This window comes from Paenibacillus shirakamiensis, from assembly GCF_017874255.1.
GTDB classification, from domain to species: Bacteria; Bacillota; Bacilli; order Paenibacillales; family Paenibacillaceae; genus Fontibacillus; species Fontibacillus shirakamiensis.
This window is the reverse complement of sequence record NZ_JAGGLD010000010.1, coordinates 1-56,412: the sequence shown is the minus strand read 5'-3', so window position 1 is coordinate 56,412 and position 56,412 is coordinate 1. Positions and strand designations below refer to the sequence as shown.

Genomic DNA, 56,412 nt, shown 5'->3' with positions numbered 1-56,412 from the left:
TTACCAGCCCAACGCCCCGCGCGTGGATCCTCTCCAGGCATTACTTGACGTGTGCAGTATTCACAGCCAATACTCGGATAATTTTGATCATGAAGTGGGTTATAAATAATGTGATTATCGCGAATATAATTCCATACATCATCATTCGTCCAGTCTGCAATCGGATTAAATTTGATAAGTCCGAATTTATAATCATATTCAATCTTTCTAGCGTTCGCACGTGTAGGTGCTTGATCTCGGCGAATCCCTGTAATCCATGCATCATACTGAGATAAAATACGAGTAAGCGGTTCAACTTTACGAATGTTACAGCATGCATTGGGATCACTTAGCCATAGTTCATGACCATGATTCTGCGCTTGTTCTTCTGGGGTGAGGAGAGGGGATACACGCACAAAATCTAGATCGTAATGGGCCGCCATCTGATCGCGTGTCTCATACGTTTCTTTGAAGTGAAAATCTGTATCGAGGTAAAATACATCCGCAGTTGTACTTATTTTGCGTAGCATATCCACGAGAACGACATCTTCCGCACCAAAACTGCATGCAAAAGTAATATTAGGAAAGGTCTGCACAGCCCAAGAAATAATCTCTTGCGGCGAGGCTGTCTCCAGCTCTTCTGCCTTTACACGAACCAATTCCTCTTTTTCCATTAAATTCATGAATATCCCCCATTTCATTAAATTAACGATATACCGTGTAAAAGTCCAACTATCCTAATATGAATTACTGTTAATAGTATAAATCTTCTCAAGTTGATGTCAATGCCGTTTACCAAAAAAAGGCTTCTCCAGATTAATTAGAGAAACCAAATCAGCTTAAGCTTATAAATGTTAGTTCAGACTTAACGCTTTTTGTGCAGTACTCACATCATTTGCAAGTAGCTGATCTAAATCATAAGCAGGGTATAAGTTACGCTCATACAAAATTAAAAACACTTTGTATTGTAATTGAATAGCATTATTCTAATTGTTCAGTATATTAACCGGTATGATCCTCTTCGTTCTTGCATCAGTTCATAGTTGGGGCATGCGGATAATATTGCAGTAGCTCCTGAATATTCTGCGTTAAAGCGGTAATCGCTTCTTGATATAAGTTGCGAAGATTAGGATCTGTAACATGGTTAATACTCATCTTGAGTCCAGTTAATTGATTGGCTTTTGACGCAACTAACTCGTGCAATTCTAAAGTTCCATGACATGCTAAATGATTTCGTGAAGCTCGGTGGATTGTATAACAGTATACATCCCTCCAATGTACTAATCGAGTAATCTATGCCTAGTAAAGTTCCGAGCAGATTGTCTAGATAAATAATAAATTGAACTATCTTAAATTTATGTAACCCTCGCCTAAGCGAGAGTGGTGGTGCCATTATACTATTGGACTAAAGAATGAACGCTCTAGAAATAATAACAAGCAAGATGAACAGAACCAGAATCGCTCCAGTCGAAGTCCAGCCTCCGCCGTATCCTCCTACAACACCGCCACCACAACCACCAACACCACTCATTAATGTCTCCTCCTTTACTTTTAAGGGATACCATAACGTATGCGTTCGTTTTAAGTTTAGTAAGGGCGTTTCACCCTTTAACGAGCTTTTGGGCAAGACAGAGTCTCTGATCAAAGAGTAGGGAACAAGAAACAAGAAACAAAAAACAAGGAACAAAAAAGGCAAAGAATAACGAACAAAAAAGGCAAAGAATAACGAACATTTAACAAAGAACAAAAGAAAAAAGCACAAAAAAAACGAATAACGAAACAACGAACAACGAACAACTTATGAGTTCCGAGTTACCTGAAATCTTTAATTTGATGGCGCCTATGCGATTCGTTATAATAACTTCAACTTGTTCTCCATTTCTCATCATTCCATTACATTTTTAAGAAGATAATTATGAAACAGAACAAATATGATACTGACGAATTCTTTTCTGCTTACAAGCAGATGGCTAGATCTATTCATGGTCTTGAAGCTGCGGGTGAGTGGCCTGTACTAAAATCCTTAATTCCAGACCTACGTAATAAAAGTGTTCTTGACTTAGGTTGTGGGTTTGGATGGCACTGCAGGTATGCTAGTGAACACCATGCGAGCTCAGTCATTGGTGTGGACATTTCACAAAAAATGTTGCATCAGGCCCAAATGCAGACTTCTGATCCTAAAATTATGTATATTCATAGTGCTATTGAAGATATCAACTTCACCGATTCCCAGTTTGATCTAATTTTTAGTTCACTAGCTTTCCATTACATTGATTCGTTCCAAGCATTCTGCAACAAAATATATCAGTACACGAAGCGTGGAAGAAATTTTATCTTCTCAGTAGAGCACCCTATGTTCACTGCACGAAGTGAACAAGATTGGTATGTCGATGAACATGGAGAGCGCCTACACTGGCCAGTAGATCATTATCAGGCAGAGGGGATACGAGAGACCCATTTTCTTGCAAAGGGTGTTATTAAAATATCACAGGACCCTCTCTAGTTATATAAATCAAGTCATTGAAGCTGGCTTCTCGATCAAAGCAGTCAAAGAACCCATGCCAACGGAAGATATTTTACAACAGGACCCTTTAATGAAAGATGACAATAGAAGACCTATGTTCTTCATTATTTCTGCTGTAAAAGCTTAGAGTTGATTAAAAAGTTATCAATTAAAACTTTAAATTTAATATGTACATAAAAAACCCTTGACCAATATGGCCAAGGGTTTGAACTGCATGATGATAAGAAAATCTTAACGTTTCGAGAACTGTGGAGCACGACGAGCGGCTTTAAGACCGTATTTCTTACGCTCTTTCATACGTGGGTCACGAGTCAAGAATCCTGCTTTTTTCAAAGCTGGACGGAAATCCGGATCTGCTTTAAGCAGAGCACGGGAAATACCGTGACGAATTGCGCCTGCTTGACCTGAGCTACCGCCACCATGAGCAAGTACGATAATATCGTAGCTGTTTACAGTTTCAGTAAGGTTAAGAGGTTGTTTTACGATCAGTTTAAGAGTTTCCAAACCGAAATATTCATTAATATCACGTTTATTGATGACAATGCGTCCTTCACCCGGTACAAGGCGAACACGAGCTACCGAATGTTTACGACGACCTGTCCCATAGTATTGTACTTGTGCCATGAAACTGTCCTCCTTTTAATTATCCGCGAAGTTCATAAACTTCAGGATTTTGTGCTGCATGTGGATGCTCAGTGCCTGCATATGCTTTAAGTCTAAGCTTCATTTTGTCACCTTGACGAGTTTTTGGAAGCATGCCATGAATAGCGAATTCCAGAACGCGCTCAGGTTTAGTTTTCAGCAAATCTTGAGCAACGGTCACTTTCAAACCACCTTGGTACATGGAGTGACGGTAGTATTTCTTGTTTTGCATTTTCTTACCTGTAAGATGAATTTTCTCAGCATTGATAACGATAACGAAATCACCAGTATCAACGTGAGGAGTAAATTGTGGCTTATGTTTGCCGCGGATCAAAGCAGCAGCCTCACTTGCCAGACGACCCAAAGTTTTACCTTCAGCATCGATGATGTGCCAAGTACGCTCTACTTCGTTTGGCTTAGCCATATAAGTGGTACGCATGAAAAGATCCTCCTTCATTCTTATCCGAAATCTAAGTTACTATGATTAAACTTCAAGAAGTAAATCATATATATCTTGTTCGAGTTCATTTGTCGTTAGTTAGTGAAGCTTAATAAAACATTTTGTATGGTTTTCATGATTGGGGGCTGTGGGATAGCCTTCAAGAAAACACAACTTTTATTTTACAGGATACACATCCAATATGCAAGCCATTTTCAAAAAGAAATTTTGAATCTCATATGACAGACAGGTTGATTAATTGGGTCAGTCGAAAAGATCCCCAAAAACATCCATCATTGATTTCTTTTTTTTAGGTCTTGCATAGTTAGAACCAGAAGAATAGGAATTGCTATTCCTTGAATTATCTTCTACATTCCTCGAATAGTCTTGATTAGAGTGATCCTGCTGTTCATTATACCAAGCATTATAACTAGGGCGTGCTTCGTTAACCTGAGTCATAAGCTTATCTAGCTCCCCTCGGTCAAGCCATACTCCTTTACAACTAGGGCAAACGTCAATCAGTACGCCATTCTTCTCTATTTCTCTTAGCTGGACCTTATCACATACAGGACAATTCATCACAAATTCCTCCTTAGGATGTTGTAGCCACTTACTACGTGTCCCAAGCTTTGAAGTTTCAATCCTGATCATGAGTTTATAATGAATGTTCCTTAGGAGAGGGGAATTCCTCTGTAAAGTCATAAAGAACATCCCACAGCATAAGCCCCTTACTCTCAGCAGTGGGTCCAGCCTTGGCTCGATCTTTAGCCTCGAGAATAGTTTGAAGTTCAGAAGGTTTCTTTTTACCTTCACCCACTTGTAAGAGCGTACCTACAATGATCCGAACCATATGTTGAAGAAATCCATTTCCCGTTATATATAAGGTGATGAGACCTTGATCACGAGGCTCCCCAGGCCTACACATGGAGGTATCTAATTGAATTTCCGCATGATAGATCGTTCTTACGTGATTAACTTTCGTGGAGTGCCGTGAGGCAAATGAGGTGAAATCATGTGTTCCTACTAAAGAGGTAAGGGCTTCACGCATGCTTAAAACATGAAGTTTGCCCGGGTGATGCAACTGGGTATGACGTTGAAATAGATCAGGGAACTGATTGGCATTAATACAATATCTATACGTTTTTTGCTTCGCTGAATGCCTGGCATGAAAACCCAAAGGTACCTCAAAAGCATGGGTAACTACTATATCATCGGGTAGTCTTCCATTGAGAGCCATACACCAACGTTCGATAGGAATTAAGGATTCTGTATGAAAGTTAAAGATCTGTCTTCTTGCATGCACTCCTGCATCCGTACGACCCGATCCTAAAACTTTAAGTTTTTCTCCGGTTAGATCATGGAGCCCCTCTTCTATATGGTCTTGAATCGTATTGCCCCCAGGCTGCGTCTGAAAACCATAATAAGCGGTCCCATCAAAACTTACGATCATACATACATTTCGCATGTTAACTCCTTAAATAGTCCATCATTTAGAGACATTAGAAATATTATAAAAGCTCTTTCCTAGTCATAGGCAGAAACATAAATAATATCAAGTAAAATTCAATGTGTACTCCATCAGGCAAGAAGAGCAAACCCCGTGTAGACCCAAAGGTCTCACGGGGTTAAGAAGTGTCTGTTACCTAAGTATAAGACACAGTTCTCTATGCATGTCCCTTGTTCATGCTGCAATATATTGCAGCCGAATCAAAGGCAAGTATTCCTCATTATCCATGCGGATAACTTAACAATACTAAGCGCGCTCTACAAGCTCCAAATACACCATAGGAGCTGCGTCACCACGACGAGGTCCTAGTTTGAGGATACGAGTGTATCCGCCTGGACGCTCAGCGTAACGAACTGCGATGTCCGAAAACAATTTTTGAATTGCATCGGTTTCACCATCTACGGATTCACGGCGTACAAATGCAGCTACTTGACGACGAGCGTGCAAGTCACCACGTTTTGCTTTAGTGATCAGCCTTTCAGCAATAGAGCGAACCTCTTTTGCTTTGGCTTCAGTAGTTTGGATACGCTCATACAAGAACAAATCTGTTACCAAGTCGCGGAACAATGCTTTACGGGCACTTGAATCACGACCCAATTTTTGATATGCCATTTATTTCACCCTCCTTTGCTAAACAATTGCTGCTATTCTTCTGTACGTAGTCCCAAACCAAGTTCCTCAAGTTTCTCTTGTACCTCTTCCAAAGATTTGCGGCCCAAGTTACGAACCTTCATCATATCTTCTTCAGTCTTGGTCGTGAGTTCTTGTACGGTATTAATACCAGCACGCTTGAGGCAGTTATAAGAACGAACCGAGAGATCAAGCTCTTCAATCGTCATTTCAAGTACTTTTTCTTTTTTGTCTTCTTCTTTTTCCACCATAATCTCAGCATCTTTAGCTTCATCCGTGAGACCCACGAACAAATAGAGATGCTCGGTCAAAATCTTGGCCCCGAGACTAACGGCTTCTTCCGGTCTAATACTACCATCTGTCCATACTTCAAGCGTAAGCTTGTCATAGTTAGTCACTTGACCAACACGTGTATTTTCAATAGCATAGTTAACCCGGGAGATTGGAGTATAGATAGAATCAACAGGAATTACACCAATCGGTTGATCATCACGTTTGTTCTTATCTGCTTGAACATAACCGCGTCCACGATTGGCAAAGATACGCATGTGGAGTCTTGATCCAGGTGCCAAAGTAGCAATATGAAGTTCTGGATTCAGAATCTCCACGTCACTATCCGCACGAATATCACCTGCAGTGATTGCTCCATCGCCATCAGCATCAATCTCGAGAACTTTTTCCTCGTCAGAATGAATTTTAAGCGAAAGAGCCTTCAAGTTCAGAATGATTTCCGTAACGTCTTCCATCACACCAGGAATCGTAGCGAACTCATGCAGAACACCGTCGATTTGAACCGAGGTTACTGCTGCACCCGGAAGTGAGCTAAGCAAAATCCGGCGAAGTGAATTCCCCAGAGTTGTGCCATAGCCACGCTCAAGAGGTTCCACTATAAATTTCCCATAGGTGCCTTCACTGTTAACGTCTACGGTCTCAATTTTTGGCTTTTCGATTTCTATCACTGCAATACCCTCCTTCGAAACGTCGCTTCTTCTGATACGGTCACCTTTTTGTGAGTCTATCATGTAGTATGCCTAAACAACCATTCTTACCAAGTTGTGATGCGGTTATACCACATTAGAGGTTGACTTCATTAGACACGACGACGTTTTGGAGGACGACATCCGTTATGTGGCACTGGAGTTACGTCTTTAATCATGTTAACTTCGAGTCCTGCAGCTTGAAGCGAGCGGATTGCAGCTTCGCGGCCAGCGCCAGGACCTTTAACCATAACTTCGACGGATTTCATGCCATGCTCCATTGCAGCTTTAGCAGCGGATTCCGCAGCCATTTGAGCAGCAAAAGGAGTCGATTTACGGGAGCCTTTGAAACCTTGACCACCTGAACTTGCCCAGGAGATCGCGTTTCCGTGTGGATCCGTAATCGTAACGATTGTATTGTTGAAAGTGGAACGAATGTGTGCCACTCCAGATTCAATATTTTTACGGTCACGACGTTTTGTACGTACGACTTTTTTTGGTTTAGCCATTGTCTGTTATCCCTCCTTCTTATTTCTTCTTGTTAGCTACAGTACGACGAGGTCCCTTACGAGTACGGGCATTAGTCTTCGTACGTTGTCCACGAACCGGCAATCCACGACGGTGACGAACACCACGGTAGCAACCGATATCAATGAGACGTTTAATATTTAAAGAAATTTCACGACGAAGGTCACCTTCTACTTTGACTTCCTTGTCGATCGATTCGCGTAGTTTGCTTACTTCATCTTCAGTCAAATCCCGAACTCGAGTGTTCGGGCTGATGCCTGTTGTGCTCAAGATTTTCTGTGAAGTCGTTTTACCGATTCCGAAAATGTAAGTCAAGGCGATCTCAACGCGCTTATCACGTGGCAAATCCACACCAGCTATACGAGCCATTACGCTACACCCCCTTCTTTAACCTTGTTTTTGTTTGTGTTTCGGATTTTCGCAAATAACCATTACTGTGCCTCTACGGCGTATAACTTTGCATTTTTCGCAAATGGGTTTTACAGAAGGTCTTACCTTCATATCAATTACCTCCTAAACGTTTTACCAGAGTAAAACATAATTCGAAAGCATACGGTTGACCAGAATCAGTCCACCTCCAAAGTAAAAAGTTTCTACGAAGTAAAAACTCCAACTTTGCTATCATACCACGAAAGTGTTTACTTGCGGTATGGAATCTATTTACGGTAAGTTATACGGCCTTTCGTCAAATCGTAAGGCGATAACTGAACAACTACTTTATCTCCAGTCAAAATACGAATAAAATGCATCCGTAATTTCCCTGAAACATGAGCAAGAATCTGATGACCATTCTCAAGCTCTACTTTAAAAGTTGCATTCGGAAGCGGCTCAAGTACCGTTCCTTCAACCTCAATGACATCTTCTTTAGCCACAGTTAGTCTCCTTTCTGGTCTGCTTAATATCGTTAGACTGGATAAATGATCTCACTGCATAACGCAGTTTTCCATTCGTTACCCGACCCATTTCATTTAAACTCTGAACAACCTCGCTGCTTATATGCTGCATGAATTCCAGATGCTGAATGTTTTTTCGCTTGGCCTGATCAAATTTACGTTTGTCGCCATCTGCAATGCAGACAAATTTCTCATCTACAATCTCAACAACAACTGCAATTCCGCCAGCATCTCTGCCTTTAAGAATTTTAACGATTTGACCCAACTCTGCAAAGGGACGATATCCAGACATAACTTAATCGCCCAACTTTGTTAGAATTTCAAAACCATCAGGTGTAACTGCTACCGTATGCTCAAAGTGAGCACACCATGAACCATCTACCGTTACTACCGTCCAGTCATCCGAAAGCGTCTTAACATATCGTTTGCCTATGTTGACCATAGGTTCGATCGCTAGGACCATACCTGGTTTCAAACGAGGACCGCGATCTGCTACACCATAGTTAGGGATCTGTGGTTCTTCATGGAGCTTAGCACCAATACCGTGACCTACGTATTCTCTAACTACCGAGTAACCTGCATCTTCGATTACCTGCTGAATTGCATGCGATATTGTAAATAAGCGAACATCTGCTTTGATAAGATTGAGTCCTGCATAAAGTGAGGCTTCCGTCACGTCCAAAAGTCTTTGATTCTCTTCTGAAATCGTTCCTACGCCATAAGTCCATGCTGAGTCACCATGGTAACCATTGAACTCTGCTCCGATATCAAGGCTAATGATGTCACCTTCGTTTAATTTACGTTTGCCTGGAAATCCATGTACTAACTCTTCGTTTACCGAAGCGCAGATGTTATAAGGGAAACCGTTGTAGTCTTTAAAAGATGGAACTGCATTCTGACTGCGAATATACTTGTCGGCGATTTGATCAAGCTCTCCCGTCGTAATACCGGGCTCGATTGCTTGTGCCAGAATTCTATGCGTTTCCGCAACAATCCGCCCCGCTTCTCTCATATAGCCTAGTTCCGTTTCGGATTTACAAATGATCATTGTCGCTAACCTCGCAGTAAGGATACGATTTCTTTGGAGACCGTATCAATTTCCAGTTCACCATCGATTTGACGAAGCAAACCTTTTTCTTCATAGAACGTAAGAAGTGGTGCTGTTTTGTTAATATACTCGTCGAGTCTTATACCTACACTTTCCTCATTATCATCGGAACGTTGGTATAACTCGCCGCCGCATTTATCACATACACCTTCCTGTTTAGGAGGGTTAAAGAGCACATGATAGGTTGATCCACATGATTTACATATCCGGCGTCCTGTAAGACGAGCGAGTAGTTTATCACGATCAACCTTCAGGTTGATGACATGCGTAAGATTTGTTCCCAACTCATTCAGCAACTGTTCCAGCGCCTCAGCTTGAGATAAGGTTCTTGGAAAACCATCCAATAAGAATCCTTTTTCGCAATCAGGCTGTTGTAGCCTTTCACGAACAATTCCCACGGTAACATCATCAGGTACCAGCAGACCTTGATCGATGAATTCTTTGGCTTTAACACCAACTGGAGTTCCTTGTTTGATCGCTAGGCGAAATGCATCACCTGTTGATATGTGAGGAATCCCGAACTCACCAATAATGACTTCTGCTTGTGTTCCTTTTCCTGCTCCAGGAGGCCCCATGATTAAGATATTCACGTTAGTCACTCCCTTCAAGACTAGCTTGAGTGCAAGAACATAACAATAGGTGCCGGTGCGAGTTCATGTAATGAGACCCGTCCGGAACCTATCGACTACTTATTGATAAACCCTTTGTAATGGCGTTTCATCAATTGGCTTTCAATCGTCTTCATCGTATCCAGCGCAACACCAACTACGATGAGAAGCGAAGTACCACCAATTTGTACTGAGCTAGGTAATCCAGCCCAGGAGCCTAAGGCAATCGGAAGAAGTGAAATTGCAGCCAAGAAGATTGCACCGGTCATCGTCAGACGTGACATTACACGTGTGAGATAGGTAGCCGTTGTCTTCCCTGGACGTACTCCCGGAATATAGCCTCCGTTCTTCTTCATTTGATCCGCCATTTGAGTCGGATTCATTTGAACAAAGGTGTAGAAGAACGTAAATCCGATGATCATAATCACGTAGAGTACCATAGCCAAAGGAGCACCTTTATTAATTGAGAAATTATCGATTATCCATTGTGCCCATTTATGTGTGGACCAAAAGCTAGCGACAATCCCTGGGAATTGCAAAAGGGAAACAGCAAAGATTACAGGGATTACACCAGCCGCATTGATCTTAAGCGGAATATGTGTATTTTGCCCACCGTACATCTTGTTGCCCACCACACGCTTAGCATACTGAACCGGAATTTTCCGGATAGCTTGCTGAATATAAATAACACCAACAATGATTAATGCCACCACGATAGCGATCATCAAGAATTTTGTGATATTTAAGAACGTCTGGCCTTCAACGATGAAATCTGATTTCACCAAGCTTTGAATATGGTTCGGGATACCTGCAACAATACTCGCAAAGATAATTAACGAGATACCATTACCTATACCTTTTTCTGTGATTTGTTCACCTAGCCACATAAGAAAAGCAGTACCCGCTGTCAAGACGATAGCGATTAAAGCATAATCTGCAAATGTAGCATTAGGAATCATTTGTGTGCCATATATCCGGTTAAATCCGATAGACATGGCAAAGGCTTGAATCAGACCAAGCACAATCGTTAAATACCGAGTGAGTTGTGCTGATTTCTTTTTCCCCATCTCACCCTGTTTGGCCCATTCCGCAAGTTTGGGAACGACATCCATAGACAGGAGCTGTACGATGATGGAAGCCGTGATATATGGGTAGATCCCGAGCGCCAGTATCGAAAACTGTTTGAGAGCGCCGCCCGAGAAAGTGTTCAGGAGGCCGAACAATGCATTGCCTGTGTTATTTGTAGCTTCAAACACAGCTGTGTTAACTCCCGGAACGGGTACAAATGTACCGATCCGGTAGATGAAGAAAACAAACAGGGTAAACAAAATCCGGTTGCGTAAATCCTTAACATTCCATATATTCTTGAGGGTTTTAAACATTAGATCACCTCGGTTTTACCGCCGGCAGCCTCGATCTTCTCTACCGCAGATTGAGAGAACTTGTTTGCTTTTACAGAAACTTTTACAGTAACATCACCGTTGCCAAGAATCTTAATTCCGCTTTTCGCGTTCTTAACGATACCTTGTTCAAACAACAGTTCAGGAGTAACTTCGGTATCCGCCGCAAATTTGTTCAGTTCCTCGATGTTCACGATCGCATACTCTTTACGGGTTGGGTTTACGAAACCACGTTTTGGCAAGCGACGATACAATGGGTTTTGTCCGCCTTCAAATCCAGGACGAACGCCACCGCCGGAACGGGCGTTTTGACCTTTGTGACCACGACCTGATGTTTTACCCATTCCACTACTAGTACCGCGTCCAACGCGTTTGCGTTCTTTACGGGATCCAGGAGCTGGAGAGAGCTCATGTAACTTCATCGTTCGTTGCACCTCCTTCATAATTGTGGATAAATCTATCTTTTACTACTCTTGAGTTTCTTGTACAGATACCAAGTGTTTCACTTGATTGATCATACCACGAATCGCAGCATTATCATTGTGAACAACTTGTTGGTTGATTTTACGAAGTCCTAAAGTATTCACGGTAGTACGTTGGTTCTCCGGACGGCCAATCAAACTCCGTACGAGCGTAATTTGAAGTTTTGCCATGAGATTTCCTCCTTAACCGAGAAGTTCTTCGACGGTTTTGCCGCGCAATTTCGCAACATCTTCAGCACGTTTCAGACGGGACAAGCCCTCTAAAGTCGCATTGACCATGTTCATGGAATTCGAAGAACCTAAGGATTTTGTCAAAATGTCGCCAACGCCAGCAAGTTCAAGTACTGCACGAACTGGACCGCCTGCGATAACTCCGGTACCTTCCGATGCCGGTTTCAAGAGAACGCGTCCGGCACCGAAGTGTCCGGTCACTAGGTGAGGAATTGTCGTTCCAACCAACGGTACGTGAACCAGATTCTTTTTCGCATCTTCAATTCCTTTGCGAATTGCATCTGGAACTTCGCCCGCTTTACCAATTCCAGCGCCTACCCAGCCATTGCCATCACCGACAACAACCAAAGCACTGAAACTAAAACGACGTCCGCCCTTTACAACTTTAGCTACACGATTAATATTTACAACTCTTTCAGTCAGTTCTAAAGCGTTAGGATCTACACGCAAGTCGTTAACCTCCTTATTAGAAATATCTTAGAATTCAAGTCCAGCTTCACGTGCTGCATCAGCAAGCGCTTGAATTCGTCCGTGGTACAAATAACCACCGCGATCGAATACGACATTCTTCACATCTTTAGCTTGAGCACGTTTTGCAATCAACTCTCCTACTTGACGAGCTGATTCAACGCTACCACCGTTTTTGATGTTTTCAGTAAGCTCTTTATCTACTGTAGAAGCAGAAGCAAGAGTTACACCTGCTACATCATCAATCAATTGAGCATAGATATGTTTAGCAGAACGATAAACGTTCAATCTTGGACGTTCAGCTGTTCCCTGGATTTTTTTACGTACACGCAAATGTCTTTTCAGACGTGCTTTGTTTTTATCCGATTTTGTAATCATGAGTTTCGTTTCACTCCTTTCGGTTTACCCTACAAGCCAATTCATCTTAAGCCGCAATCGGGTGAAGCTGAGGAAGAAGCTTACTTCTTCTTACCAGCTTTACCTTCTTTACGAATGATACGTTCGCCTTCATACTTGATCCCTTTACCTTTATACGGTTCAGGTTCACGTACAGAACGAATTTTAGCAGCGTATGCACCGACACGCTCTTTATCAATTCCTCTAACGGTGATCTTTGTATTTGCGGGCACATCGAACTCGATGCCTGGTTCAGGAGCGATTTCAACTGGGTGTGAATAACCCACGTTAAGAACGATCTTATCCCCAGATTTGCTTGCACGGTATCCAACCCCAACTAGTTCAAGGTTTTTGGAGAAACCGTCAGTTACACCGCTAACCATGTTACTTACTACGCTACGCGTAGTTCCATGAAGGGAACGGTGAAGTTTATTGTCAGAAGGACGTTCAACGCTAATCACGTTGTCCTCAACACTTACTTTAATATCCTTGTGGAGTTCACGAGTCAAAGTTCCTTTAGGGCCTTTTACTGTGATTACGGTGTTATCAATAGTGATATCAACGCCACTTGGTACGTTTATTGGTTTGCGACCAATACGAGACATTTGCTGCACCTCCTTGTTTTGTGGCTTATATTACCAAACGTAGCAGACAACTTCTCCGCCAGCTTTGGATTGACGCGCTTCTTTATCGGTCATAACTCCCTTGGAAGTAGAGATAATCGCGATACCTAGACCGCCTAGAACACGAGGAACTTCATTACTCTTCGTGTAGACGCGAAGACCAGGCTTACTGATTCTCTTCAATCCGGAAATAACGCGTTCATTGTTTGAACCGTATTTCAAGAAGATACGGATAATCCCTTGTTTGTTATCATCAATATATTCAGCATCACGGATGAAACCTTCACGCTTCAAGATATCAGCGATTTGTTTCTTAATCGTAGATGCAGGCATTTCCACAGTTTCGTGACGCACTACATTGGCGTTACGAATACGTGTAAGCATATCAGCAATTGGATCTGACATAGTCATTCGTGTAAACCTCCTTCCCGTTGTTGATTGTTTACCAGCTTGCTTTTTTCACGCCAGGGATCTGGCCTTTATAAGCTAATTCACGGAAACAAATTCTGCAGATTTTAAATTTTTGCAGCACCGAATGTGGACGACCACAACGCTCACAGCGTGTATATGCACGCACTTTAAACTTAGGAGTACGTTGTTGTTTAACTTTCATTGAAGTTTTTGCCACTTAGCCTGACACCTCCCGAATCGATTCCTGGAATCGGATTTGTATTACTTTACAAAAGGCATACCAAGTTGAGTTAGCAATTCGCGTGACTCTTCGTCGGTTTTTGCCGTAGTTACGATAACGATGTCCATACCACGAGCTTTATCTACTTTGTCATACTCGATTTCAGGGAAGATCAATTGTTCCTTGAGCCCGAGTGTATAGTTACCGCGGCCATCAAACGCTTTGTTTGATACACCTTGGAAGTCACGAACACGTGGAAGTGTTACGTTGAACAATTTATCTAGGAAGTAGTACATGCGTTCTCCACGCAATGTTACTTTCGCACCGATAGGCATGTTCTCACGAAGTTTAAATCCAGCGATGGATTTCTTCGCACGAGTAATGACTGGTTTTTGACCAGAAATTAGTTGCAAGTCGTTGACTGCAGCATCAAGTACTTTCGAGTTAGCTACTGCTTCACCAACACCCATGTTGATAACTACTTTCTCGATTTTAGGCACTTGCATTACAGTTGTATAGTTAAACTTTTGAACCAAAGCAGGGGACACTTCAGACAAATAACGTTCTTTCAATCTTACTGCCATGAATCATGGACCTCCTTTCTTTCAATGCTGAGTTAGTCGATCACTTCTCCGGATTTCTTAGCGAAACGAACTTTCTTGCCATTGTCCAATACTTTGTAACCGATACGGGTTACTTTTCCGCTCTTAGGATCAATATGCATTACGTTCGAAGCATGAACCGGAGCTTCCTTTTCAATAATTCCACCTTGTGGGTTGAGTTGGTTAGGTTTTTGATGTTTCTTAACCATGTTAACACCTTCCACAAGCACACGATTCTCACGCGGATAAGCAGCGATGACACGGCCTTTTTTACCTTTGTCTTTACCACTAATCACGATAACCGTATCGTCTTTTTTGACGTGAAGCTTATTGTTATGGGATTCAAGAATCTTTTTCAATCTAGGCATTTGTTACACCTCCTGTTTCATTCAGCTTAATGATCGGTGTTTAGATAACTTCCGGAGCCAAGGAAACGATTTTCATGAAATCTCTATCACGAAGTTCGCGAGCAACTGGTCCGAAGATACGTGTACCCCGTGGGCTCTTGTCGTCTTTAACAACTACTGCTGCATTTTCATCAAAAGCGATGTAAGAACCATCTTTACGGCGAACTGAACGTTTAGTACGAACAACAACCGCTCTTACAACATCACCCTTTTTGACAACGCCGCCTGGTGTTGCTTGTTTTACAGAACAAACGATCAAATCACCGATTTGTGCTGTACGGCGACCCGTACCACCCAAAACGCGGATACACATCAATTCTTTAGCGCCAGAATTATCAGCTACATGCAATCGTGTAAATGGTTGAATCATTTGAATTTCCTCCTTTCAACTGAGCTGAAGAGATCAATTAGATAATTACCGCTTGTTCTACGACTTCAGAAAGTCTCCAGCGTTTATCTTTGGAAAGTGGACGAGTCTCCGTGATTTTCACGATATCGCCAATCTTAGCCGTGTTGTTCTCATCATGCGCTTTGAACTTCTTAGTGTGCTTGATGCGTTTGTGATACAACTCATGCTTTTTGTAAGTCTCAACAGCTACAACAATAGTTTTATCCATTTTGTCGCTGACAACTTTGCCAACTTGCACTTTACGGGCATTGCGTTCGCTCATGGTTAGCCTCCTTCCTGAATTCAGGCGCTGCTATAAGCTGCGTCATGTGTTGCTTAGCTAGTGATACCAAGTTGTCTTTCATGTAATACGGTTTTAGCACGAGCTATTTCCTTACGCACATCACGGATCCGAGTCGGATTATCTAGTTGACCCGTAGCCAATTGGAAACGGAGATTAAAGAGTTCTTCTTTAAATCCGGTAATTTTTTGTTCGATTTCAACCGTGGTTAAGTTGCGAAGTTCATTAGCTTTCATTTGCTTCACCACCCAATTCTTCACGTTTCACAAACTTAGTTTTAACGGGCAGTTTGTGGGAGGCAAGACGCATAGCTTCGCGTGCAATCTCCTCAGATACACCAGCAAGTTCAAACATGATCTTACCTGGTTTAACTACAGCAACCCATTTCTCAACATTACCTTTACCACTACCCATCCGAACTTCAAGAGGCTTTTGGGTAATCGGCTTGTCTGGGAAAATCTTGATCCACACTTTACCACCACGTTTGATATAACGAGTCATCGCGATACGCGCTGCTTCGATCTGACGGTTAGTGATCCATGATGGCTCAAGAGCTTGCAAACCGTATTCACCGAAGTTCAATTCAGTGCCGCCTTTTGCTTGACCTCTCAAACTACCGCGTTGTTGTTTACGGTGTTTTACACGTTTTGGTACCAACATGATTAGTTGCCTCCTTCCTGACTAGCTTGTTTCTTAGCTGTAGGAAGTACCTCTCCACGATAAATCCATACTTTTACTCCGATACGTCCGTAAGTAGTATGAGCTTCAGCTGTACCATAGTCGATATCAGCACGAAGAGTATGAAGTGGAACAGTTCCTTCACTGTAGCCTTCTGAACGAGCGATTTCAGCGCCGCCAAGACGACCGCTTACTGCTGTTTTAATACCTTTAGCACCAGAACGCATAGTTCTTTGAATTGCTTGTTTTAGAGCACGACGGAAAGAAACGCGACGTTCCAATTGTTGTGCAATGCTTTCAGCAACAAGAATAGCATCCAACTCAGGGTGTTTAATTTCAGAAATATTGATGTGAACTTTTTTGCCGCCTGCGATTGTAGTGATATCGTTACGAAGGTTCTCAACTTCAGAACCGCCTTTACCGATAACCATACCTGGTTTCGCAGTGTGGATAGTAACATTCACACGGTTAGCTGCTCTCTCGATTTCAATACGAGATACTGCAGATTCTTTCAACTTGCCTTTCAAATGCTCACGAATTTTAACATCTTCCATTAGAAGATCGCCAAAATCTTTGCCTGCATACCATTTAGATTCCCAATCACGGATAATACCTACTCGTAATCCGACGGGATTTACCTTTTGGCCCACACGTTTTCCCTCCTTATTTTTCGGATACCACCAAAGTAATGTGGCTGGTGCGTTTATTAATCCGACTTGCACGTCCCATTGCACGAGGGCGGAAACGTTTCATTGTCGGTCCTTGGTTAACGAAAACTTCCGAAATAACCAATTTATTTACATCCAATGAATAGTTATGTTCAGCATTCGCAATCGCCGAGTTCAAGAGCTTTTCCACCACTGGTGAAGCGGCTTTAGGAGTATGGCGAAGAATCGCGATCGCATCTCCGACTTGCTTGCCACGAATTAAGTCAACAACTAGCTTAACTTTACGTGCAGCAATACGGATTGATCTAGCATGTGCTTTTGCTTCCATGTTTGTTTACCTCCTCTCAAACGAAGAACTAATCTTAACGTCTAGTTTTCTTATCGTCGTCTGTATGACCTTTGTAAGTACGAGTTGGTGCAAATTCACCCAATTTGTGTCCTACCATGTCTTCAGTAACGTATACCGGTACGTGTTTGCGGCCATCATAAACGCCGAAAGTATGTCCGATGAATTGCGGGAAAATCGTGGAACGACGGGACCATGTTTTGATCACGACTTTTTTGTTACCAGCTGTAACCTCATCCACTTTTTTAAGCAGGTAGCCATCAATAAATGGCCCTTTTTTCAAACTGCGACCCATAGCTTGAATCCTCCCTTCATAAAACCTTCATAATTCAGTAACTTGTTAGCCGGAGAAGTAATGCGCTTAGGCGTATTACTTCGTGCGACGACGAACGATATATTTATCTGAAGCTTTTCCTTTTTTACGCGTTTTGTAACCAAGGGTTGGTTTGCCCCATGGTGACAATGGAGATTTACGTCCGATTGGAGCACGACCTTCACCACCACCGTGTGGGTGATCGTTCGGGTTCATTACAACCCCACGAACTTCAGGACGTTGACCTTTCCAACGATTACGGCCAGCTTTACCGATTTTAACAAGTTCATGATCTCCGTTACCAACAGATCCGATTGTTGCACGGCAAACTTTAAGAAGTTTACGCACTTCGCCTGAAGACAAGCGTACAGTAACATATTTTTCTTCTTTACCTAACAATTGAGCTTCTGTACCCGCAGCACGTACGAGTTGTCCACCCTTGCCTGGTTTCAATTCGATGTTGTGGATAACTGTACCTACTGGAATGTTTTCCATAGGAAGTGAGTTACCGATTTTGATGTCAGAACCTACACCAGATACCACTTCATCTCCAACTTTCAATCCTTTTGGAGCAATAATATAACGTTTTTCACCGTCAGCATAATGGATCAAAGCAATGTTGGAAGAACGGTTCGGGTCATACTCAATTGTAGCAACGCGGCCCGGTATTCCATCTTTAGTCCGTTTGAAGTCGATGATACGGTATTTACGTTTGTGTCCGCCGCCATGGTGACGAACTGTAATTTTACCTTGGTTATTACGTCCCGCAGTTTTGCTAAGAGGTGCAAGCAAAGATTTCTCCGGTACATTTGTTGTGATTTCTTCAAATGTAGATACGGACATAGCACGTCTAGCTGGGGATGTCGGTTTGTACTTTTTGATTGGCACTTGTTTTCCCTCCTTACTTCAAAAATTTCTTATACCGATTCAAAGAACTCAAGTGGCTTACTATCAGCCGAAAGTGTAACGAACGCTTTTTTCCACTCTGAAGTATATCCAGAATGACGTCCATAACGTTTAGGCTTCGCAGGAACACGTAGAGTATTAACATTGCTTACTTTAACGCTAAAGATCGCTTCAATAGCTTGTTTGATTTCGGTTTTGTTAGAGCGAATATCCACTTCAAAGACATATTTCTGTCCTTCCATGTATTCAGCTGTACGTTCCGTAATCACCGGACGTTTGATAACATCACGAGGATCTTTCATTACGCGAGCACCTCCTCTACCTTCTGAACTGCTTCCTTCGTAATGATCAGTTTGTCGTACGTAAGTACGTCAAGAACATTAATGCCGTCAGCCGCTACGAATTTAACGCCTGGAAGGTTACGAGCAGAAAGTGCTACTTTGTCATCATAGCTAGAAGCTACAATCAAAGCTTTACGTTCAACCTTCAGGTTATTAAGAATCGCTGCAAATTCTTTTGTCTTCGGCGTTTCGAAGCTCAGTTGATCAAGTACGATGATATCGTTATCGATAACTTTTGCTGATAGTGCCGATTTAATTGCTAGACGACGAACTTTTTTAGGAAGTTTAAATGCATAGCTACGAGGTGTTGGTCCGAATACCACACCGCCGCCAACCCATTGTGGTGAACGAATCGAACCTTGACGTGCACGACCTGTACCTTTTTGTTTCCAAGGTTTACGACCGCCGCCACGAACTTCAGAACGACCTTTCACTTTGTGAGTGCCTTGACGCAAAGATGCACGTTGCATAACAACAGCATCATGAAGGACGTGAACGTTTGGTTCGATACCGAATACGGAATCATTCAACTCCACTTCACCTACTTGAGCGCCACTTACATTAAAGACTGTTACTTTTGGCATTGCTTGTTCCTCCTTTCTTCAGATAATTATTTCTTGATGGTTTCTTTAATTTTCAAGAAGCCTTTTTTAGGACCCGGTACGGAACCTTTTACTAGCAACACGTTACGTTCAACATCAACCTTGATAATTTCAAGTCCTTGAATCGTAATCGTTTCGTTACCCATATGACCTGGAAGGCGTTTGCCCTTAGGAACACGGTTCGCTTGAATGGAACCCATGGATCCTGGTCTACGGTGATAACGCGATCCGTGAGCCATTGGTCCGCGGCTTTGTCCCCAACGTTTGATAACGCCGGCAAAACCTTTACCCTTAGAAATACCTGTTACGTCAACAAAATCGCCTTCAGCGAACACATCAGCTTTGACCTCTTGGCCAACTTCATATGCTGCCAAATCGATACCGCGAATTTCACGGACGTAGCGCTTAGGAGCAGTATTAGCTTTTTTGCTATGTCCCGCTTCTGGTTTGTTCGATCTGATTTCTTTTTTGTCAGAGAAACCAAGTTGTACTGCTTCATAACCGTCGTTTTCTGCATCTTTCTTTTGCAAAACAACATTCGGGCCAGCTTCGATTACCGTTACTGGAATTACATTACCTTCAGCAGTAAAGACTTGAGTCATTCCTAGTTTTTTACCTAAGATACCTTTCATGTTGACACCTCATTTCCTTCCCTAATCAAGAGCTTTATTGGACTTACAATTTGATTTCGATATCTACACCGGACGGCAGGTCCAAGCGCATTAAGGCATCCACTGTTTGTGGAGTCGGATTTACAATGTCGATCAAACGCTTATGTGTGCGTTGTTCGAACTGCTCCCGAGAATCCTTGTACTTGTGTACCGCACGGAGAATAGTAATGATTTGCTTTTCAGTTGGAAGCGGAATCGGTCCAGATACACCAGCACCCGAACGTTTTGCTGTTTCAACAATTTTCTCAGCGGATTGATCAAGAATTCTATGATCGTAAGCTTTCAAACGAATACGAATTTTTTGCTTTGCCATTTATAGTCCCTCCTTCTATCGCCCAATTTATTATCGGACATACTCCGCGAAAATTTTCCAACCCACTGACCTCATGGCAAAGGGGCCGGGTGTGTCGGTAACCTCTCGCATCATCGCAACGTCACAGAACAACATTTATTATTATATAGAATCTATAGGCTTATTGCAAGCTTTTATTAAAAAGAAGTAAATTCATCAACAAATCTCACTTTTATGATTGTAACTGTTATGTACCTAAGAAGCAATCTACTCAATCCTCCATTTTAAAAGTTAAGAGTTTATCTGATTAATAAGTAATTTCATAAAATAAAAAAAGAAGGCTCGTCTTCGTGGAGACGAGCCTTCTTCATATACATTTACAATACATTGTTGCTAGTTACAGTACACTGTTGCTATATCGTACGAATCAGGCTGAGGCCTAATTATTTTTGGATAGAAGCTACTGAACCCGCTCCAACAGTACGTCCGCCTTCACGAATAGAGAACTTAGTTCCTTCTTCGATAGCGATTGGAGAGATCAAGGAAACAGTTACAGTGATGTTATCACCAGGCATAACCATTTCAGTACCTTCTGGCAAGTTGATGATACCCGTTACGTCAGTTGTACGGAAGTAGAACTGTGGACGGTATCCAGTGAAGAAAGGCTTATGACGGCCACCCTCTTCTTTAGTCAACACGTAGATTTGTGCAGTGAATTCTGTATGTGGTTTAACTGTACCTGGTTTAGCAAGTACTTGGCCACGTTCGATGTTGTTACGGTCTACACCACGAAGTAGTGCACCGATGTTGTCACCAGCTTGAGCGGAATCCAGCAATTTGCGGAACATCTCAACACCAGTTACAACAGATTTTTTAGTTTCTTCATGAATACCAACGATTTCGATTTCTTCCCCAACTTTAACCGTACCACGCTCTACACGACCTGTAGCAACAGTACCACGACCAGTAATGGAGAATACATCTTCGACAGGCATCAAGAAAGGCTTGTCAGTTGCACGTTCTGGAAGTGGAATGTAAGTGTCGATTGTTTCGAACATTTCAACAATCTTCTTAGCATATTCACCTTCAGGGTTGTTCAACGCTTCACGAGCTGAACCACGAGTGATTGGAGTGTCGTCACCTGGGAATTCATATTCGTTAAGAAGGTCGCGAACTTCCATCTCAACCAATTCCAAAAGCTCTTCGTCTTCAACCATGTCGCATTTGTTCAAGAATACAACGATGTAAGGCACGCCTACTTGACGGGAAAGAAGGATGTGCTCACGAGTCTGTGGCATAGGGCCATCAGCTGCGGATACAACCAAGATTGCTCCGTCCATTTGTGCAGCACCAGTGATCATGTTTTTAACATAGTCGGCGTGACCTGGGCAGTCAACGTGTGCATAGTGACGGTTGTTTGTTTCATACTCAACGTGTGCTGTTGAGATTGTGATACCGCGTTCGCGCTCTTCTGGAGCTTTATCGATTTGATCGAATGCTACAGCAGCACCACCATAAGTTTTGGACAATACAGTTGTGATTGCAGCAGTCAAGGTTGTTTTACCATGGTCGACGTGACCGATTGTACCGATGTTAACATGCGGTTTGTTACGTTCAAATTTAGCCTTTGCCATTTTAAACAATTCCTCCTTAAAATAATTGGATTATTTTTGGTCTGAGTTGATCTTACTCAATAAGAATAAGATTCAACTCAGTAGTTAAAATATTAGTCAGTACCTTTAGATTTGGAGACAATCTCTTCTTGAATTGATTTAGGAACCTCTTCATAATGAGACAATTCCATAGAGAATACTCCGCGTCCTTGTGTACCTGAACGAAGTGTAGTCGAGTATCCGAACATTTCGGAGAGAGGCACCTTCGCACGAATAATTTGAGCACCACCACGAGCATCCATGCCTTCGATCCGTCCGCGACGGGAACTCAGCATACCCATAACATCACCCATATACTCTTCAGGTACTGTTACTTCGATTTTCATGATCGGCTCAAGAATTACAGGATTACATTTTTCTTTAGCAGCTTTAAGCGCCATGGATCCTGCAATTTTAAATGCCATTTCGTTGGAGTCAACATCATGGTATGATCCGTCAACGATTGTTGCTTTCACATCAACTAATGGGAATCCAGCGATAACACCATTTTTCATTTGTTCTTCGATACCTTGTTGTGCAGGTCCGATATATTCTCTTGGTACGGAACCACCCACAACTTTGCTCTCGAACGTGTTACCAGTCCCTGGTTCAAGTGGTTCGAATTCAACCCATACGTGACCGTATTGTCCACGGCCCCCGGATTGACGTACGAACTTACCTTCAACACGAGCTGGTGAACGGAAAGTTTCGCGATAAGCTACTTGTGGCTTACCTACGTTGGTCTCTACCTTGAACTCACGACGCATACGGTCAATGATAATGTCAAGGTGAAGCTCTCCCATACCTGCAAGAATCGTTTGACCGGTTTCTTCATCAGTATGAGCGCGCAATGTAGGATCTTCCTCAGTAAGCTTACCAAGTGCTACACCCAATTTATCTTGATCGGCTTTAGTTTTTGGTTCTACAGCGATCTCGATAACTGGGTCAGGGAAGTTCATGGATTCCAGGATAACTGGATTCTTCTCTTCACAAAGTGTATCACCTGTGCTTGTATCTTTCAAACCTACAGCTGCTGCAATGTCACCGCAATACACAATGCTGATTTCTTGACGGCTATTCGCATGCATCTGAAGGATACGACCGATACGCTCACGCTTATTCTTTGTTGCATTCAATACGTATGAACCGGATTCAAGTACACCAGAATATACGCGGAAGAATGTCAATTTACCTACATAAGGATCTGTCATGATTTTAAATGCAAGCGCAGAGAATGGCTCTTCATCAGAAGAATGACGAACAGTCTCCGTACCATCATCCAGGTGACCCGTGATGTCTGGTACGTCTGTAGGTGCTGGCAAGTAATCAATAACAGCGTCCATCATAAGTTGTACGCCTTTGTTACGATAAGAAGATCCACAGATGACTGGGAAGATCTTAACTTCTACTACACCTTTACGAAGAGCGGCTTTGATTTCTGCTACAGAAATCTCTTCACCCTCAAGGTATTTCATAGTAAGTTCTTCGTCTAGTTCTGCAACTTTCTCAATCAGTTCAGCACGAAGTTCTTCAACTTGTGCTTTGAATTCTTCAGGGATCTCAACGACTTCAATGTCTTGACCCAAATCGTCTTTGTACATATGCGCTTTTTGTTCGACGATATCAATGATACCGACGAAATCATTTTCTGCACCGATAGGCAGTTGAATAGCAACTGAATTCGCTTGCAGACGATCGCGCATATCTTTTACAACGTTTAGGAAATCGGCACCGATAATATCCATCTTGTTAACATATGCGATCCGTGGAACGCCATAGCGGTCAGCCTGTCTCCATACAGTTTCAGACTGAGGCTCTACGCCTTCCTTCGCACTGAAAACGCCAACTGCCCCGTCCAATACACGAAGGGAACGTTCAACTTCTACTGTGAAGTCAACGTGTCCCGGGGTATCGATGATATTAACGCGGTGACCTTTCCATTGAGCGGTTGTAGCAGCGGAAGTAATCGTAATTCCGCGCTCTTGCTCTTGCTCCATCCAGTCCATTGTTGCTGCACCTTCGTGAACTTCCCCGATTTTGTGCGTACGGCCAGTGTAGAACAAGATCCGTTCAGTGGTAGTTGTTTTACCCGCGTCAATATGCGCCATGATACCGATGTTACGTGTATTTTTCAAGGAGAACTCTCTTGCCATGAATAAAGTCTCCCTTCAAAAATGAAGTTTTTTATAATCCTACCAACGGTAGTGAGCAAACGCTTTGTTCGCTTCTGCCATTTTGTGTGTATCTTCGCGTTTCTTAACAGAAGCGCCTGAGTTATTGGATGCATCGATGATCTCAGCAGCCAAACGCTCTTCCATAGTCTTCTCTCCGCGGTTACGGGAGTAGTTCACGAGCCAACGTAAACCAAGGGAAGTACGTCTTTCAGGTTTAACTTCGATAGGCACTTGGTAGTTAGCACCACCTACACGGCGAGCTTTAACTTCAAGGACTGGCATAATGTTTTTGATAGCTGCTTCAAATACTTCCATTGGATCGTTACCCGTACGTTCTTGAATCAAGTTGAATGCACTGTATAGAATAGTTTGAGCAGTACCGCGTTTTCCATCGAGCATGATACGGTTGATTAGGCGGGTAACAAGTTTGCTGTTATACACCGGATCTGGTAGCACGTCTCTCTTTGTAACTGGACCTTTGCGTGGCATTGGTTATCCCCCTTTCAGAAATAGTTAGTTCTTATTTAAATAATATTACTTTTTAGCTTTAGGACGCTTTGCACCATATTTCGAACGAGCTTGCATACGGTTGTTAACTCCAGCTGTATCCAAAGCTCCGCGAACGATATGATAACGAACTCCCGCAAGGTCTTTTACTTTACCTCCACGGATCAAAACGACACTGTGCTCTTGCAAGTTGTGTCCAATACCCGGAATGTAAGCTGTAACCTCAAGACGGTTAGTCAAACGAACACGAGCATATTTACGAAGTGCGGAGTTTGGTTTCCGCGGCGTCATTGTACCTACACGAGTACATACACCACGTTTTTGTGGAGCACTCAAATCTGTAGTCTCACGCTTAAGGGCATTGTACCCCTTTTGAAGTGCAGGTGATTTAGATTTCTCGATTTTGGCTTGACGGCCTTTACGCACTAGTTGGTTAATTGTTGGCATGTTGTTGCCACCCCCTTCCTCAAATTTTCGTCTTTACAAACCTTTTTATTAAGCCCACAGACCCAGGCGGTTCATAAAAGAACAAAGGAAAGTTTCTGCCACAGGCTTTCGCCAGTAGCAAAAACATTTCAAACCATTATTGTTTTACAATCGCGACCACGGCCGCCCCTACATCAATTCCACATGCTTTCCCGAGTTCTTTCATCGTATCGACATATGTTACCTGAATTGATAGTTTTGTGCAAAGCCCAATGATCTTTGACGTAATACGCGGATCTGCATCTTGAGCTATATATACTTCATCGACCTCACCATGTTCAATAGCTTTCGCTGTTTGTTTGGCTCCGATCTTGACATGCGCAGTTAGTAAACCTCTATGATCAGACATCGTTACGATACCTCCAGCAATAAAGGATAATACCTTTACTCACGCACCTTTGCTATATTAGCACCCCTGTTGGGCGATGTCAAGCAAATATCAATATATTAAATGCAATAGAGTACCTAGATATACATTAAAATGTTTTACCTAGGCAGCTCTAATGCTTTTAATTTATTACTCTACGGATACCGGCTCTAAGCTTCCTTCAGTTGCACTGCCTTCAGCTTGATCATCAAATTCAATACTACGGTATCTATGCATTCCTGTACCTGCAGGTATAAGCTTACCGATGATAACATTCTCTTTAAGGCCGAGAAGTTTATCAACTTTACCTTTGATAGCTGCATCCGTAAGAACACGAGTCGTTTCTTGGAATGATGCTGCGGACAAGAAGGAATCCGTTTCAAGAGAGGCTTTGGTAATCCCTAGAAGTACAGGTTTAGCCACAGCTGGTTCTTTATCTGCCATAATCGCTTCCATATTCGCCGCTTCATATTCATGAATATCGACGAATGCACCAGGAAGAAGTGTAGTACCCCCTGCATCCACGATCCGAAGTTTGCGCAACATTTGTTTGATCATTACTTCTACGTGTTTGTCGTTGATTTCTACGCCTTGGTTACGGTATACGCGTTGAACTTCTTGTAAAATATAGTTCTGTACGCCACGGATACCTTTGATGCGAAGAATTTCTTTAGGATCAATTGAACCATCTGTGAGCTCATCGCCCGCTTCGATTTCTTGACCTTCAACAACACGAAGACGTGATCCATAAGTAACGGAATAAGTCTTGGTTTCTGCTTCACCTTGGATCTCAATTTCACGACGATCCTTAGTCTCGCGAATTTCCTTAACTACCCCATCAAGCTCACTGATTGTAGCTTGACCTTTTGGATTCCGAGCTTCAAACAGCTCCTGAATACGCGGCAAACCTTGAGTGATGTCGTCTCCGGCAACCCCCCCGGTATGGAACGTACGCATGGTAAGCTGTGTTCCTGGTTCCCCGATGGATTGTGCAGCAATGATTCCCACGGCTTCGCCAATCTCAACGAATTTACCTGTAGCCAAGTTACGACCATAACATTTCTTACACACACCATGTCTTGCACGGCAACTAAGAACAGAACGAATTTGAAGTTTCTCAATCCCCGCGTTCACAATCGCGTTTGCTTTATCTGTGTCAATTAATTCATTACGATGAACGATAATCTCCCCAGATTGCGGATGTTTGATTGTCTCAAAGGAATAACGACCTTCAATACGGTCAAAGAGATCTTCAATGATTTCTTTACCATCTTGAATACGGGAGACACTGATTCCTTTGTCTGTTCCGCAGTTGTCTTCGCGAACAATAACATCTTGTGCTACGTCAACCAAACGACGTGTAAGATAACCGGAATCCGCCGTACGAAGAGCTGTATCGGCAAGACCTTTACGTGCTCCGTGCGTGGAGATAAAGTATTCCAATACCGTCAGACCTTCACGGAAGTTCGCCTTAATTGGAAGCTCATAAATCCGACCCGATGGAGTTGCCATCAAACCACGCATACCACCTAGCTGCGTAATTTGGGATTTGTTACCCCGAGCCTTGGAATCTACCATCAACATGATGGAATTGAAGCGATCCATGGATCTCATCAGAACTTCTGTAAGTTGATCTTTCGATTTGGACCAGATATCGATAACTCGGTCATAACGTTCCTCATCTGTAATCAATCCGCGACGATACTGATTCGTAACAACGCGTACTTTTTCATCAGATTCACGCATGATGTTTTTCTTTTCCTCAGGTACAATTACGTCCGACACGGCGATACTGACACCCGCACGTGTAGAGTATGTGAATCCGAGTTGTTTGATTCTATCGAGAATCACAGACGTTTCGGTAGTGTGATAAGTTTCGAAACAACGTGCAATGATGGAACCGAGATACTCTTTACCCACTGCTCCAGCAATAGCTGGATCTTGAATTCGGGCAGCAATATCTGCACCCTTTTCATGGATGAAGTAGTGATCTGGTGTACCATTGAACAAGTTATCACGGGTAGCTTCATTGATATATGGGAAACTAGATGGGAAGATTTCGTTGAAAATGATTTTCCCGATCGTAGTTACTAGCAACGCATTCTGTTGTTCCGGAGTGAAGCCATCCTTTTTCAATGCTTTTGCAGGTATAACTACACGAGCATGAAGAGCTGCAGCACCACGTTGGTAGGCAGAGACCGCTTCGTTCATACTACCAAGAAGCATGCCTGAACCTTTAGATTGGTTGTCATCCATGGTCAAGTAGAATGATCCAAGGACCATATCTTGAGAAGGTGTAACAACTGGCTTACCATCTTTAGGGTTCAAAATGTTACCCGAAGCAAGCATCAGTATACGTGCTTCAGCCTGAGCCTCAGCGGAAAGGGGAACGTGAACAGCCATTTGGTCACCATCGAAGTCGGCATTATAAGCCGTACATACGAGCGGGTGAAGACGAATAGCGCGTCCCTCAACTAGAATCGGTTCGAACGCTTGAATACCCAATCTATGCAATGTAGGTGCACGGTTCAGCAGAACCGGGTGCTCCTTAATTACTTCTTCAAGAACATCCCAGACTTCAGGACTTACGCGTTCAACTTTACGTTTCGCGCTCTTGATATTATGAGCCAAGCCTTTGTTAACCAATTCTTTCATAACGAATGGTTTGAAAAGTTCCAATGCCATCTCTTTAGGAAGACCACATTGATACATCTTCAGGTAAGGACCCACCACGATAACGGAACGACCAGAGTAATCTACCCGTTTACCGAGCAAGTTCTGACGGAAACGTCCTTGTTTACCTTTCAACATGTGGCTGAGAGATTTCAAAGGACGGTTACCCGGTCCAGTTACAGGGCGTCCACGACGACCGTTATCAATAAGAGCATCTACTGCTTCTTGCAGCATCCGCTTCTCATTTTGAACGATAATATCAGGTGCGCCTAAGTCTAGAAGACGTTTTAGACGGTTATTCCGGTTAATTACACGGCGATAAAGGTCATTCAAGTCAGACGTTGCAAAACGTCCTCCATCTAGCTGTACCATAGGACGCAGTTCCGGAGGGATGACCGGAAGTACGTCTAGGATCATCCACTCCGGCTCATTGCCGGAATTACGGAAAGCCTCAATCACTTCAAGGCGTTTGATAGCACGATTACGACGTTGCCCTTGCGCTGTACGAAGTTCTTCTTTTAAGAAATCTAGTTCCTTATCCACATCGATATCTTGAAGAAGTTTTTTCACAGCTTCTGCACCCATGCCCGCATGGAAACCGTAGCCGTATTTTTCACGGTAGCTACGGTATTCTTTTTCGGACAATAGCTGCTTTTTCTCAAGCGGCGTGTCGCCAGGATCAGTTACTACATAAGATGCAAAATAGATGATCTCTTCAAGAGATCTAGGGGACATATCCAAAGCCAGACCCATACGGCTTGGAATCCCTTTGAAATACCAGATGTGCGAAACCGGTGCTGCAAGTTCAATGTGTCCCATGCGTTCACGACGAACTTTAGCGCGAGTTACCTCAACACCACATCGATCGCAGACAACTCCTTTATAGCGAACACGTTTGTACTTACCGCAGTGACATTCCCAGTCCTTAGTAGGTCCGAAAATTTTCTCGCAGAAGAGGCCTTCTTTCTCCGGCTTCAGCGTACGATAGTTAATCGTCTCCGGTTTCTTCACTTCTCCGCGGGACCAAGAACGAATTTTTTCTGGGGAAGCAAGCCCAATTTTCATAAACTCGAAATTGTTAACGTCCAACAAAGAGCATCCCTCCTTAACCAAATCCTGATTTATAAATCTATTCTACGCCGACTTCGGAGCCTTCAAGATTCAAACTGAGTTTGTCACCTGCTGCATCCTCTTCATCGTCAATTTCACGCATTTCAATCTCTTTTTCATCTCCACTTAGGATCTTAACGTCCATTCCTAAGCTTTGAAGTTCTTTAATTAATACCTTGAAGGATTCTGGAACCCCTGGCTCAGGTACATTTTCACCTTTGACAATAGATTCATAGGTTTTCACCCGTCCAACCACGTCATCGGATTTGACAGTAAGAATTTCTTGCAGTGTATAAGCCGCACCATACGCCTCAAGCGCCCATACTTCCATTTCCCCGAAACGTTGACCACCAAATTGAGCTTTACCACCCAATGGCTGTTGCGTAACGAGTGAGTAAGGACCTGTGGAGCGGGCATGGATTTTATCATCAACCATGTGCGCCAGCTTGATCATATGCATGACACCTACGGTTACTTCACGTTCGAAGCAATCCCCAGTACGTCCGTCATATAGAATAGTCTTACCATTCCGCTGCATACCAGCTTCTTCCATCGTATCGAATACGTCGTACTCGTGCGCTCCATCAAATACTGGCGTAGCTACATGAATTCCCAAGTGCATAGCTGCCATACCAATGTGAACTTCAAGCACCTGTCCGATATTCATCCGTGAAGGAACCCCTAGCGGGTTAAGCACTACTTGTACTGGCGTTCCATCTGGCAAGAAAGGCATATCTTCTTCTGGAAGGATACGAGCTACGACACCCTTATTACCATGACGTCCAGCCATCTTGTCGCCTTCAGAAATTTTACGTTTTTGGGCAATGTATGCACGAACAAGTTGATTCACGCCTGGCGGCAATTCATCACCATTCTCACGCGTAAACACTTTAACGTCGACTACAATTCCATCTGTACCATGCGGCACGCGTAGGGAAGTATCACGAACTTCACGCGCCTTCTCACCGAAGATCGCATGCAGCAAACGTTCTTCTGCTGTAAGCTCTGTAACACCCTTAGGTGTAACTTTACCAACGAGAATATCTCCAGCACCAATCTCAGCACCTACACGGATAATTCCGCGCTCATCCAAATTACGAAGCGCTTCTTCACCGACATTAGGAATATCACGAGTGATCTCCTCAGGTCCAAGCTTTGTATCTCGAGCTTCAGATTCATATTCTTCAATATGAATTGAAGTATAAACGTCTTCTTTAACCAATTTCTCACTCAGTAGAATAGCATCCTCATAGTTGTAACCTTCCCAAGTCATGAAGGCAACGACTACGTTCCGCCCTAGAGCTAGTTCACCCATCTCAGTGGAAGGACCATCTGCAAGAATATCACCTGCTTTGACAAACTCTCCACGTTTTACAATTGGGCGTTGGTTAATACATGTTCCTTGGTTCGAACGCATAAATTTGTGTAATTTATACTTAACAAGGTCACCTTTGACTTCCTTACCTTCTACTGTCTCAACCCGGCGAAGCCAGATTTCATTAGCAGCTGAACGTTCAATTATACCGTCATGCTTGGCAACAACGCATACGCCTGAATCCTTAGCGGATTTATGTTCCATCCCTGTTCCAACTAGCGGAGCTTTCGGGATTAATAATGGAACGGCTTGACGCTGCATGTTTGAACCCATCAAGGCACGGTTAGAGTCATCGTTTTCCAAGAAAGGAATTAAGGCTGTTGCTACAGATACAACCTGTTTAGGTGAGATATCCATGTAGTCAACACGGTCACTAGGCATGGTCAAAATGTTATCTGACTGCTTATTATAACGAACAATAACCTGTTCATCTTTAAAGGAGCCATCTTCATTCAACTCAACGTTAGCCTGCGCAATTACATAGTTATCTTCTTCATCCGCTGTAAGGTAGGATATTTGCTTGGTTACAATACCTGTCTTCGGATCCACCCAACGATATGGCGCTTCAATGAACCCATACTCGTTAATGCGAGCAAATGTAGACAAGGAGTTAATCAAACCGATATTCGGACCTTCCGGCGTCTCGATAGGACACATCCGGCTATAGTGAGAGTGATGGACGTCACGTACTTCCATGCCCGCACGTTCACGAGTCAAACCGCCGGGCCCTAGAGCAGATAAACGACGCTTATGCGTAAGTTCTGCCAATGGGTTCGTCTGATCCATAAACTGAGACAATTGTGAGGAACCAAAGAACTCTTTAATCGATGCAATCACGGGTCTAATGTTGATTAGAGCCTGTGGAGTTATTACATTCGCATCCTGAATCGACATTCTCTCCCGAACCACACGTTCCATACGGGATAGACCAATACGGAATTGATTCTGCAGCAATTCACCAACAGAACGCAGACGACGGTTACCCAGATGGTCAATATCATCCGTGCTTCCAATCCCATGCAATAGATTAATGAAATAGCTAATTGAGGAGATAATATCTGCAGGCGTAATATTTTTAACTGCCTTATCGATATCACGGTTAGCAATCACTTTTACAACCTTACCATCTTCAATTGGAGAGAAAACATCGATCGTTTGAAGTGGTACATCATCAGATTCAAGCACACCAGCCGTTACGTGATATGTTTTGAAACCTACACCATTCTCCAAATTTTCTAAAATCTCATCCAAAAGACGACGATCTACCATTTGACCCGCTTCAGCAATAATCTCACCAGTAGAGGTGTCGATTAAAGACTCAGCAAGACGTTGGTTAAATAGACGGTTTTTGATGTGAAGCTTTTTGTTGATCTTATAACGCCCTACATTGGCAAGATCATAACGTTTAGGATCGAAAAAACGTGCTACAAGCAGGCTTCTTGCATTATCCAAAGTAGGCGGTTCACCCGGACGAAGACGTTCATAGATTTCAATGAGCGCTTTTTCCGTAGAATCTGTATTGTCTTTGTCAAGCGTGTTACGAATATATTCATCGTTTCCGAGCAAATCAAGAATTTCAGCATCCGTGCCAAAACCCAGCGCTCGCAACAGAACAGTAACAGGAATTTTACGCGTACGGTCGATACGAACATAAATAATGTCCTTCGCATCCGTCTCAAGCTCTAGCCATGCTCCACGGTTAGGGATGACTGTAGCTGTGTAATTTCTCTTTCCATTCTTATCGACTTTTGTATTGAAATAGACGCTAGGGGAGCGCACCAACTGGCTGACAATAACCCGTTCTGCACCATTGATAATGAACGTCCCGGTGTCTGTCATTAGCGGGAAATCCCCCATAAACACTTCCTGCTCTTTGACTTCGCCAGTTTCTTTATTAATGAGCCGGACTTTCACTCTTAGCGGAGCCGCATACGTTACGTCACGTTCTTTCGCATCGTCTACCGTATACTTCGGTTCACCCAGACTGTAATCGATAAATTCCAAGATCAAATTGCCGGTGAAATCCTGAATCGGCGAGATATCATGGAACATTTCCCGAAGGCCTTCCTGCAAAAACCATTCATACGATTTCTGCTGGATCTCAATCAGGTTCGGTACCTCGAGTACCTCGTTAATCCGCGCATAACTGCGCCGAGTGCGTCGACCATATTGAACAAGATGTCCTGCCAACTTAAACTCACCCCTCATATCTACTCACTTTAAAAATTCATTGCGAACCCGTGTTTGTACCTATATAATAAGTCCATAGAAACGAGTTCGCGCACAAATAAAGAAAAGCCCTTATCGAAAACTTCGAAAAAAGAGCATCATTATTAGTGCCTTTCCTGTCGATGTCCTCATATTCGATAGATTTGCCAAAATAATGCATAATATACGCATTCAGCATTTGCTACCTTTCTGAAGCGAAAAATTAAGCTTGACATTTCAGCATACTAAAGCCATTTAGGGCATCCTAATACTGACATTTTATAATAATACCACACCAAAAAAACGAAGTCAATAGTTAATTCAACTTATTTATGCATGAATATCAGGTTTATTTTATAGCTTTTATAATCCAATACCCTTTTTCCTTGGTGATAATATCTACCTCATTGAATATTGTTTCTAACTTCTCCAAAGCTGAAGGCGCCCCTTGTTTCTTTTGAATAACAACCCAAAGTGAACCCTTCGTTTTTAAGCGCTCAGCCGCCCCTTCAAAAATTGCATGAACCGTCTGCTTTCCCGCACGTATTGGAGGATTCGTTAAAATAACATCGAACTGCTGCCCATCCAACTTTTCAAATAGATCACTTTGAATTATTTGTACGTTGTGTATTCCGTTACTAGCAGCATTTTCAGCAGCTAAATGAACAGCACGTTCATTAACATCGACCATCACGACTTGACCTTTAGGTGCTAATAATGCCGCAGATAAACCGATCGGTCCATATCCACAGCCCACATCTAAGACCTTATCTATCTCATCAATCTCCATAGCTTCTATTAGAACCTTACTCCCAAAATCTATGCCAGACTTAGAAAAAACACCAGCATCACTAATAAAGCGAAGCTTCTTCCCACGAAGAACTACATCCCATAATTTACGGTCATGAGCCGCATCCGGCTTAGTTGTATAATAATGATCCGGCATCCATTCTCCACCTTACCTTTGGTATATCTCTACTATGCCCTCTACCTATAAAAAAACAAACCCCTTGAATATTCTTCAAGGGGTTTGTGGAATGAATCAGGTACTATTTCACTTCTACAGAAGCGCCTGCTTCTTCCAATTTAGCTTTTACAGCATCAGCATCTTCTTTAGATACTTTTTCTTTCAATGCTTTTGGAGCGTTGTCAACCAAGTCTTTTGCTTCTTTCAAGCCAAGACCTGTGATTTCGCGAACTACTTTGATAACGTTGATTTTGGAAGCGCCAGCGCCTGTCAAAATTACGTCAAATTCAGTTTGCTCAGCTTCTACAGCTGCTACTGCGCCGCCTGCTGCTACTGGTGCTGCAGCTGTAACGCCGAATTCTTCTTCGATTGCTTTAACGAGATCGTTAAGTTCAAGAACAGTCATGCCTTTGATTTCTTCCAAAATTGTTTCTTTACTCATGGTAGAACCTCCGTTATATAATTTATAGTTTTTTTGTTAAATCAATTGAATTAGAGAAGTATTAAGCGCTAGCGCTATTCTCATCTTTTTCAGCAACAGCTTTAACTGCAAGCGCGAAGTTGCGCACAGGTGCTTGAAGCACACTGAGAAGCATAGAAAGAAGTCCATCGCGTGAAGGTAGTTCAGCAAGAGCTTTGATTTGGTCTGCGCCAACAACACGGCCTTCAACCACTCCACCCTTTAATTGAAGAGCTTCATTTTTCTTAGCGAAGTCGTTAAGAATTTTAGCTGGAGCAACTGCATCATTAGTACTAAATGCGATAGCCGTAGGGCCAGTCAACACTTCGTCTAATTCAGACAGTTCAGCAGCTGCAGTCGCACGACGAACGAGCGAGTTTTTCAGTACTTGGAACTCGACTCCAGCTTCGCGAAGCTGTTTACGAAGTTCAGTTACTTGGGAAACATTCAGACCGCGGTAATCAGCAACAACAGTCGTCACGCTCTCGCGCAATTTAGCAGTTACTACATCAACGGCATCTTGTTTAGCTTGAATCACTTTTGCATTTGCCACACTGTACACCTCCTGTTAGATTAACTAAGCGGTAAGATAGCAACGAGCTGCTCCTACCACTTTCCTGCCATATCGGTAGTCCGTATATATTAGGAAGATTCATTGATGAAATTAAAGCTCCTGCTAAAACTCCATCAAAAAAGCCTCCGTAGAATCACGAAGGCCTGATATATCATCATCTACAGAAAACTGCAAATTCCGAAACTCTATCACAACACCTCGGTAGGAAATTAAGCTTTACAGCACCTACTGTCTACGGTAAGCATATTCACATTTAATTGAAATCAATGCAACCACTTCACTATACCAGAGGGATAACCCAAGGTCAACCCTGAAATATTTACCAAAGGTATCTATTTCTTACTTGTAAGATGCAGTGTTCACACGAGCACTTGGTCCCATTGTGGATGATACCGCAATGTTCTTCAAGTAAACGCCCTTCGCAGCAGCCGGTTTAGCCCGGTTCAATGCATCTACGAGAGTTTTGAGGTTCTCGTTCAATTGTGCAGCATCAAATGATACTTTACCAATTGGCGCATGAATTTGTCCTGCTTTGTCAAGACGGTACTCAATTTTACCCGCTTTGATTTCTTGAACCGCTTTAGCTACATCAAATGTAACTGTTCCCGCTTTAGGGTTAGGCATCAATCCTTTACCCCCGAGAAGACGACCCAATTTACCAACTTCACTCATCATATCCGGTGTTGCTACGCAAACATCGAATTCGAACCAGCCTTGTTGGATTTTGTTAATAACGTCTTGATCACCAACGAAATCAGCTCCAGCAGCTTCCGCTTCTTTTGCTTTCTCGCCTTTAGCGAATACAAGAACGCGTTGAGTTTTACCAGTACCGTGTGGCAATACTACTACGCCACGAACAGCTTGGTCTTGTTTACGAGGATCTACACCTAGACGTACTGCAACTTCGACAGTTTCATCAAATTTAGCAGTTGCTGCTTTCTTTACCAAATCAACAGCTTCAGCAGGCTCGTAAGTTGCTTCGCTATCAATTAGCTTAACAGCTTCAAGGTATTTCTTACCGTGTTTTGCCATAAAAATTTCCTCCTTTGTGGTATTAGCGGATATTCCTCCCACTTATTGGCCGGACCCAGAGGTCCGGAGTGTTCAAAACTAGTCTTGAACAGTGATACCCATACTGCGGGCAGTACCTTCAACCATAAGCATTGCTGCTTCAACAGAAGCTGCGTTAAGGTCAGGCATTTTTTGCTCTGCAATTTGGCGAACTGTGTCGCGGTTAACCGTTGCTACTTTTTTCTTGTTAGGTTCGCCTGAACCCTTCTCGATTTTGGCAGCTACACGAAGCAATACTGCAGCCGGTGGAGTTTTGGTAATGAAAGTGAATGAACGATCTTCAAATACCGAAATTTCAACCGGAATAATCAAACCTGCTTGATCCGCAGTACGTGCATTGAACTCTTTACAGAATGCCATAATGTTGACACCCGCTTGACCCAATGCAGGACCTACTGGAGGCGCTGGATTCGCTTTACCCGCAGGAATTTGCAGTTTTACAACTTTGATAATCTTTTTAGCCATGTAAAACACCTCCTAGCACTAATAGTGGTAGACGGGATCATTGATCCCTCCCACAGAAAACTGAAGAACAACTATATCTTCTCCACCTGAGTGAAATCTAACTCAAGCGGCGTTTCCCGTCCAAACATGTTAACGTGAACTTTAACTTTGCTCTTGTCGGCAAGAATTTCTTCTACAGATCCGACGAAGTTAGCAAACGGACCAACTTTGATACGTACAGATTCTTTGAGTTCGAACTCAATAACCGCTCTCGGTTCTTCCATACCCATGTGGCTCAAGATCTGTTCCACTTCTTCTGGAAGCAAGGCTGTCGGTTTGGAACCGGACCCTGTCGAGCCGACAAAACCTGTCACTCCTGGTGTATTGCGCACAACATACCAAGAATCGTCAGTCTGAACCATTTCCACCAAGACATAACCAGGGTAAACTTTGCGCATCACGGTCTTTTTCTTACCGTCTTTGTTCACAATTTCTTCTTCCATAGGAACAAGAACCCGGAAAATCTTGTCTTCCATGCCCATAGACTCTACGCGCTTTTCTAAATTGGCTTTGACTTTATTCTCATACCCGGAATAGGTATGAACCACATACCATCTTTTTTCCATATCAAGCCACCTGGGACCCTTCTTAAATAATCGCTTTGATCACGGCAGAAATGCCGATGTCAAGAACCCAAAAATAAATTGCGACCACTGCGATTGTACCAAAAACAATCAGAGAATAATTCGTCAGCTCTTTACGATTAGGCCAGCGTACCTTTTTAAGTTCAGCCCAGCTTTCAGAGAAAAAAGAGAAGAACGATTTGAAACTACGTTTCATCCGCACCTACACCTCCAAAGACTATCTGGTTTCGCGATGAGGAAATTGCTCGTTACAGAACTTGCAAAATTTCTTCATCTCCATGCGGTCGGGGTGGTTACGCTTGTTCTTCGTTGTCGTGTAGTTTCTTTGTTTGCAGTTCGTACAAGCCAACGTAATAATTACCCGCATGATGTACACCTCCCGAAGACCTCTATAAGAGAAGTCTCTAATTGTACCGGCTATCAAACCGGCTGTTCGCAGAGAGACCCAAGCCCGTACCGACCTTAAATGACTTCAGAAAATATTAACAAATCGCTAATTCTCCTTAATTCAAAAAAAGCAAGCGCGAAATTTGGCCTACTTAAAACACTTTATCATAAGGGTAATATCATGTCAACGAGAGAATGGCCTTGACCCCCGCTATGTTCCGTGGCTTCGTTCTTCTTCATTTCTCTATAATTACTGGTCTCATCACTGTTTGCAGTATTTACGTATCACCTTAAGAATAAACCTATCAATTTGCATTTACTAGTTTTAGAACCAAAGAAAAAAAGACTCTAATGAGTCTTTAGAATTGTGTCTTAAGAACTACAAACCATCTCGCACCTCTAAATACCTTTCAAGCTTACGCTTTACTCGCTGGAGTGCATTATCAATGGATTTCACATGTCTTCTAAGATCTACAGCAATTTCTTGATAAGATCTTCCGTCCAAATATAACATCAGCACTTTACGTTCTAGATCACTTAATATTTCAGACATCTTGTCTTCAAGACCCACAAACTCTTCTTGATTAATTATGAGTTCTTCTGGATCGGAAACCTGAGTTCCACAGATGACATCTAGCAATGTTCTATCTGAGTCTTCATCAAAAATGGGCTTGTCCAGAGATACATAAGAGTTCAATGGAATATGCTTCTGCCGTGTGGCTGTCTTAATTGCCGTTATAATCTGCCTTGTAATACATAACTCTGCAAAGGCTTTGAAGGATGCCAGCTTATCGCCCTTAAAATCTCGAATAGACTTGTACAGTCCTATCATGCCTTCCTGGATAATATCCTCCCGGTCGGCCCCTATTAAGAAATAGGATCTGGCTTTGGCTCTGACAAAACTACGATACTTATTGATTAAGTATTCCAGGGCTTCGCTATCGCCTGCCCGGAAAGCTTCAACAATGTCTTCATCGCTCTGAATCTCATAGTCAAATTTTATCACTACTTTGAGGTCGACACTCACCACAATCCCTCCGGCTGCAACGCACGGTGCCCCGTCACTTCAATCAAGTTTAGTGTCAGTATATATGATGGAATGACAGAGCGTCAACCACATTAGTCCTAAAAAATGTAAAAGTCGAACTTTGTCAAGTGAAAAAGGGTGGAAATATGACATGAACATTTTCACTCTCTACGCCAGCGTTCAAACCGTTTCAACACGTCGGGGCTGAGTTTGCCACCAAGTGTATTGCGCTGCGAACTAAGGCGATCTTCCGCAATTTTCGACTGAATCTGTTGTTCATTCTGTTCAATCTGTGTGAGAAGTTCTCGAGCCGAAATTCGTAACGCCCCTTGCCCAAAGATAACATGCTGCTCTACCATGTCACTGGTAGCTACATAAATCTGACGACGACGAGCAGTAAGTTCACGCACCAGTCGCTCGATACACTCGTCGGCCGTTTCCTTCTCTCTTGTAAAATAGATTTGAATCTTATTCTGTGCAAAAGACTTACCGAGTCCGGGTACAAGGTAAGCATCAAAGACGGCTATAATACGGAGACCACTAAAAGCCTGATAATCTGCAAGCTTCTCTAGAAGTCGATCCCTAGCTTCTTGCAATCCAAGCTTAGCCAACTTAGTAAGCTCTGGCCAATCTCCAATCATGTTATAACCATCTACAAGGAGAACATCACGGGTCTCCCCCATGTGAGATTACCCCTGAAGTCTTCTTTTACGAAGCGTCTCGTACATCACGACCCCGGCTGCCACGGAAGCATTAAGCGAATTTAAACGTCCGTTCATTGGCAACTTCAGCAAAACATCACATTTCTCCCGAATTAAACGTCCCATTCCTTTTCCTTCATTTCCAATGACGATCGCAACTGGGCCTGTAAATACGTTGTTATCATAAATTTCTTCATGAGCATCCACATCTGTACCTACTACCCAGACTCCTGCTTCTTTCAGTTGTTCGATGGTCTGTGCCATATTGGTCACACGAGCGACCGACACATACTCTACCGCACCTGCTGATGTTTTAGATACGGTTGCTGTAACTGCAGCAGAACGCCTTTTTGGGATAACCACCCCATGCACTCCCGTGCACTCCGCCGTACGAAGAATCGAACCTAGATTATGAGGATCTTCTATCTCGTCCAATAAAAGAAGGAATGGCGCTTCTCCTTTTGCTGTAGCGTTAGCCAAGATATCTTCAATTTCTACATACGCATAGGGCGCCGCTTGAGCTATAACTCCTTGATGCTGTAAGTCGGGAACCAATTGGTCCAACTTCCGCTTGTCCACATGTTGAATGACGATACCATGCTTCTTAGCTTCTGCAACAATAGGTTGCGTCAAATGTTTTTGAGCAGTATCTGCAATCCATATTTTATTAATGGTACGGCCCGCACGAAGCGCTTCAAGAACTCCGTGTTTCCCGCCAATATATTCTTCATTGTTGTTATCCATTGAGGATTCCTCCGTTATGTCGATTGTTGTCATTAAGTTTCCTGAATTAGAAGAGGCAAGCCGTAAGTAATTAGATACGTTAATCTATCATGATCTCCGTTGTAATACAAATAACCGATTAATGTCTCGAAAGCTGTCGCATGCCGATAATCAGCTACACTTGCATTTTTAGGAACTGTACCGGATTTTGCATTACGGCCCTGACGCACCACATCGAGCTCATGTTCAGTTAGTTCCCCTTCAATTAGACCCAATAACTTAGCCTGTGCCTTAGCGGACACAAATTTGGTCGATTGCACATGCATATGATGCGGGCGCAAATTAGGTAAAGAAATCACATACTGTCTGACGGCAATTTCAAATACTGCATCTCCCATATAGGCCAGAGCTAATGGAGGAAGAAGTCTTGCCGGCTTGGACGAGGGATATGGGAACCAAAGCGACGGCTTCTCTAAGCCGCCGTTTTGGGAGTTGAGTTGTTCCGTCATTTACGGCGCCACCGGATACCTTGAGGTGTATCCTCCAGCACGATTCCTTGTGTATCGAGAATGTCCCGAATCTCATCCGCACGAGCCCAATTTTTCGCTTGTCTTGCTTCCGTACGTTCTCGAACCAATTGTTCAATATCTTCTCCAGGCAATACCGTCTCTTCCACTGCATAAATGCGCAGCACTGTATTCATTTCGTCAAACAGTTCTTTGGCTGCTAACAAATCAGCGCCCTTGACCACTGGATGACCTAATAGGGCATTTATTTCATTTACCCATTCAAATATCGCAGTAATGGCATCTGGGGTATTAAAGTCGTCTTGCATTTTGCTATGAAAAGTATGTCGAATAGCCGTTAGACGCTCCTGGACTTCCGGGCTAACTGTTGCTTCATTATGACCCACGGCTTGCAGACGATGGTTCAGATTTCCCACGGCGATTGCAATTCGTTCAATACTTTTCTCCGCTTGATCCATAACCTCTTCGGTAAAATTCAAAGGATTGCGGTAATGACTAGACAGCATAAAGTAGCGGATGGCTTCTTTTTTATAGTGCTGACGAAGGTCTTTAACGAGGACACCATTCCCCAATGATTTAGACATCTTCTCACCACTGATATTAATAAATCCATTGTGCATCCAGTAATGTGCAAGAGGTTCTCCTGTGCAAGCTTCTGACTGAGCGACTTCGCATTCATGGTGAGGGAACATCAGATCTTGTCCGCCTCCATGGATATCTAAAGTGTCTCCAAGCAAATTCCTAGCCATGGCTGAACACTCAATGTGCCATCCTGGTCGACCGTCTCCCCATGGACTGCTCCAAGAAATTTCACCAGGTTTTGCTGCTTTCCATAATACGAAGTCTTGAGGATTCTCTTTGCGCTCATCGACTTGAATCCGAATTCCGAATTGGAGTTCATCGATATTTTGATGAGACAATTTCCCATACCCCTCGAATTCGTTCGTCCGATAGTACACGTCCCCACCTTTTTCATAAGCAAACCCTTTAGACTCCAGATCTTTAATGAAATCAATGATGATATCCATATTCTCGGTTACTCGGGGATTAGCCGTAGCTCTTGGAATACCTAAACCCTCTAAATCCTCGTAATAGGCTTTAATGAATGTCTCCGCAACATCGGGTACCGTTGTATTCATCTCATCGGCTTTGCGAATTAACTTATCATCCACATCTGTAAAGTTAACTACGTAATTCACATCATACTTTTGATTTTCTAGGTAACTCCGAACCACATCAAAGAAAATCATCGGTCGTGCATTTCCAATATGAATATAGCCGTATACAGTAGGGCCGCACACATAGACTTTGGCTTTTCCAGGTTCCTGACTTATAAACTCTTCTTTTGTTCGGGTTAATGTATTGAAAATTTGCAGTGCCATACTAACATCCCTTTCATCATGCTTTAGAAAATTCCGGATGACCGGTGATTTACTATTACTGTATATTCATCTAACGTCTCCACGGGTTACGATATCTCGAACATATTCATGCTCCTCGGACCTCTCCTGCTTCAACTCATCTAGTTCCTTCTGTAGATCTTCAATTTCTCTCTGCAGCAAGCGTAATGTATCAAAAACTGGATCTAATAAGTCGTGTGTCAATCGATCCATTTTTTTGCCACCTTGTTTGACTACTTTACCAGGAACACCTACTACCGTACAGTTGGGAGGCACTTCTCTTAACACTACCGAGTTGGCTCCTATATTACATTGATCACCCACTGTAAATGAACCAAGAATTTTAGCCCCAGACCCCACAACCACATTATTCCCAATTGTCGGATGTCTTTTCCCTTTTTCCTTCCCGCTTCCCCCGAGAGTGACCCCTTGATAGATAACCACGTCATCCCCAATTTCGCAAGTTTCGCCAATGACAATGCCCATCCCATGATCTATAAAGAGTCGATTTCCTATTCTTGCGCCGGGATGTATCTCAATGCCTGTAAAAAAGCGACTAATCTGAGATATAATACGGGCGGTAGTAAAGAATTGTCGGCGATACAAGGCATGGGCAATTCGGTGACACCATATGGCATGTAAACCGGAATAGGTGAATATTACTTCAAACCATCCACGTGCAGCTGGATCATTATCAAAAACAGCTTGAATATCCGAACGGATCTTCGCAAACATACGACGTCCCCCCACTCCTTTTAATTCTCTGCCACAACGAGAAAAAGCGCCCCTGCAGCATTCGCTGCAGAGACGCTTTGAACGCGGTCCCACTCTGCTTAAACATCATAATTCCATCGATGTTTCTCTTAAGCGCCTTTAACGCAGACGATACGGCAATATCTACCCATGCAAAATTTGCACGCTCAATTTTGCGGCTCCTGGGTGCAATTCGGCGTTCTGCATGTAGATAACTCTCAGCCAAGCGACCCTAAAGTCTCTAGGTTATCCTCTCTGGACATACAAGAATCAGCTTACTTCTCCCACTCGATGCCGTTCCTGTTCAATTCATGTAATAGCTTTCTTCTATATTAGCTAAAATTACAGCACCTGACAACTGATGAATAAAAAATTAGGCGCCGCGGATTTGTGACTTCAAGCGATCTATGACCCGGTCACGGCCTAATAGATAAATCGTTTGGTTCAGATCTCGACCATGGGTTTGTCCCGTTAGGGCGACACGAATTGGCATAAACAATTGCTTGCCTTTAAATCCTGTTTCTTTTTGCACTTCTTTGATCAAGACCGCCATATGCTGGGCTGTGAACTCAGAAGACGCTTCAATTTTATCTACAAAAGCCCGAAGTACGTCTGGAACTTGAGGCTCCGATAGAACCACGGCAGCATCGGACTCCAATTCTAGATGAGTACGGAAGAAAACATCGGACAATTCTGTGATTTCTGAAGCAGAGGTCATTTGCTCTTGATACAATGCAACTAACGCTTTGGCCCACTCCAGCTTCTCTTCACTTAACTCAGCAGGAAGACGCGATGCTTTTTGAAGCTGCGGAATGGCAAGTTCTGCTATGCGTTCAGGATCTGCTTTTTTAATGTATACGTTATTAATATGCGCAAGTTTTTGCTTATCAAATACTGCAGGACTCTTGGATAGTCGGTGAGCATCAAAGATTGAGATCAACTCTTCTTTACTGAAAATCTCCTCTTCTCCTTCTGGAGACCATCCCAAGAGAGCAATAAAGTTGAACATCGCCTCAGGTAAATATCCTAATTGATCGTACTGTTCGATAAATTGAATAACCGATTCATCTCGCTTGCTGAGCTTCTTATGGTTATCTCCATAGATCAAGGTCATATGCCCAAACACAGGGGGTTCCCAGCCAAGAGCCTCATAAATCATTAATTGACGAGGTGTGTTGGAAATGTGATCTTCCCCGCGAAGTACATGGGAGATTTTCATCAGATGATCATCTACAGCTACAGCAAAGTTATAGGTAGGAATACCGTCTTTTTTAACAATTACGAAATCTCCTGAAACATTGGATTCAAAAGAAATCGGTCCTTTGACCATGTCATCGAACGCATAAGTCTTATCCTCGGGTACACGGAAACGAATACTTGCTACGCGCCCTTCTGCCTCAAACGCTTGTTGTTGCTCTTGAGTAAGACGACTATGTTGTCCAGCATAACGAGGCATCTCTCCTCTTGCTGTCTGCTCTTCCCGCTCTTTCTCCAGTTCCTCTTCGGTACAGTAACAACGATAAGCCAAATCTTTGTCTAGCAGTTCCTGCCAATAGGTGCGATACAGATCTAGTCGTTCCGTCTGACGGTAAGGACCATAATTACCACCAACATCTACACTCTCATCCCAATCCATACCCAGCCACCTTAGATATTTAAGCTGACTTTGCTCCCCGCCCTCAATATTACGCTTCGTATCGGTATCTTCAATTCGAATAATGAATGTACCACCCAAACTACGTGCATATAGATAATTAAATAAAGCCGTCCTTGCATTTCCAATATGTAAATGGCCTGTCGGACTTGGCGCATAGCGCACTCTAACCTCGGTCATCGTAATCCCTCCATTTGCTGGTACTGATATCCTTACAACTAAGCTATCTCACGATGATAGCATACCTTTTACAAGGCAGACAACACACTGCGCTGCGATGCCTTCCCCTCTACCTGTGAACCCAAGCTGCTCTGTTGTGGTAGCTTTCACGTTAACTTGATCCACTTGACCTCCAAGAGCCTTGGCAATCACTTCCACCATTTGAGGAATGTACGGAGCCATCTTAGGACGCTGCGCAATAATGGTTGCGTCTACATTACCCAATTGATATCCTTTACGTTCTGCCAAAGCCCATACATGTTCAAGCAGTTTTAGACTGTCCGCATCTTTGAAATCAGGATCTGTATCTGGGAAATGTCTACCAATATCTCCTTCACCAATAGCTCCTAATATGGCATCACTAATCGTATGAAGCAAGACATCTGCATCGGAGTGACCAAGAAGACCCTTTTCGTAAGGAATAGTTACTCCTCCTATAATACAAGGACGTCCTTCTACCAGTTGATGTACATCAAAACCTTGCCCTACTCTTATCATGCCCTATCTTCTCCTGTCTTTGCAGCCTTAGTTCTGATAAATTGCGCATAATCCAGATCCTCTGGCGTCGTTAATTTAATATTACCGTAGCTTCCTTCCACTACTTTTACCTTTATCCCTATCCGTTCAATCAGCATGGAATCATCAGTACCCATGAATCCATCCTTTTCCGCTTGCTCGTGTGCACGCAAAAGATCTTCATGCCGAAAAGCCTGTGGGGTCTGAATCGCCCACAAGCTACGACGGTCTGGTGTAGCGGTAACATAACCTTGATTGCCTACCTGCTTCACCGTATCTTTTACCGGAACTGCTAGTACAGAAGCTCCACTTTCCTGAGCTGCATCTAGACAAGCCTGTATATGTGTCTCTGTGACAAAAGGGCGCACTCCATCATGTATAAGAATCCAAGGCAAGGTAGTAGCACGCAGGCCTTGAAGGACAGAATCCTGACGCTCCTTGCCCCCCTCAATAACTTGATTCACTTTATCTAAATTATAGTCCCTGACCCATTCCTGACATCGGCTTCGATCTTGCGCACCTGTAACCAAAATGATCTCACGGATAAAAGGAAGACGATTAAATACTTCTAGAGTATGTACAATAATGGGCTTGCCATCTAGTTGTAAGTACTGCTTGCTCTCTCGAGTCCCCATACGAGTACCTCGACCCGCTGCTACCACAATTACTGCCGCTTCCGTTAGGTTCGTCATAAATTATCCCTGCCTCGCCTTATTGAACTTTACTGCGCCTAACCCTTTTATATAGAGGGCAGTTAGTCCCATCATACCTTGTTTATTGGGCTTTTTCCAATAATTTTGGTTTGGCAAAGATCATTCTTCCCGCTGATGTCTGGAGAACACTAGTCACTAATACCTCGGTCACCGATCCAATGAAATCACGGCCACCCTCAACGACAATCATCGTACCATCATCCAGATAAGCTACACCTTGACCATGTTCCTTGCCATCCTTAATGACTTGTACCATAATCTCCTCGCCGGGGAGAACGACAGGTTTGACTGCATTTGCCAAGTCATTAATGTTCAGCACGGACACGCCCTGAAGCTCACATACCTTATTCAGGTTAAAATCATTCGTAACCACTTTACCTTGTAAAACTTTAGCTAGCTTGACAAGTTTGCTATCCACCTCAGAAATTTCTTCGAAATCTCCTTCATAGATCAGAACTTTCACATCTAATTCTTTCTGAATTTTGTTCAAAATATCTAATCCTCTACGTCCACGATTTCGCTTAAGAAGATCCGAAGAATCTGCAATATGTTGAAGCTCTTCCAAAACGAACTCAGGAATCACAATGGTTCCTTCAATGAAACCCGTCTTGCAAATATCTGCAATTCTACCGTCAATTATTACGCTGGTATCCAGAATCTTATGTTCTTGTGTCCAGCTTTCTTCCTCTACGGCACGTGTACTCCATGTACCTGACTTCCAAAGAGAACTTAATTCTTCTTTCTTCTCTAATCCAACACGGAGCCCGATATACCCACAAATCCATGTGAATAGAAGCTGTACCATATCACGAAGATTACCTAACCACGACAGACCTGGATAAATCATCAATGATAGAAGCAGCCCTGCCGTAAGACCAGCCACGCCTGCAGCTAGATCCCCCATGGGTAACTCGGCTAGAGTCTGAATCCCAAAACGTAGTCTTCTGGAAAGTGTATCTGCGAACAGAGAGAATAGGAACAGAAAGACAAGGGCACCCACAGCAGCAAATATTAAATGCACACCCAATACTCCTAGATTGTTCAGCTCATTTTGTATAGAGGATGGGAGTACATCCACCAGAGCATTTGAAGTATAGCCCAGCCAAGCACCACAAAACACAGCGATCAGTTGCAAAGATTTTTTCAGCATAAGCCCTTCACCTCCATAACAGATATAAACGCTTTACAATATCCAGTATGATCCATTTTTTGCAGGGGTAATCGGGTTGCTGTAACTTTTTTTTCCTATGTCCTGCATAGTGTTTAGCGTTCCTGTGACCTTTGGTAGCGCGATTTTCGCTTGATATGATGAATCTTCGTGATCTATAATGAACTCAATTCATAAAATAAGGTGGATGGAAAAAAATGAGCACACTCAGCTTACAGTCTTTCCAAGAACAAGTCTCCGAATTGTTGCTCCGTCACCGCAGTCTGCTGGATGTCTTATCAAAGAATGGACAAAGTAATGCTTCCGTCAATCGTGCTGTGACAAAGGCCGTTACTGAATGCGGTTGCATAGAACTGCATGCTACAAAACAGACTTTTGAAGATGGTATTGATCTACAACAAGCGATGGAATCCGCTGGCAAACATGTACGTGGGGAGCTATGTGAGAACTGTAAGGAAGCCATCAGTTCGGAACTCGGCCGGAATTTGTTTTACATGTCTGCACTATGTAATCTGCTCGATATTAATATGGATGAAGTAGTTGCAAGAGAATCCCAGAAATGCTCAACTTTAGGATTGTTCAATCTTTCTTAAAGCATTAAGGTTGGCCTACCTCTCTTTCTTCTATGAAGAGAGGTAGGAGCTAGAGCAATTACATATACATGCATACAAAAAAGCACGAAGCCTTAGAGGCTCCGTGCTTTTTGCAGTGAAATCTATCCCACTCTAATCATAATGGCATTCTAATCTTAGGAATGCTTAGAACGGTAATCATCTGAAGAATGTGAATTCGAACGTCGCTTTAACAAACGCTCAATGTTTTGTTTTATGCCATATAATGCATAGATCACCAGGGGTACAAAAATTAATTTTGTCAGTTCATCCGGAAATTTGACAGCAATTATGATAGCTATAATGACGACAACCGGCGCGTACCAGATCGCTTTTCTAGGAATCCCGATTTTTTTGAAATTCGGATATCTGACGGTACTAACCATTAAATAGGACAGCAATACCATCGCTATAATAAAATAAGGAGCTGTTATTTCTTTGTGGAATAAAGACAAAGTGGCTAATACACTACCCGCTGCGGGAATAGGAAGACCTATGAAATATCCTGGAATACCAGGTTTCACATTAAATCTGGCAAGTCGTACGGCTCCACACATTGGGAAAATTCCTGTTACAATCCAAGCCAAAGCTGTAGGCATATCTTGAAATGAAATAGTATACATCAACATAGCTGGCGCAATACCGAAAGAAATAATATCGGACAGAGAATCCAACTCTTTACCAAAGTCACTTTGACAATTCAATGCGCGGGCTACACGTCCATCCAGACCGTCGAGAAGCATTGCTACAATAACCATGATGGCAGCCAAACTATATTTACCGTTAAACGCCAGCATAATTGCGATCATCCCGAGAAATAGATTACCTAGGGTAAACAAGTTCGGAATCGATTTCGTAATCATCTCTTCACCTCGAATATATATTGCCCTCAAGTTCATCCTTAGATTGTATGGGAATTAAATTTGTCTGTCAATGAATACTTGTTCTTGAAGGCGCTTCAAACCATCTTTAATTGTCCTCGCTCTAACCTCACCAATTCCATCAACTTCATCCAATTCTTCAATTGAAGCAACCATCACACCAGGCAGGTGTTCAAAGCGCTCCACCAAATTGTGAATAATCACATTAGGTAATCTAGGGATCTTATTCAATACCCGATAACCACGTGGGGAAATCAGTTCTTCGGAAATTGCAGCTGCTGAAGGGTAGCCAAGAAGTTTTGTAATATGATGGGCATCAAGCAGTTCTTCGTCACTTGAACGTTTTAGACCTAAAATGAGTTCACGGATAACTTCCTCATCATCTTCACGAGCATAGTCTCTATACAATAACCAAGCTTCTTCTTCCATGTTGGAGACAAGCTCTTCCATTTGCATACTAATAAGACGGCCTTCCGTTCCTAGCTCATTAATAAATCGTTTGATCTCTAGCTTGATTCGAATAACCATCTCAATTCTTTGGATGACATTAATCACTTCAGGGATGGAAACTAGCTCTTCGAACTCAGAAGCTGTTAGATTAGTTAAGGCTTGGTTCAATACAGATCTATATTTCTCTAATGTCTGAATGGCCTGATTTGCTTTAGTTAATATAACTCCAATTTCTTTTAACGCATATCGAAGATTACCTTGATACAATGTAATAATATTTCTACGTTGTGAAATGGATACTACAAGCTTTCCTGTCTGCTTAGCCACCCGTTCCGCAGATCGATGTCTGATCCCCGTCTCAGCCGAGGAGATAGAGGAGTCAGGAATGAGCTGTGTATTAGCATAAAGAATTCGCTTCAGATCCTCACTTAGGATAATCGCTCCGTCCATTTTGGCCAACTCATATAAGTAATTGGGAGAGAAGTCACAGTTAATGGAGAAGCCGCCTTCCACGACCTCCATCACTTCTGGACTGTAGCCTACTACGATAAGACCCCCTGTCTTAGCTCGTAGGACATTTTCTAGTCCATCACGAAAAGCAGTACCGGGAGCAACGAGTCTCAGCAGATCGTTCACTTTCTCCAGTTGATTTGGTTCTTTCATCTCTATATGCCCCCTAATTTAACGCAGCAGCTAAGGCTTCTGCCACCGTGTTCACTCCCACTAGTTGAATGCCTTGTGGACTTTTCCAACCCTTCATGCTTTTTTCAGGTAAAATCACTCTCTTAAAGCCAAGCTTGGCGGCTTCACGTACCCGTTGCTCAGCTCTAGCTACAGCACGCACTTCTCCCGTTAACCCGACTTCGCCAAAAATAACATCATCTGGCTTTGTCGGAATATCTCGAAAGCTGGATGCAATGCTGACCGCAATCGCTAAATCGGCAGCGGGCTCATCTAGCTTAACTCCTCCAGCAACATTTACATAAGCATCTTGCGTCTGTAAAAACATACCCATTCGTTTCTCTAAAACAGCAATAATTAGATTCATCCGGTGATGATCTACACCTGTTCCCATACGCCTTGGTGAAGGAAAGTGTGTGGAAGCAATTAAAGCTTGCATTTCTACTAAGAGCGGACGTGTGCCCTCCATGCTGGCTACAACTGTAGAACCCGCTACACCTCTAGCCCTCTCCGATAAGAAAAGTTCCGATGGATTCAATACTTCGGTCAAACCAATCTCATTCATTTCAAATATTCCAATTTCATTCGTAGAGCCGAATCGATTCTTCACAGCCCGAAGCAATCGGTACGTATGATGCCGCTCTCCTTCAAAATACAACACACAGTCCACCATATGTTCAAGAAGACGAGGACCTGCAATAGCTCCTTCTTTTGTCACATGACCTACAAGGGCAGTAGCAATTCCTTGCCCTTTAGCAATTCGCATAAACCTTGCGGTACATTCACGAATTTGTGAGACGCTACCCGGAGCGCTCGTTACTTCAGGAATATATACCGTTTGTATGGAGTCAATTACCATAAAATCTGGAGAGACGGATTCGATGGCTTCACCAATGCTGTCCATGTTGCTCTCGCAGAGAACATATAGCTCAGCATTTAATGCACCTAATCGTTCTGCTCTCAGTTTGGTTTGCCTTACAGATTCTTCACCCGAAATGTATAACACACGTAATCCTGCCTTAGCCATCTCATATGAAGTCTGTAATAACAAGGTGGATTTACCTATACCAGGATCTCCTCCAACAAGAACTAAGGAACCAGGTACAATACCTCCGCCCAAGACTCGGTTTAGTTCACCGATTCCGGTTTGGACTCGTGGCTCTTTGCCACTTTCTACATGTATGATAGGCTGAGCTTTTTCCTTCGTCTGGAATAGCTCAGATGTCAGTCCTTGCGTTTTTACAACTTTCTCTACTTCTTCAACCATGGTATTCCAGCTGCTACAGCCTGGGCATTTTCCGTACCATTTCGCGGTTTCATAGCCACATTCTGTACAATAGAACTTGGTCTTAATTTTCGCCATCTATTTCTCCTTCAAGGGACCATCTTCACGATGGCTCAACAATCAAAGTTTACCATTTATTTTGTTTTATCGTAAAGTTTTAATCAAAATGTTAGAAAACTTTTGCAAATAAGCAAAGGGTTGCCTGACTGCTCTTGGTAGAGCAACCAGCCAACCCCTCTATTATAACCTTTATTTAATTCGTGGATAATGATCCTGTTTTGTTCACGGTTAGTGCCCCGTTCTCTTCATCAATGATTAGGGAGTCTCCCTTAGTCACGGTTCCAGAAAGCAGTTCTTCAGATAGACGGTCTTCAATATGCTTCTGAATAGCACGGCGAAGAGGTCTAGCCCCGTATGCGGGATCGAATCCTTCCTTGGCCAAGAAGGCCTTCGCCTTATCGGTTAGCAAGAAGTCTACATCATATTCACGCAGGCGCTTGCGAAGTTCTTCGGACATGAGCGTCACAATCTCTGCAATATGCACTTCTTCTAAAGAGTGGAAGACGATGGATTCATCAATCCGGTTCAAGAATTCTGGACGGAAGCTTTTCTTCAGTTCATCCAAAACGCGTGTTTTCATTGCCTCATAATTAGCCCCAGCATCATTTACTGCAGTGAAACCAAGTGTAGAGTTCTTCTTGATTACATCGGCTCCCACATTGGAAGTCAGAATGATTAAAGTGTTACGGAAGTCAACCACACGTCCTTTGGAATCTGTAAGACGTCCATCCTCAAGCACTTGAAGCAGAATGTTAAACACTTCTGGATGAGCTTTTTCAATCTCATCGAGCAAGACAACAGAGTAAGGTTTACGACGCACTTTTTCTGTTAATTGTCCGCCTTCTTCATAGCCTACATATCCCGGAGGCGCACCTACAAGACGAGACGTCGAGTGTTTCTCCATGTACTCCGACATGTCTATTCTTATTACCGCATTCTCATCACCAAACATAGCTTCAGCCAATGCTCTTGCTAATTCCGTTTTACCTACACCTGTAGGACCTAGGAAGATAAACGAGCCCATAGGACGCTTAGGATCCTTAAGACCTGCACGTGCGCGGCGGATTGCACGGCTTACTGCTTTGACAGCATCATCTTGACCAATTACACGTTCGTGCAGAATTTGTTCCATATTTAAAAGTCGATCGGTTTCTTCAGATTTAAGCTTAGTTACTGGAATACCAGTCCAGCTTGCCACCACCTGTGCAATATCATCAGGTGTAACTTCAGAGTCCGTACGTCCTTGTTTTTCTTTCCATTGATTCTTTGTAACATCTAATTCTTCACGAATCTTCTGTTCGGTATCACGGAGTGCTGCAGCCTTTTCGAACTCTTGGCTTTGTACCGCAGAATCTTTTTCTTTGCGAATATCATCCAGACGATTCTCTAATTGCTTCAGATTCGGCGGAATCGTATAGGAATTCAATCTTACTTTAGAACCCGCTTCATCAATTAAATCAATCGCTTTATCCGGCAAGAAGCGATCTGGAATATAGCGATCTGACAGCTTCACTGCCGCTTCAATAGATTCATCTGTAATTTTTACACGGTGATGCGCTTCATACCGGTCACGCAGACCATATAAAATTTGGATAGCTTCTTCTGGTGAAGGTTGATCCACTGTAATCGGCTGGAATCTTCTCTCCAAAGCAGCATCTTTTTCAATATATTTACGGTATTCATCCAGTGTTGTAGCCCCGATACACTGAAGTTCACCCCGTGCTAAAGCTGGCTTAAGAATATTGGAGGCATCAATTGCACCTTCAGCTCCGCCCGCACCGATGAGCGTATGCAATTCATCAATGAACAATATGATATTCCCAGCTTGGCGAATCTCATCCATTATTTTTTTGAGACGATCTTCGAATTCACCACGATACTTAGTACCTGCCACTACAGATCCCATATCAAGCGTCATGACACGTTTTTCGCGTAGAGTCTCAGGAATTTCATTGTTAATGATTTTTTGAGCGAGCCCCTCAGCAATGGCAGTTTTACCTACCCCTGGCTCACCAATGAGAACCGGATTATTCTTCGTTCTACGGCTTAGCACTTGAATGACCCGCTCAATTTCTTTGCTACGACCAATAACAGGATCTAGATTGCCCTCTTTAGCAATAGAAGTCAGATCGCGAGCTAAACTATCCAGTGTCGGCGTATTTACATTCGCAGGTGCCCCGTGGTGGCTTGAGACCGCTTCGCTTGAACCTAACAATTGAAGGACTTGCTGACGAGCTTTGTTCAAGCTGATTCCCAAGTTGTTAAGCACACGTGCTGCAACCCCTTCTCCTTCACGAATCAGACCTAGTAAAATATGTTCGGTTCCTACATAGGTATGACCCAGTTTGCGTGCCTCATCCATGGATAGTTCAATTACTTTTTTCGCACGAGGTGTATACGCAATATTCGTAGGCTGTTCTTGTCCACGTCCTATAAGTGTCTCCACTTCATCTTGGATTTTCTCAAGTCCTAGTCCCAATCCAATCAGAGCCTTAGCAGCAATGCCTTCTCCTTCACGAATCAGACCTAGCAAAATATGTTCAGTACCAATATTGTTATGCCCCAAACGAACTGCTTCTTCTTGAGCCAAAGCCAGCACTTTTTGCGCGCGTTCCGTAAATCTTCCAAACATCATATCTCCTACACCTCCATGATTGGTGAAATCCTCTAGTATTCCATTAATTATTTATTTACCCAATTTCTCTCGAATGAGCTTAGCTCTGTACATATCACGCTCACCGCGCTCCATATGTTCATTAAATGTCTTCTGTAAGAAACCTGGTTGCGTGAGTACATTCAATTCATTTAGCGCTGGCGCTGAAAGATGATCTATCAGACCAAGATCCACGCCTAGTCTTACATCGGACAAGCGCTGTGCGGCTTCTTTGGCATCCATAATGGAAGCATTCGACAGAATACCGAATGATCTCATAACCCGGTCTGTCATACGAAGACGTGATTCCGAAATCAATTTTTGTCGTGCACTTTTCTCATGCTCTATAATTTGTAAAACAACACCGTGTAAATTATCTATAATTTCAACTTCACTTTGTCCCAGTGTAATCTGATTTGAGATTTGAAACAAGTTACCCATAGCCTCACTACCTTCACCATAGATCCCACGAACCGTAAGACCCACTTGAGTGACTGCAGAAAGAATACGATTAATTTGCTGAGATAGGACAAGCGCAGGTAGATGCATCATCACTGATGCCCTTAGCCCAGTACCTACGTTGGTAGGACAACTAGTTAAGTATCCTCTTTTATCATCGAAAGCAAAATCCACATGTGATTCAAAAATATCATCTACTGCGGTCGCCTTCTCCCAAGCATCCTGAACATGAAACCCTGGGTACAAGCATTGTATGCGTAAATGATCTTCCTCATTAATCATAATGCTAAGACTTTCGTCTTCGCTAATAAGTACAGCTCCACTTCGTGATTCATTTGCCAAATTAGGACTGATTAAGTGCTTTTCCACCAAAACTTCCTTATCCAATTCGTCCAATTCATCTAATAAGAGCGTGTGCATTTGACCAAATTGATGCAGACGTTCATCTTGGAGAACATCTTGAAGCTTCGCAAGTACTTCTTCGGATTGAGAATTGGTAGCTAACATAGGAAAAGCAAGATGTTGAAGGTTGCGGGCAATCCGAACCCGGCTGCTGATGACAATATCGGACTCATAGCCTCTATTTCTCATCCATTCACTAAGGGGTTGTTCGGTAAACCGGACGTTGGACAATCTGCGCACCTCCTACTCTGATGGAATACCCTTTTCTAGCTCCCGAATCTGATCCCGAAGCTCGGCTGCTGCCTCAAATTCTTCATCTATAATACGTTGTTGCAGTTCTTGTCTTAAATCGTCTATTCGACGTTTGGCTTGAATGTGAGTTCCTGCCCTTACCGGAATCTTGCCCATATGTGTTGTATTACCATGAACCCGTTTGAACAGGGGGTCTAATCGATCATTAAAGTATTTATAACAAGAGCTACATCCAAATCGTCCGACCTTACTGAACTGGGCATATGTCATGCCGCACTCTTTACACTGCAAGGTCTCTGTACTTTTAACGGTGCTTGGCCCTTTGCTACCCGGCGTAATATCCAGTAAACCCGAAAGTAGACTATGAATGGAAAAGCCACCTGAAGTCCCAGGAATCGTCTCTCCTTTTTCACGGGCACAAGATTCACAGATATGAAATTCTGTCTTTTCTCCATTAACGATTTTGGTAAAATGAAGTGTAGCTGGTCGTTCACCGCATTCTTGACACAGCATTAGAAGTCCCTCCTTTAACCCTCACCGGGCGATTTAACCAATAATGAAATAAGCATCGCCTTCATAATTCTTGCACGGATTTCATCTCTGAAAGGAAGTTTCACTAATAGTACTTCCCTTGAAGTCGCTGCTCTCATAAGGTTCGCTTCCCTGGGGGTCAAAAAACGTGCTTCTTCCAACTGATAAATCAGTCCTTCAGCCGCCGCTTGGCCCATCTCTGTACCAATAGTGTGATGCAAATGCGTATGAAGCGTTGTTGGACCGGGTAATTCAACCCTGCGAATTCTTACATATCCTCCACCACCACGTTTGCTCTCCACGAGGTAGCCCTTCTCTAAAGTAAATCTTGTACTAATTACATAGTTAATCTGAGAAGGTACACAAGAGAATTGATCAGCCAAATCATTACGTTGAATTTCCACGGTTCCTTCAGGACTTTCATGCAGAATACTCTTAAGATATTTCTCGATAATATCGGAGATATTTCGCATTCACTCATCCTCCACTGCTGCATAATGTAATCTGCTGCGAACCGGGTATTAATAGTATTAGCCGCAAGGTCGAGATCTCAATCATTCCAACGAACTAACGGCTATGTTAGTTAACAGCTATTTAAGCTTTCTTTAATTGATTGACTTTGACTTTCTTTGACCTTATAATTATTATAACACATTATTTATTTTTGCCAAGTATCAATTTATAATTAGTCTAAATTCTTCTGTTTAATATTATATTTCTATTTATAATTTACCCACTCCAGCTACTACCCATTCAGTTTATGTAGGTCAGAAGCGTTTTTGTGTTGCCAATTCAATTCCACTACCTGATTAAAAAAATAAAGCCTTTAACATAATTTATTATTTAACCATCCTCGGCAATTAGGAATTTACCTATTATATGAGTCAAATTGACATAGGTACCTAGGACTAAATTATATAATTTTGTAGAAAACACATAAAAAGCACTGCCATTAGGCAGTGCTTTTTATAATCGCTTGGCGGCGTCCTACTCTCCCAGGACCCTGCGGTCCAAGTACCATCGGCGCTGGAGGACTTAACGGTCGTGTTCGGGATGGGTACGTGTG

Annotated in this window: 70 protein-coding genes, 1 rRNA gene, 2 pseudogenes and 1 other annotated feature (1 of these 74 only partly in view); of the genes and pseudogenes, 2 read left to right on the top strand and 71 right to left on the bottom strand. The window is 43.0% G+C overall.

The window, feature by feature from the left end:
* The 3 genes from J2Z69_RS18415 to J2Z69_RS19355 all read right to left on the bottom strand — a co-directional run.
* Window positions 1-662 carry the 5' portion of a phosphoadenylyl-sulfate reductase gene (locus J2Z69_RS18415; protein WP_209866111.1) on the bottom strand. The gene continues 31 nt to the left of window position 1, outside the view, so 662 of the gene's 693 nt are visible here — the first part of the coding sequence; its start codon is at window positions 660-662; the stop codon falls past the left edge of the window.
* A 349-nt stretch (window positions 663-1,011) separates the two neighbouring features.
* Window positions 1,012-1,182: a hypothetical protein gene (locus tag J2Z69_RS19495; RefSeq protein ID WP_425355025.1), complete on the bottom strand. Its 171-nt coding sequence runs from the start codon at window positions 1,180-1,182 to the stop codon at window positions 1,012-1,014.
* A 202-nt stretch (window positions 1,183-1,384) separates the two neighbouring features.
* On the bottom strand, window positions 1,385-1,510 hold the full coding sequence (locus tag J2Z69_RS19355; protein WP_281069424.1) for a hypothetical protein: 126 nt from the start codon (window positions 1,508-1,510) through the stop codon (window positions 1,385-1,387).
* 384 nt (window positions 1,511-1,894) lie between these two features.
* Between J2Z69_RS19355 and J2Z69_RS18405 the strand changes: the two are divergent.
* Window positions 1,895-2,630 (top strand): annotated as a pseudogene (locus J2Z69_RS18405) (class I SAM-dependent methyltransferase).
* Window positions 2,631-2,734: 104 nt separating this feature from the next.
* On the opposite strand, the gene rpsI reads toward J2Z69_RS18405, so the two are convergent.
* From rpsI to J2Z69_RS18105, 60 genes and pseudogenes are all read right to left on the bottom strand, one after another.
* Complete coding sequence (rpsI, locus tag J2Z69_RS18400) at window positions 2,735-3,127, bottom strand: 30S ribosomal protein S9 (RefSeq protein ID WP_209866109.1); 393 nt, start codon at window positions 3,125-3,127, stop codon at window positions 2,735-2,737.
* 19 nt (window positions 3,128-3,146) lie between these two features.
* Window positions 3,147-3,584 (bottom strand): 50S ribosomal protein L13, encoded by a 438-nt coding sequence (gene rplM, locus J2Z69_RS18395; protein ID WP_209866106.1) that lies wholly within the window; start codon window positions 3,582-3,584, stop codon window positions 3,147-3,149.
* Window positions 3,585-3,848: 264 nt separating this feature from the next.
* Complete coding sequence (locus tag J2Z69_RS18390; protein WP_209866104.1) at window positions 3,849-4,163, bottom strand: TFIIB-type zinc ribbon-containing protein; 315 nt, start codon at window positions 4,161-4,163, stop codon at window positions 3,849-3,851.
* 76 nt (window positions 4,164-4,239) lie between these two features.
* Window positions 4,240-5,049: a tRNA pseudouridine(38-40) synthase TruA gene (gene truA / locus J2Z69_RS18385; RefSeq protein WP_209866100.1), complete on the bottom strand. Its 810-nt coding sequence runs from the start codon at window positions 5,047-5,049 to the stop codon at window positions 4,240-4,242.
* Between the two features lie 288 nt (window positions 5,050-5,337).
* Window positions 5,338-5,703, bottom strand: a complete 366-nt coding sequence (rplQ, locus tag J2Z69_RS18380; RefSeq protein WP_209866098.1) for a 50S ribosomal protein L17 — start codon at window positions 5,701-5,703, stop codon at window positions 5,338-5,340.
* A gap of 32 nt (window positions 5,704-5,735) precedes the next feature.
* Complete coding sequence (locus J2Z69_RS18375; protein ID WP_209866095.1) at window positions 5,736-6,680, bottom strand: DNA-directed RNA polymerase subunit alpha; 945 nt, start codon at window positions 6,678-6,680, stop codon at window positions 5,736-5,738.
* Window positions 6,681-6,811: 131 nt separating this feature from the next.
* Complete coding sequence (gene rpsK, locus J2Z69_RS18370; protein ID WP_209866094.1) at window positions 6,812-7,207, bottom strand: 30S ribosomal protein S11; 396 nt, start codon at window positions 7,205-7,207, stop codon at window positions 6,812-6,814.
* Between the two features lie 19 nt (window positions 7,208-7,226).
* A complete protein-coding gene (gene rpsM / locus J2Z69_RS18365) occupies window positions 7,227-7,595 on the bottom strand; it encodes a 30S ribosomal protein S13 (protein ID WP_209866092.1) in 369 nt (122 codons plus the stop codon).
* Window positions 7,596-7,613: 18 nt separating this feature from the next.
* Window positions 7,614-7,727: a 50S ribosomal protein L36 gene (gene rpmJ, locus J2Z69_RS18360; protein ID WP_007203526.1), complete on the bottom strand. Its 114-nt coding sequence runs from the start codon at window positions 7,725-7,727 to the stop codon at window positions 7,614-7,616.
* A 155-nt stretch (window positions 7,728-7,882) separates the two neighbouring features.
* Window positions 7,883-8,098 carry a translation initiation factor IF-1 gene (gene infA, locus J2Z69_RS18355; protein WP_017692098.1) on the bottom strand — a complete coding sequence of 72 codons (216 nt, stop codon included), beginning with the start codon at window positions 8,096-8,098 and terminating at the stop codon, window positions 7,883-7,885.
* A 2-nt stretch (window positions 8,099-8,100) separates the two neighbouring features.
* A pseudogene (locus J2Z69_RS18350) lies at window positions 8,101-8,411 on the bottom strand (KOW motif-containing protein).
* 3 nt (window positions 8,412-8,414) lie between these two features.
* A complete protein-coding gene (map, locus tag J2Z69_RS18345) occupies window positions 8,415-9,167 on the bottom strand; it encodes a type I methionyl aminopeptidase (protein ID WP_209866088.1) in 753 nt (250 codons plus the stop codon).
* Between the two features lie 5 nt (window positions 9,168-9,172).
* The gene (locus J2Z69_RS18340; RefSeq protein WP_209866086.1) at window positions 9,173-9,817 is read right to left on the bottom strand and encodes an adenylate kinase; all 645 of its coding nucleotides are present in this window, start codon (window positions 9,815-9,817) and stop codon (window positions 9,173-9,175) included.
* A gap of 95 nt (window positions 9,818-9,912) precedes the next feature.
* Window positions 9,913-11,217 (bottom strand): preprotein translocase subunit SecY, encoded by a 1,305-nt coding sequence (gene secY, locus J2Z69_RS18335; protein WP_209866084.1) that lies wholly within the window; start codon window positions 11,215-11,217, stop codon window positions 9,913-9,915.
* A complete protein-coding gene (gene rplO / locus J2Z69_RS18330) occupies window positions 11,217-11,657 on the bottom strand; it encodes a 50S ribosomal protein L15 (RefSeq protein ID WP_209866081.1) in 441 nt (146 codons plus the stop codon). Before rplO ends, secY begins: the two co-directional genes overlap by 1 nt.
* A 45-nt stretch (window positions 11,658-11,702) precedes the next feature.
* Window positions 11,703-11,888 (bottom strand): 50S ribosomal protein L30, encoded by a 186-nt coding sequence (rpmD, locus tag J2Z69_RS18325; protein WP_209866078.1) that lies wholly within the window; start codon window positions 11,886-11,888, stop codon window positions 11,703-11,705.
* 12 nt (window positions 11,889-11,900) lie between these two features.
* Window positions 11,901-12,398 carry a 30S ribosomal protein S5 gene (rpsE, locus tag J2Z69_RS18320; RefSeq protein ID WP_127200942.1) on the bottom strand — a complete coding sequence of 166 codons (498 nt, stop codon included), beginning with the start codon at window positions 12,396-12,398 and terminating at the stop codon, window positions 11,901-11,903.
* 27 nt (window positions 12,399-12,425) lie between these two features.
* The gene (rplR, locus tag J2Z69_RS18315; RefSeq protein ID WP_209866075.1) at window positions 12,426-12,794 is read right to left on the bottom strand and encodes a 50S ribosomal protein L18; all 369 of its coding nucleotides are present in this window, start codon (window positions 12,792-12,794) and stop codon (window positions 12,426-12,428) included.
* Between the two features lie 80 nt (window positions 12,795-12,874).
* Window positions 12,875-13,417, bottom strand: a complete 543-nt coding sequence (rplF, locus tag J2Z69_RS18310) for a 50S ribosomal protein L6 (protein ID WP_209866072.1) — start codon at window positions 13,415-13,417, stop codon at window positions 12,875-12,877.
* A gap of 30 nt (window positions 13,418-13,447) precedes the next feature.
* On the bottom strand, window positions 13,448-13,846 hold the full coding sequence (gene rpsH / locus J2Z69_RS18305) for a 30S ribosomal protein S8 (protein ID WP_209866069.1): 399 nt from the start codon (window positions 13,844-13,846) through the stop codon (window positions 13,448-13,450).
* A gap of 31 nt (window positions 13,847-13,877) precedes the next feature.
* The gene (locus J2Z69_RS18300) at window positions 13,878-14,063 is read right to left on the bottom strand and encodes a type Z 30S ribosomal protein S14 (protein ID WP_013312154.1); all 186 of its coding nucleotides are present in this window, start codon (window positions 14,061-14,063) and stop codon (window positions 13,878-13,880) included.
* Between the two features lie 44 nt (window positions 14,064-14,107).
* Window positions 14,108-14,650: a 50S ribosomal protein L5 gene (gene rplE / locus J2Z69_RS18295; RefSeq protein ID WP_209866067.1), complete on the bottom strand. Its 543-nt coding sequence runs from the start codon at window positions 14,648-14,650 to the stop codon at window positions 14,108-14,110.
* 32 nt (window positions 14,651-14,682) lie between these two features.
* Window positions 14,683-15,036 carry a 50S ribosomal protein L24 gene (gene rplX / locus J2Z69_RS18290; RefSeq protein WP_209866064.1) on the bottom strand — a complete coding sequence of 118 codons (354 nt, stop codon included), beginning with the start codon at window positions 15,034-15,036 and terminating at the stop codon, window positions 14,683-14,685.
* 40 nt (window positions 15,037-15,076) lie between these two features.
* A complete protein-coding gene (gene rplN, locus J2Z69_RS18285; RefSeq protein WP_127200937.1) occupies window positions 15,077-15,445 on the bottom strand; it encodes a 50S ribosomal protein L14 in 369 nt (122 codons plus the stop codon).
* A gap of 37 nt (window positions 15,446-15,482) precedes the next feature.
* Window positions 15,483-15,746 (bottom strand): 30S ribosomal protein S17, encoded by a 264-nt coding sequence (rpsQ, locus tag J2Z69_RS18280; protein ID WP_209866061.1) that lies wholly within the window; start codon window positions 15,744-15,746, stop codon window positions 15,483-15,485.
* Between the two features lie 53 nt (window positions 15,747-15,799).
* Window positions 15,800-16,000 carry a 50S ribosomal protein L29 gene (rpmC, locus tag J2Z69_RS18275; RefSeq protein WP_209866058.1) on the bottom strand — a complete coding sequence of 67 codons (201 nt, stop codon included), beginning with the start codon at window positions 15,998-16,000 and terminating at the stop codon, window positions 15,800-15,802.
* Window positions 15,990-16,424, bottom strand: a complete 435-nt coding sequence (rplP, locus tag J2Z69_RS18270; RefSeq protein WP_209866055.1) for a 50S ribosomal protein L16 — start codon at window positions 16,422-16,424, stop codon at window positions 15,990-15,992. The genes rpmC and rplP overlap by 11 nt, the downstream gene beginning before the upstream one ends.
* A 2-nt stretch (window positions 16,425-16,426) precedes the next feature.
* The gene (gene rpsC, locus J2Z69_RS18265; RefSeq protein WP_209866053.1) at window positions 16,427-17,092 is read right to left on the bottom strand and encodes a 30S ribosomal protein S3; all 666 of its coding nucleotides are present in this window, start codon (window positions 17,090-17,092) and stop codon (window positions 16,427-16,429) included.
* A 13-nt stretch (window positions 17,093-17,105) separates the two neighbouring features.
* Entirely contained in the window at window positions 17,106-17,438 is a 333-nt protein-coding gene (gene rplV / locus J2Z69_RS18260; protein WP_209866051.1) for a 50S ribosomal protein L22, read from the bottom strand.
* A 34-nt stretch (window positions 17,439-17,472) separates the two neighbouring features.
* Window positions 17,473-17,751: a 30S ribosomal protein S19 gene (gene rpsS / locus J2Z69_RS18255; protein ID WP_209866049.1), complete on the bottom strand. Its 279-nt coding sequence runs from the start codon at window positions 17,749-17,751 to the stop codon at window positions 17,473-17,475.
* A gap of 75 nt (window positions 17,752-17,826) precedes the next feature.
* Window positions 17,827-18,657 carry a 50S ribosomal protein L2 gene (rplB, locus tag J2Z69_RS18250; RefSeq protein WP_209866047.1) on the bottom strand — a complete coding sequence of 277 codons (831 nt, stop codon included), beginning with the start codon at window positions 18,655-18,657 and terminating at the stop codon, window positions 17,827-17,829.
* A gap of 29 nt (window positions 18,658-18,686) precedes the next feature.
* Window positions 18,687-18,977 (bottom strand): 50S ribosomal protein L23, encoded by a 291-nt coding sequence (gene rplW, locus J2Z69_RS18245; RefSeq protein ID WP_209866045.1) that lies wholly within the window; start codon window positions 18,975-18,977, stop codon window positions 18,687-18,689.
* On the bottom strand, window positions 18,977-19,600 hold the full coding sequence (gene rplD / locus J2Z69_RS18240; RefSeq protein ID WP_209866043.1) for a 50S ribosomal protein L4: 624 nt from the start codon (window positions 19,598-19,600) through the stop codon (window positions 18,977-18,979). The genes rplW and rplD overlap by 1 nt, the downstream gene beginning before the upstream one ends.
* A 26-nt stretch (window positions 19,601-19,626) precedes the next feature.
* Entirely contained in the window at window positions 19,627-20,250 is a 624-nt protein-coding gene (gene rplC, locus J2Z69_RS18235; RefSeq protein WP_209866041.1) for a 50S ribosomal protein L3, read from the bottom strand.
* Window positions 20,251-20,293: 43 nt separating this feature from the next.
* Window positions 20,294-20,602, bottom strand: a complete 309-nt coding sequence (gene rpsJ, locus J2Z69_RS18230; RefSeq protein WP_017692074.1) for a 30S ribosomal protein S10 — start codon at window positions 20,600-20,602, stop codon at window positions 20,294-20,296.
* A 422-nt stretch (window positions 20,603-21,024) separates the two neighbouring features.
* Window positions 21,025-22,215: an elongation factor Tu gene (gene tuf, locus J2Z69_RS18225; RefSeq protein ID WP_209866038.1), complete on the bottom strand. Its 1,191-nt coding sequence runs from the start codon at window positions 22,213-22,215 to the stop codon at window positions 21,025-21,027.
* Window positions 22,216-22,307: 92 nt separating this feature from the next.
* Window positions 22,308-24,386, bottom strand: a complete 2,079-nt coding sequence (gene fusA, locus J2Z69_RS18220; RefSeq protein ID WP_209866036.1) for an elongation factor G — start codon at window positions 24,384-24,386, stop codon at window positions 22,308-22,310.
* A 39-nt stretch (window positions 24,387-24,425) separates the two neighbouring features.
* Complete coding sequence (rpsG, locus tag J2Z69_RS18215) at window positions 24,426-24,896, bottom strand: 30S ribosomal protein S7 (protein ID WP_209866033.1); 471 nt, start codon at window positions 24,894-24,896, stop codon at window positions 24,426-24,428.
* Window positions 24,897-24,941: 45 nt separating this feature from the next.
* Complete coding sequence (gene rpsL, locus J2Z69_RS18210; protein WP_209866030.1) at window positions 24,942-25,361, bottom strand: 30S ribosomal protein S12; 420 nt, start codon at window positions 25,359-25,361, stop codon at window positions 24,942-24,944.
* Window positions 25,362-25,497: 136 nt separating this feature from the next.
* A complete protein-coding gene (locus tag J2Z69_RS18205) occupies window positions 25,498-25,749 on the bottom strand; it encodes a ribosomal L7Ae/L30e/S12e/Gadd45 family protein (RefSeq protein ID WP_209866027.1) in 252 nt (83 codons plus the stop codon).
* A gap of 168 nt (window positions 25,750-25,917) precedes the next feature.
* Window positions 25,918-29,532, bottom strand: a complete 3,615-nt coding sequence (gene rpoC, locus J2Z69_RS18200; RefSeq protein ID WP_209866024.1) for a DNA-directed RNA polymerase subunit beta' — start codon at window positions 29,530-29,532, stop codon at window positions 25,918-25,920.
* Window positions 29,533-29,569: 37 nt separating this feature from the next.
* Window positions 29,570-33,115, bottom strand: a complete 3,546-nt coding sequence (gene rpoB / locus J2Z69_RS18195; protein WP_209866020.1) for a DNA-directed RNA polymerase subunit beta — start codon at window positions 33,113-33,115, stop codon at window positions 29,570-29,572.
* 367 nt (window positions 33,116-33,482) lie between these two features.
* Entirely contained in the window at window positions 33,483-34,079 is a 597-nt protein-coding gene (locus J2Z69_RS18190; protein WP_209866017.1) for a class I SAM-dependent methyltransferase, read from the bottom strand.
* Window positions 34,080-34,182: 103 nt separating this feature from the next.
* Window positions 34,183-34,542, bottom strand: coding sequence for a 50S ribosomal protein L7/L12 (rplL, locus tag J2Z69_RS18185; RefSeq protein ID WP_209866013.1), 360 nt, complete (start codon window positions 34,540-34,542; stop codon window positions 34,183-34,185).
* Window positions 34,543-34,603: 61 nt separating this feature from the next.
* On the bottom strand, window positions 34,604-35,113 hold the full coding sequence (rplJ, locus tag J2Z69_RS18180; RefSeq protein ID WP_209866010.1) for a 50S ribosomal protein L10: 510 nt from the start codon (window positions 35,111-35,113) through the stop codon (window positions 34,604-34,606).
* A 127-nt stretch (window positions 35,114-35,240) separates the two neighbouring features.
* Window positions 35,241-35,390, bottom strand: a sequence feature (ribosomal protein L10 leader region).
* A gap of 83 nt (window positions 35,391-35,473) precedes the next feature.
* The gene (gene rplA / locus J2Z69_RS18175; RefSeq protein WP_209866007.1) at window positions 35,474-36,166 is read right to left on the bottom strand and encodes a 50S ribosomal protein L1; all 693 of its coding nucleotides are present in this window, start codon (window positions 36,164-36,166) and stop codon (window positions 35,474-35,476) included.
* Between the two features lie 78 nt (window positions 36,167-36,244).
* Complete coding sequence (gene rplK / locus J2Z69_RS18170; RefSeq protein WP_209866004.1) at window positions 36,245-36,670, bottom strand: 50S ribosomal protein L11; 426 nt, start codon at window positions 36,668-36,670, stop codon at window positions 36,245-36,247.
* Between the two features lie 71 nt (window positions 36,671-36,741).
* Window positions 36,742-37,275, bottom strand: a complete 534-nt coding sequence (nusG, locus tag J2Z69_RS18165) for a transcription termination/antitermination protein NusG (RefSeq protein WP_209866001.1) — start codon at window positions 37,273-37,275, stop codon at window positions 36,742-36,744.
* Between the two features lie 22 nt (window positions 37,276-37,297).
* Window positions 37,298-37,489, bottom strand: coding sequence for a preprotein translocase subunit SecE (gene secE, locus J2Z69_RS18160; RefSeq protein WP_209865998.1), 192 nt, complete (start codon window positions 37,487-37,489; stop codon window positions 37,298-37,300).
* Between the two features lie 21 nt (window positions 37,490-37,510).
* A complete protein-coding gene (gene rpmG / locus J2Z69_RS18155) occupies window positions 37,511-37,660 on the bottom strand; it encodes a 50S ribosomal protein L33 (protein WP_127200915.1) in 150 nt (49 codons plus the stop codon).
* A gap of 399 nt (window positions 37,661-38,059) precedes the next feature.
* Window positions 38,060-38,707, bottom strand: a complete 648-nt coding sequence (sigH, locus tag J2Z69_RS18150; protein WP_209865995.1) for an RNA polymerase sporulation sigma factor SigH — start codon at window positions 38,705-38,707, stop codon at window positions 38,060-38,062.
* Between the two features lie 161 nt (window positions 38,708-38,868).
* Window positions 38,869-39,390 carry an NYN domain-containing protein gene (locus J2Z69_RS18145; protein WP_209865992.1) on the bottom strand — a complete coding sequence of 174 codons (522 nt, stop codon included), beginning with the start codon at window positions 39,388-39,390 and terminating at the stop codon, window positions 38,869-38,871.
* Between the two features lie 6 nt (window positions 39,391-39,396).
* Window positions 39,397-40,152 (bottom strand): 23S rRNA (guanosine(2251)-2'-O)-methyltransferase RlmB, encoded by a 756-nt coding sequence (gene rlmB, locus J2Z69_RS18140; protein ID WP_209865989.1) that lies wholly within the window; start codon window positions 40,150-40,152, stop codon window positions 39,397-39,399.
* A gap of 32 nt (window positions 40,153-40,184) precedes the next feature.
* Entirely contained in the window at window positions 40,185-40,640 is a 456-nt protein-coding gene (locus tag J2Z69_RS18135; RefSeq protein ID WP_209865985.1) for a Mini-ribonuclease 3, read from the bottom strand.
* A complete protein-coding gene (gene cysS / locus J2Z69_RS18130; RefSeq protein WP_209865982.1) occupies window positions 40,637-42,040 on the bottom strand; it encodes a cysteine--tRNA ligase in 1,404 nt (467 codons plus the stop codon). The genes J2Z69_RS18135 and cysS overlap by 4 nt, the downstream gene beginning before the upstream one ends.
* Before the next feature lie 66 nt (window positions 42,041-42,106).
* The gene (gene cysE / locus J2Z69_RS18125; RefSeq protein WP_209865979.1) at window positions 42,107-42,793 is read right to left on the bottom strand and encodes a serine O-acetyltransferase; all 687 of its coding nucleotides are present in this window, start codon (window positions 42,791-42,793) and stop codon (window positions 42,107-42,109) included.
* Window positions 42,794-43,184: 391 nt separating this feature from the next.
* A complete protein-coding gene (gene gltX / locus J2Z69_RS18120) occupies window positions 43,185-44,645 on the bottom strand; it encodes a glutamate--tRNA ligase (protein WP_209865976.1) in 1,461 nt (486 codons plus the stop codon).
* Window positions 44,646-44,693: 48 nt separating this feature from the next.
* Window positions 44,694-45,182 carry a 2-C-methyl-D-erythritol 2,4-cyclodiphosphate synthase gene (gene ispF / locus J2Z69_RS18115; RefSeq protein ID WP_209865974.1) on the bottom strand — a complete coding sequence of 163 codons (489 nt, stop codon included), beginning with the start codon at window positions 45,180-45,182 and terminating at the stop codon, window positions 44,694-44,696.
* On the bottom strand, window positions 45,179-45,892 hold the full coding sequence (ispD, locus tag J2Z69_RS18110; protein WP_209865971.1) for a 2-C-methyl-D-erythritol 4-phosphate cytidylyltransferase: 714 nt from the start codon (window positions 45,890-45,892) through the stop codon (window positions 45,179-45,181). Before ispD ends, ispF begins: the two co-directional genes overlap by 4 nt.
* An 82-nt stretch (window positions 45,893-45,974) precedes the next feature.
* Window positions 45,975-47,063, bottom strand: a complete 1,089-nt coding sequence (locus tag J2Z69_RS18105) for a PIN/TRAM domain-containing protein (protein ID WP_209865969.1) — start codon at window positions 47,061-47,063, stop codon at window positions 45,975-45,977.
* 215 nt (window positions 47,064-47,278) lie between these two features.
* Between J2Z69_RS18105 and J2Z69_RS18100 the strand changes: the two genes are divergently transcribed.
* Window positions 47,279-47,674, top strand: coding sequence for a nucleoside triphosphate pyrophosphohydrolase family protein (locus J2Z69_RS18100; RefSeq protein ID WP_209865967.1), 396 nt, complete (start codon window positions 47,279-47,281; stop codon window positions 47,672-47,674).
* 155 nt (window positions 47,675-47,829) lie between these two features.
* On the opposite strand, the gene pssA is transcribed toward J2Z69_RS18100, so the two are convergent.
* From pssA to rrf, 8 genes are all read right to left on the bottom strand, one after another.
* Window positions 47,830-48,555 (bottom strand): CDP-diacylglycerol--serine O-phosphatidyltransferase, encoded by a 726-nt coding sequence (gene pssA / locus J2Z69_RS18095; protein ID WP_209865965.1) that lies wholly within the window; start codon window positions 48,553-48,555, stop codon window positions 47,830-47,832.
* Between the two features lie 54 nt (window positions 48,556-48,609).
* Window positions 48,610-49,686 (bottom strand): DNA integrity scanning diadenylate cyclase DisA, encoded by a 1,077-nt coding sequence (disA, locus tag J2Z69_RS18090; RefSeq protein WP_209865963.1) that lies wholly within the window; start codon window positions 49,684-49,686, stop codon window positions 48,610-48,612.
* Window positions 49,687-49,699: 13 nt separating this feature from the next.
* Window positions 49,700-51,067, bottom strand: coding sequence for a DNA repair protein RadA (gene radA / locus J2Z69_RS18085; protein WP_209865961.1), 1,368 nt, complete (start codon window positions 51,065-51,067; stop codon window positions 49,700-49,702).
* Between the two features lie 175 nt (window positions 51,068-51,242).
* Window positions 51,243-53,684, bottom strand: a complete 2,442-nt coding sequence (clpC, locus tag J2Z69_RS18080) for an ATP-dependent protease ATP-binding subunit ClpC (protein WP_209865958.1) — start codon at window positions 53,682-53,684, stop codon at window positions 51,243-51,245.
* A gap of 51 nt (window positions 53,685-53,735) precedes the next feature.
* Window positions 53,736-54,794 (bottom strand): protein-arginine kinase McsB, encoded by a 1,059-nt coding sequence (gene mcsB, locus J2Z69_RS18075; protein ID WP_209865955.1) that lies wholly within the window; start codon window positions 54,792-54,794, stop codon window positions 53,736-53,738.
* Between the two features lie 12 nt (window positions 54,795-54,806).
* Window positions 54,807-55,328, bottom strand: coding sequence for a protein-arginine kinase activator protein McsA (gene mcsA, locus J2Z69_RS18070; protein ID WP_209865952.1), 522 nt, complete (start codon window positions 55,326-55,328; stop codon window positions 54,807-54,809).
* A 14-nt stretch (window positions 55,329-55,342) separates the two neighbouring features.
* The gene (locus tag J2Z69_RS18065; RefSeq protein WP_209865950.1) at window positions 55,343-55,819 is read right to left on the bottom strand and encodes a CtsR family transcriptional regulator; all 477 of its coding nucleotides are present in this window, start codon (window positions 55,817-55,819) and stop codon (window positions 55,343-55,345) included.
* Between the two features lie 501 nt (window positions 55,820-56,320).
* A 5S ribosomal RNA gene (rrf, locus tag J2Z69_RS18060) occupies window positions 56,321-56,412 on the bottom strand; the annotation flags it as partial.

Bases quoted from the DNA above. Each gene is read 5' to 3' on its own strand.
- secE (WP_209865998.1), bottom strand. From the start codon at position 37,489: ATGAAACGTAGTTTCAAATCGTTCTTCTCTTTTTTCTCTGAAAGCTGG.
- rplK (WP_209866004.1), bottom strand. From the start codon at position 36,670: ATGGCTAAAAAGATTATCAAAGTTGTAAAACTGCAAATTCCTGCGGGT.
- ispF (WP_209865974.1), bottom strand. From the start codon at position 45,182: ATGATAAGAGTAGGGCAAGGTTTTGATGTACATCAACTGGTAGAAGGA.
- rplL (WP_209866013.1), bottom strand. From the start codon at position 34,542: ATGAGTAAAGAAACAATTTTGGAAGAAATCAAAGGCATGACTGTTCTT.
- rpsJ (WP_017692074.1), bottom strand. From the start codon at position 20,602: ATGGCAAAGCAAAAAATTCGTATTCGTTTGAAAGCTTACGATCATAGA.
- gltX (WP_209865976.1), bottom strand. From the start codon at position 44,645: ATGACCGAGGTTAGAGTGCGCTATGCGCCAAGTCCGACAGGCCATTTA.
- disA (WP_209865963.1), bottom strand. From the start codon at position 49,686: ATGAAAGAACCAAATCAACTGGAGAAAGTGAACGATCTGCTGAGACTC.
- J2Z69_RS18145 (WP_209865992.1), bottom strand. From the start codon at position 39,390: ATGGGGGAGACCCGTGATGTTCTCCTTGTAGATGGTTATAACATGATT.
- clpC (WP_209865958.1), bottom strand. From the start codon at position 53,684: ATGATGTTTGGAAGATTTACGGAACGCGCGCAAAAAGTGCTGGCTTTG.
- rplP (WP_209866055.1), bottom strand. From the start codon at position 16,424: ATGTTGGTACCAAAACGTGTAAAACACCGTAAACAACAACGCGGTAGT.
- pssA (WP_209865965.1), bottom strand. From the start codon at position 48,555: ATGATTACGAAATCGATTCCGAACTTGTTTACCCTAGGTAATCTATTT.
- rplW (WP_209866045.1), bottom strand. From the start codon at position 18,977: ATGAAAGATCCTCGTGATGTTATCAAACGTCCGGTGATTACGGAACGT.
- cysS (WP_209865982.1), bottom strand. From the start codon at position 42,040: ATGGCACTGCAAATTTTCAATACATTAACCCGAACAAAAGAAGAGTTT.
- rplR (WP_209866075.1), bottom strand. From the start codon at position 12,794: ATGATTACAAAATCGGATAAAAACAAAGCACGTCTGAAAAGACATTTG.
- ispD (WP_209865971.1), bottom strand. From the start codon at position 45,892: ATGACGAACCTAACGGAAGCGGCAGTAATTGTGGTAGCAGCGGGTCGA.
- rpsL (WP_209866030.1), bottom strand. From the start codon at position 25,361: ATGCCAACAATTAACCAACTAGTGCGTAAAGGCCGTCAAGCCAAAATC.
- rplV (WP_209866051.1), bottom strand. From the start codon at position 17,438: ATGGAAGCAAAAGCACATGCTAGATCAATCCGTATTGCTGCACGTAAA.
- radA (WP_209865961.1), bottom strand. From the start codon at position 51,067: ATGGCGAAAATTAAGACCAAGTTCTATTGTACAGAATGTGGCTATGAA.
- rplQ (WP_209866098.1), bottom strand. From the start codon at position 5,703: ATGGCATATCAAAAATTGGGTCGTGATTCAAGTGCCCGTAAAGCATTG.
- rpsH (WP_209866069.1), bottom strand. From the start codon at position 13,846: ATGACTATGTCAGATCCAATTGCTGATATGCTTACACGTATTCGTAAC.
- fusA (WP_209866036.1), bottom strand. From the start codon at position 24,386: ATGGCAAGAGAGTTCTCCTTGAAAAATACACGTAACATCGGTATCATG.
- rplF (WP_209866072.1), bottom strand. From the start codon at position 13,417: ATGTCTCGTATTGGTCGCAAACCAATAAACGTACCAAGTGGCGTTGAT.
- rpmC (WP_209866058.1), bottom strand. From the start codon at position 16,000: ATGAAAGCTAATGAACTTCGCAACTTAACCACGGTTGAAATCGAACAA.
- J2Z69_RS18100 (WP_209865967.1), top strand. From the start codon at position 47,279: ATGAGCACACTCAGCTTACAGTCTTTCCAAGAACAAGTCTCCGAATTG.
- rpmG (WP_127200915.1), bottom strand. From the start codon at position 37,660: ATGCGGGTAATTATTACGTTGGCTTGTACGAACTGCAAACAAAGAAAC.
- rplX (WP_209866064.1), bottom strand. From the start codon at position 15,036: ATGCCTAGATTGAAAAAGATTCTTGAATCCCATAACAATAAGCTTCAC.
- rlmB (WP_209865989.1), bottom strand. From the start codon at position 40,152: ATGGATAACAACAATGAAGAATATATTGGCGGGAAACACGGAGTTCTT.
- rplM (WP_209866106.1), bottom strand. From the start codon at position 3,584: ATGCGTACCACTTATATGGCTAAGCCAAACGAAGTAGAGCGTACTTGG.
- rpsM (WP_209866092.1), bottom strand. From the start codon at position 7,595: ATGGCTCGTATAGCTGGTGTGGATTTGCCACGTGATAAGCGCGTTGAG.
- secY (WP_209866084.1), bottom strand. From the start codon at position 11,217: ATGTTTAAAACCCTCAAGAATATATGGAATGTTAAGGATTTACGCAAC.
- rplC (WP_209866041.1), bottom strand. From the start codon at position 20,250: ATGAAAGGTATCTTAGGTAAAAAACTAGGAATGACTCAAGTCTTTACT.
- rpsG (WP_209866033.1), bottom strand. From the start codon at position 24,896: ATGCCACGCAAAGGTCCAGTTACAAAGAGAGACGTGCTACCAGATCCG.
- J2Z69_RS18135 (WP_209865985.1), bottom strand. From the start codon at position 40,640: ATGACGGAACAACTCAACTCCCAAAACGGCGGCTTAGAGAAGCCGTCG.
- truA (WP_209866100.1), bottom strand. From the start codon at position 5,049: ATGCGAAATGTATGTATGATCGTAAGTTTTGATGGGACCGCTTATTAT.
- rplA (WP_209866007.1), bottom strand. From the start codon at position 36,166: ATGGCAAAACACGGTAAGAAATACCTTGAAGCTGTTAAGCTAATTGAT.
- rpsQ (WP_209866061.1), bottom strand. From the start codon at position 15,746: ATGAGCGAACGCAATGCCCGTAAAGTGCAAGTTGGCAAAGTTGTCAGC.
- J2Z69_RS18065 (WP_209865950.1), bottom strand. From the start codon at position 55,819: ATGCGAAATATCTCCGATATTATCGAGAAATATCTTAAGAGTATTCTG.
- rpmD (WP_209866078.1), bottom strand. From the start codon at position 11,888: ATGGCAAAACTTCAAATTACGCTCGTACGGAGTTTGATTGGCCGTCCG.
- rpsS (WP_209866049.1), bottom strand. From the start codon at position 17,751: ATGGGTCGCAGTTTGAAAAAAGGGCCATTTATTGATGGCTACCTGCTT.
- rplD (WP_209866043.1), bottom strand. From the start codon at position 19,600: ATGCCAAAAGTAACAGTCTTTAATGTAAGTGGCGCTCAAGTAGGTGAA.
- rplO (WP_209866081.1), bottom strand. From the start codon at position 11,657: ATGAAGTTACATGAGCTCTCTCCAGCTCCTGGATCCCGTAAAGAACGC.
- rplE (WP_209866067.1), bottom strand. From the start codon at position 14,650: ATGGCAGTAAGATTGAAAGAACGTTATTTGTCTGAAGTGTCCCCTGCT.
- nusG (WP_209866001.1), bottom strand. From the start codon at position 37,275: ATGGAAAAAAGATGGTATGTGGTTCATACCTATTCCGGGTATGAGAAT.
- rpsI (WP_209866109.1), bottom strand. From the start codon at position 3,127: ATGGCACAAGTACAATACTATGGGACAGGTCGTCGTAAACATTCGGTA.
- J2Z69_RS19355 (WP_281069424.1), bottom strand. From the start codon at position 1,510: ATGAGTGGTGTTGGTGGTTGTGGTGGCGGTGTTGTAGGAGGATACGGC.
- J2Z69_RS18190 (WP_209866017.1), bottom strand. From the start codon at position 34,079: ATGCCGGATCATTATTATACAACTAAGCCGGATGCGGCTCATGACCGT.
- tuf (WP_209866038.1), bottom strand. From the start codon at position 22,215: ATGGCAAAGGCTAAATTTGAACGTAACAAACCGCATGTTAACATCGGT.
- J2Z69_RS18390 (WP_209866104.1), bottom strand. From the start codon at position 4,163: ATGAATTGTCCTGTATGTGATAAGGTCCAGCTAAGAGAAATAGAGAAG.
- rplN (WP_127200937.1), bottom strand. From the start codon at position 15,445: ATGATTCAACCATTTACACGATTGCATGTAGCTGATAATTCTGGCGCT.
- J2Z69_RS18105 (WP_209865969.1), bottom strand. From the start codon at position 47,063: ATGCTGAAAAAATCTTTGCAACTGATCGCTGTGTTTTGTGGTGCTTGG.
- rpsK (WP_209866094.1), bottom strand. From the start codon at position 7,207: ATGGCTAAACCAAAAAAAGTCGTACGTACAAAACGTCGTGACCGTAAA.
- cysE (WP_209865979.1), bottom strand. From the start codon at position 42,793: ATGTTTGCGAAGATCCGTTCGGATATTCAAGCTGTTTTTGATAATGAT.
- mcsA (WP_209865952.1), bottom strand. From the start codon at position 55,328: ATGCTGTGTCAAGAATGCGGTGAACGACCAGCTACACTTCATTTTACC.
- J2Z69_RS18205 (WP_209866027.1), bottom strand. From the start codon at position 25,749: ATGTCTGATCATAGAGGTTTACTAACTGCGCATGTCAAGATCGGAGCC.
- map (WP_209866088.1), bottom strand. From the start codon at position 9,167: ATGATCATTTGTAAATCCGAAACGGAACTAGGCTATATGAGAGAAGCG.
- rpmJ (WP_007203526.1), bottom strand. From the start codon at position 7,727: ATGAAGGTAAGACCTTCTGTAAAACCCATTTGCGAAAAATGCAAAGTT.